This window comes from Veillonella sp. ACP1 (assembly GCF_000286635.1).
Taxonomy (GTDB): Bacteria; Bacillota; Negativicutes; order Veillonellales; family Veillonellaceae; genus Veillonella; species Veillonella atypica.
Window position 1 is genome coordinate 1 of record NZ_ALKL01000003.1, and the last position, 57,671, is coordinate 57,671.

The 57,671-nt window shown below is 40.1% G+C and carries 48 protein-coding genes, 1 tRNA gene, 2 other RNA genes and 1 other annotated feature (1 of these 52 running past the window's edge); of the genes, 49 read left to right on the forward strand and 2 right to left on the reverse strand.

Annotated features, from left to right (window positions below; all coding sequences use genetic code 11):
* A partial coding sequence (locus HMPREF1151_RS01300; RefSeq protein ID WP_009660794.1) for an ISL3 family transposase occupies positions 1–1,104 on the reverse strand: 1,104 nt, incomplete at its 3' end.
* 307 nt (positions 1,105–1,411) lie between these two features.
* Between HMPREF1151_RS01300 and HMPREF1151_RS01305 the strand changes: the two genes are divergently transcribed.
* The 49 genes from HMPREF1151_RS01305 (at position 1,412) to HMPREF1151_RS01535 (ending at position 55,960) form a co-directional block, all read left to right on the forward strand.
* Entirely contained in the window at positions 1,412–2,068 is a 657-nt protein-coding gene (locus HMPREF1151_RS01305) for an ATP-binding cassette domain-containing protein (RefSeq protein WP_009660803.1), read from the forward strand.
* Complete coding sequence (gene fetB / locus HMPREF1151_RS01310) at positions 2,065–2,829, forward strand: iron export ABC transporter permease subunit FetB (protein ID WP_009660810.1); 765 nt, start codon at positions 2,065–2,067, stop codon at positions 2,827–2,829. Before HMPREF1151_RS01305 ends, fetB begins: the two co-directional genes overlap by 4 nt.
* A 289-nt stretch (positions 2,830–3,118) precedes the next feature.
* Positions 3,119–4,537: a [FeFe] hydrogenase H-cluster radical SAM maturase HydG gene (gene hydG, locus HMPREF1151_RS01315; RefSeq protein WP_009660790.1), complete on the forward strand. Its 1,419-nt coding sequence runs from the start codon at positions 3,119–3,121 to the stop codon at positions 4,535–4,537.
* A gap of 278 nt (positions 4,538–4,815) precedes the next feature.
* The gene (gene recJ / locus HMPREF1151_RS01320; RefSeq protein WP_009660802.1) at positions 4,816–6,810 is read left to right on the forward strand and encodes a single-stranded-DNA-specific exonuclease RecJ; all 1,995 of its coding nucleotides are present in this window, start codon (positions 4,816–4,818) and stop codon (positions 6,808–6,810) included.
* Entirely contained in the window at positions 6,807–9,047 is a 2,241-nt protein-coding gene (locus HMPREF1151_RS01325; RefSeq protein ID WP_009660793.1) for a bifunctional (p)ppGpp synthetase/guanosine-3',5'-bis(diphosphate) 3'-pyrophosphohydrolase, read from the forward strand. The genes recJ and HMPREF1151_RS01325 overlap by 4 nt, the downstream gene beginning before the upstream one ends.
* Positions 9,047–9,682: an MBL fold metallo-hydrolase gene (locus HMPREF1151_RS01330; protein ID WP_009660812.1), complete on the forward strand. Its 636-nt coding sequence runs from the start codon at positions 9,047–9,049 to the stop codon at positions 9,680–9,682. Before HMPREF1151_RS01325 ends, HMPREF1151_RS01330 begins: the two co-directional genes overlap by 1 nt.
* 30 nt (positions 9,683–9,712) lie before the next feature.
* Positions 9,713–10,201, forward strand: a complete 489-nt coding sequence (locus HMPREF1151_RS01335; RefSeq protein ID WP_005380706.1) for a Fur family transcriptional regulator — start codon at positions 9,713–9,715, stop codon at positions 10,199–10,201.
* Entirely contained in the window at positions 10,194–11,621 is a 1,428-nt protein-coding gene (hemZ, locus tag HMPREF1151_RS01340) for a coproporphyrinogen dehydrogenase HemZ (RefSeq protein ID WP_009660808.1), read from the forward strand. The genes HMPREF1151_RS01335 and hemZ overlap by 8 nt, the downstream gene beginning before the upstream one ends.
* Positions 11,621–12,892 carry a histidine--tRNA ligase gene (hisS, locus tag HMPREF1151_RS01345; RefSeq protein ID WP_005376362.1) on the forward strand — a complete coding sequence of 424 codons (1,272 nt, stop codon included), beginning with the start codon at positions 11,621–11,623 and terminating at the stop codon, positions 12,890–12,892. Before hemZ ends, hisS begins: the two co-directional genes overlap by 1 nt.
* A gap of 7 nt (positions 12,893–12,899) precedes the next feature.
* Entirely contained in the window at positions 12,900–14,702 is a 1,803-nt protein-coding gene (gene aspS / locus HMPREF1151_RS01350) for an aspartate--tRNA ligase (RefSeq protein ID WP_005380601.1), read from the forward strand.
* Positions 14,703–14,802: 100 nt separating this feature from the next.
* A non-coding RNA gene (gene ssrS, locus HMPREF1151_RS09610) (6S RNA) lies at positions 14,803–14,975 on the forward strand.
* A 28-nt stretch (positions 14,976–15,003) separates the two neighbouring features.
* Complete coding sequence (locus tag HMPREF1151_RS01355) at positions 15,004–16,308, forward strand: replication-associated recombination protein A (RefSeq protein WP_009660792.1); 1,305 nt, start codon at positions 15,004–15,006, stop codon at positions 16,306–16,308.
* Positions 16,309–16,385: 77 nt separating this feature from the next.
* A complete protein-coding gene (locus HMPREF1151_RS01360; protein ID WP_009660795.1) occupies positions 16,386–19,079 on the forward strand; it encodes a DNA translocase FtsK in 2,694 nt (897 codons plus the stop codon).
* Positions 19,080–19,092: 13 nt separating this feature from the next.
* Entirely contained in the window at positions 19,093–19,545 is a 453-nt protein-coding gene (locus tag HMPREF1151_RS01365) for a helix-turn-helix transcriptional regulator (RefSeq protein ID WP_005376169.1), read from the forward strand.
* Positions 19,546–19,579: 34 nt separating this feature from the next.
* Positions 19,580–21,508 (forward strand): YgiQ family radical SAM protein, encoded by a 1,929-nt coding sequence (locus tag HMPREF1151_RS01370; RefSeq protein ID WP_009660800.1) that lies wholly within the window; start codon positions 19,580–19,582, stop codon positions 21,506–21,508.
* Entirely contained in the window at positions 21,505–22,542 is a 1,038-nt protein-coding gene (locus tag HMPREF1151_RS01375) for an ABC transporter substrate-binding protein (RefSeq protein ID WP_009660791.1), read from the forward strand. The genes HMPREF1151_RS01370 and HMPREF1151_RS01375 overlap by 4 nt, the downstream gene beginning before the upstream one ends.
* A gap of 67 nt (positions 22,543–22,609) precedes the next feature.
* Positions 22,610–23,956: a 30S ribosomal protein S12 methylthiotransferase RimO gene (gene rimO, locus HMPREF1151_RS01380; RefSeq protein WP_009660804.1), complete on the forward strand. Its 1,347-nt coding sequence runs from the start codon at positions 22,610–22,612 to the stop codon at positions 23,954–23,956.
* 63 nt (positions 23,957–24,019) lie between these two features.
* Positions 24,020–25,270 (forward strand): competence/damage-inducible protein A, encoded by a 1,251-nt coding sequence (locus HMPREF1151_RS01385; protein ID WP_009660814.1) that lies wholly within the window; start codon positions 24,020–24,022, stop codon positions 25,268–25,270.
* On the forward strand, positions 25,270–26,313 hold the full coding sequence (gene recA, locus HMPREF1151_RS01390; RefSeq protein WP_005376148.1) for a recombinase RecA: 1,044 nt from the start codon (positions 25,270–25,272) through the stop codon (positions 26,311–26,313). The genes HMPREF1151_RS01385 and recA overlap by 1 nt, the downstream gene beginning before the upstream one ends.
* Before the next feature lie 55 nt (positions 26,314–26,368).
* Complete coding sequence (locus HMPREF1151_RS01395; protein WP_009660797.1) at positions 26,369–26,821, forward strand: regulatory protein RecX; 453 nt, start codon at positions 26,369–26,371, stop codon at positions 26,819–26,821.
* A 127-nt stretch (positions 26,822–26,948) separates the two neighbouring features.
* A complete protein-coding gene (rny, locus tag HMPREF1151_RS01400; RefSeq protein WP_255324120.1) occupies positions 26,949–28,493 on the forward strand; it encodes a ribonuclease Y in 1,545 nt (514 codons plus the stop codon).
* Positions 28,494–28,662: 169 nt separating this feature from the next.
* Positions 28,663–30,420: a DNA primase gene (gene dnaG / locus HMPREF1151_RS01405; RefSeq protein ID WP_009660820.1), complete on the forward strand. Its 1,758-nt coding sequence runs from the start codon at positions 28,663–28,665 to the stop codon at positions 30,418–30,420.
* 21 nt (positions 30,421–30,441) lie between these two features.
* A complete protein-coding gene (gene rpoD, locus HMPREF1151_RS01410; protein WP_009660799.1) occupies positions 30,442–31,608 on the forward strand; it encodes an RNA polymerase sigma factor RpoD in 1,167 nt (388 codons plus the stop codon).
* 107 nt (positions 31,609–31,715) lie between these two features.
* Positions 31,716–32,054 carry a 6-carboxytetrahydropterin synthase QueD gene (queD, locus tag HMPREF1151_RS01415; RefSeq protein ID WP_005380524.1) on the forward strand — a complete coding sequence of 113 codons (339 nt, stop codon included), beginning with the start codon at positions 31,716–31,718 and terminating at the stop codon, positions 32,052–32,054.
* On the forward strand, positions 32,029–32,691 hold the full coding sequence (locus HMPREF1151_RS01420; RefSeq protein ID WP_009660816.1) for a radical SAM protein: 663 nt from the start codon (positions 32,029–32,031) through the stop codon (positions 32,689–32,691). Before queD ends, HMPREF1151_RS01420 begins: the two co-directional genes overlap by 26 nt.
* A 1-nt stretch (position 32,692) precedes the next feature.
* Positions 32,693–33,256, forward strand: a complete 564-nt coding sequence (folE, locus tag HMPREF1151_RS01425) for a GTP cyclohydrolase I (protein ID WP_005376291.1) — start codon at positions 32,693–32,695, stop codon at positions 33,254–33,256.
* A gap of 507 nt (positions 33,257–33,763) precedes the next feature.
* Positions 33,764–33,838 (forward strand) — tRNA-Ile (locus tag HMPREF1151_RS01430).
* A 119-nt stretch (positions 33,839–33,957) separates the two neighbouring features.
* A complete protein-coding gene (locus HMPREF1151_RS01435; protein ID WP_038141131.1) occupies positions 33,958–34,695 on the forward strand; it encodes a class I SAM-dependent methyltransferase in 738 nt (245 codons plus the stop codon).
* A gap of 21 nt (positions 34,696–34,716) precedes the next feature.
* Positions 34,717–35,823, forward strand: coding sequence for a Nif3-like dinuclear metal center hexameric protein (locus HMPREF1151_RS01440; protein WP_009660811.1), 1,107 nt, complete (start codon positions 34,717–34,719; stop codon positions 35,821–35,823).
* 65 nt (positions 35,824–35,888) lie between these two features.
* An RNA gene (gene rnpB / locus HMPREF1151_RS09565) (RNase P RNA component class A) lies at positions 35,889–36,245 on the forward strand.
* Between the two features lie 38 nt (positions 36,246–36,283).
* The gene (locus HMPREF1151_RS01445) at positions 36,284–36,622 is read left to right on the forward strand and encodes a co-chaperone YbbN (protein WP_005376172.1); all 339 of its coding nucleotides are present in this window, start codon (positions 36,284–36,286) and stop codon (positions 36,620–36,622) included.
* A 211-nt stretch (positions 36,623–36,833) separates the two neighbouring features.
* A complete protein-coding gene (locus HMPREF1151_RS01450; RefSeq protein ID WP_005376032.1) occupies positions 36,834–37,973 on the forward strand; it encodes a hydrogenase small subunit in 1,140 nt (379 codons plus the stop codon).
* Positions 37,973–39,874: a nickel-dependent hydrogenase large subunit gene (locus HMPREF1151_RS01455; RefSeq protein ID WP_009660818.1), complete on the forward strand. Its 1,902-nt coding sequence runs from the start codon at positions 37,973–37,975 to the stop codon at positions 39,872–39,874. The genes HMPREF1151_RS01450 and HMPREF1151_RS01455 overlap by 1 nt, the downstream gene beginning before the upstream one ends.
* Positions 39,875–39,888: 14 nt before the next feature.
* Complete coding sequence (gene cybH / locus HMPREF1151_RS01460; protein WP_038141135.1) at positions 39,889–40,695, forward strand: Ni/Fe-hydrogenase, b-type cytochrome subunit; 807 nt, start codon at positions 39,889–39,891, stop codon at positions 40,693–40,695.
* The gene (locus tag HMPREF1151_RS01465) at positions 40,688–41,263 is read left to right on the forward strand and encodes a HyaD/HybD family hydrogenase maturation endopeptidase (protein ID WP_009660788.1); all 576 of its coding nucleotides are present in this window, start codon (positions 40,688–40,690) and stop codon (positions 41,261–41,263) included. The genes cybH and HMPREF1151_RS01465 overlap by 8 nt, the downstream gene beginning before the upstream one ends.
* 58 nt (positions 41,264–41,321) lie before the next feature.
* Positions 41,322–41,699: a hydrogenase expression/formation C-terminal domain-containing protein gene (locus HMPREF1151_RS01470; protein ID WP_005376242.1), complete on the forward strand. Its 378-nt coding sequence runs from the start codon at positions 41,322–41,324 to the stop codon at positions 41,697–41,699.
* A gap of 247 nt (positions 41,700–41,946) precedes the next feature.
* Positions 41,947–42,957 carry a glycosyltransferase family 2 protein gene (locus tag HMPREF1151_RS01475; protein WP_005376014.1) on the forward strand — a complete coding sequence of 337 codons (1,011 nt, stop codon included), beginning with the start codon at positions 41,947–41,949 and terminating at the stop codon, positions 42,955–42,957.
* Positions 42,958–43,040: 83 nt separating this feature from the next.
* On the forward strand, positions 43,041–43,835 hold the full coding sequence (locus HMPREF1151_RS01480; RefSeq protein ID WP_009660815.1) for an NlpC/P60 family protein: 795 nt from the start codon (positions 43,041–43,043) through the stop codon (positions 43,833–43,835).
* A 244-nt stretch (positions 43,836–44,079) separates the two neighbouring features.
* Complete coding sequence (gene alaS / locus HMPREF1151_RS01485; protein WP_009660817.1) at positions 44,080–46,698, forward strand: alanine--tRNA ligase; 2,619 nt, start codon at positions 44,080–44,082, stop codon at positions 46,696–46,698.
* 99 nt (positions 46,699–46,797) lie between these two features.
* Positions 46,798–47,058 carry an IreB family regulatory phosphoprotein gene (locus HMPREF1151_RS01490; protein WP_005376219.1) on the forward strand — a complete coding sequence of 87 codons (261 nt, stop codon included), beginning with the start codon at positions 46,798–46,800 and terminating at the stop codon, positions 47,056–47,058.
* Complete coding sequence (gene ruvX / locus HMPREF1151_RS01495) at positions 47,058–47,480, forward strand: Holliday junction resolvase RuvX (protein ID WP_005380531.1); 423 nt, start codon at positions 47,058–47,060, stop codon at positions 47,478–47,480. The genes HMPREF1151_RS01490 and ruvX overlap by 1 nt, the downstream gene beginning before the upstream one ends.
* A gap of 66 nt (positions 47,481–47,546) precedes the next feature.
* Positions 47,547–47,837: a DUF1292 domain-containing protein gene (locus HMPREF1151_RS01500; protein WP_005376289.1), complete on the forward strand. Its 291-nt coding sequence runs from the start codon at positions 47,547–47,549 to the stop codon at positions 47,835–47,837.
* Positions 47,838–48,031: 194 nt separating this feature from the next.
* Positions 48,032–49,444 (forward strand): endolytic transglycosylase MltG, encoded by a 1,413-nt coding sequence (gene mltG / locus HMPREF1151_RS01505; RefSeq protein ID WP_009660819.1) that lies wholly within the window; start codon positions 48,032–48,034, stop codon positions 49,442–49,444.
* A 58-nt stretch (positions 49,445–49,502) separates the two neighbouring features.
* Complete coding sequence (locus HMPREF1151_RS01510; protein ID WP_005382665.1) at positions 49,503–50,108, forward strand: O-methyltransferase; 606 nt, start codon at positions 49,503–49,505, stop codon at positions 50,106–50,108.
* A complete protein-coding gene (locus tag HMPREF1151_RS01515; RefSeq protein ID WP_005382667.1) occupies positions 50,108–51,349 on the forward strand; it encodes a U32 family peptidase in 1,242 nt (413 codons plus the stop codon). Before HMPREF1151_RS01510 ends, HMPREF1151_RS01515 begins: the two co-directional genes overlap by 1 nt.
* A gap of 25 nt (positions 51,350–51,374) precedes the next feature.
* Complete coding sequence (locus HMPREF1151_RS01520; RefSeq protein ID WP_232197999.1) at positions 51,375–51,710, forward strand: DUF4911 domain-containing protein; 336 nt, start codon at positions 51,375–51,377, stop codon at positions 51,708–51,710.
* A gap of 46 nt (positions 51,711–51,756) precedes the next feature.
* The gene (locus tag HMPREF1151_RS01525) at positions 51,757–52,749 is read left to right on the forward strand and encodes a hypothetical protein (protein ID WP_009660806.1); all 993 of its coding nucleotides are present in this window, start codon (positions 51,757–51,759) and stop codon (positions 52,747–52,749) included.
* Between the two features lie 246 nt (positions 52,750–52,995).
* Positions 52,996–53,226, forward strand: a binding site (T-box leader).
* A gap of 74 nt (positions 53,227–53,300) precedes the next feature.
* Positions 53,301–55,211, forward strand: coding sequence for a threonine--tRNA ligase (gene thrS, locus HMPREF1151_RS01530; protein WP_009660807.1), 1,911 nt, complete (start codon positions 53,301–53,303; stop codon positions 55,209–55,211).
* Positions 55,212–55,438: 227 nt separating this feature from the next.
* Complete coding sequence (locus tag HMPREF1151_RS01535; protein WP_005380696.1) at positions 55,439–55,960, forward strand: winged helix DNA-binding protein; 522 nt, start codon at positions 55,439–55,441, stop codon at positions 55,958–55,960.
* A gap of 234 nt (positions 55,961–56,194) precedes the next feature.
* Here the strand turns inward: HMPREF1151_RS01535 and HMPREF1151_RS01540 are convergent, their stop codons facing one another.
* On the reverse strand, positions 56,195–57,671 hold the 3' portion of the coding sequence (locus tag HMPREF1151_RS01540; RefSeq protein WP_009660801.1) for a DASS family sodium-coupled anion symporter. The gene runs 38 nt beyond the window's last position; only the last 1,477 of its 1,515 coding nucleotides appear in the window; the start codon falls outside the window, past its right edge; its stop codon occupies positions 56,195–56,197.

The following is a 57,671-nucleotide window of genomic DNA, read 5'->3' on the forward strand; positions in this document are numbered from 1 at the left end:
AATTTTGTTGTTAGTTCCTTCTGTGTATCCATTAGAATATGGAAGTAAGAATGCATTAGTTAATTGCGTCATCCATGCAGGAAATGATGTAAAGAAGTTATTAAATTCATTTAAGCCAGATGCTTTTACTAATTCCAACCAATGCGTTAAATGTGCAGCTATTCTTTGTTTACCATAGATTGAAAAGATTTTTCTAAAAGAAAGTTTTAAAGCATATGCTTTTCGTAAATCATCAGATATTCTAAGTATTTCACATAGTTTAATATGTTCGGCTTCCGTTAAATGGTCTGGATGCTTCATTAGTACACGTCGATTCTGTTTTAACATACGTGAATAAGCAGCCAGTTTATGTTGCTCACGCTTTCTAACTCGCTCTACCGCCCAATCTACAAGTCGACATACATGGTATCGATCACAGATAATATGCGCATGTGGAAATAGCGCCTCCATGATGCGCTTAAATTGTATGGACATATCCATTACAATAAACTTAACTTGTAGGCGATCCTTATGTTTAAATGATGCAAAATAGTGGATTAATGCTTGCGTATCACGTTTCGGTAAAATATCTAATATTTCATGTGTATCTGGATTAGTTAAATTAACTTGGTATTGGTAGCCTTCTGCATTTCCTTTAAACTCATCAATACCAATCACAGTGGGTAAGGTCTTGGGCTTAGGTATAGTGATCATAGAGCAATAACGTAATACTGTAGTAATAGATGTATCACACTCGTTAGCAATAGCTGTATAGGTTACACTTTCAGTAAGTTTATCAAATAGCATTCTAATATTAGTTACACTTAGTTGCATATGTTTTCGTACAAATGGATTGCTTTCAGCAAAAGAATGACCACAATGCGGACAAATATACCGACGCTGTCTGTATTTTCCAATTAGTGGACCTCGTTGTACTTTTCCAAACTTTACAGTACGTATGCGGTAATCCTTAATATGCTTTGTGGTTTCTCCACACTTTGGGCAAATATGTGATGTTGCTGGTAATTCTATGTCAAAAATAAATGTTCCGTCTAATTCATAGCTATTTGTAATATATTCTTGTTTTACATTATGTAAAAATTCAGTATAATCAGTAGTAGGCATATAAGCTCACATCCTTTCTTTAGGACTTTGACACTTTTATTGTAAAGCATGTGAGCCTTATATGCTTATTTTTTGCAAAAAAATAATGTTGGAAGTGACACCGTAGTGTGTCACCCCAACATTTATTATAGAGCCTTTTTTGTTTTTCTGTAGTATGCGTTTGATAGATATATTATAATTAAGCTTAGCATTATCATATTGGGAATGATATAATAATTAGAATCATTATGCTTATGAATACTAAATAACTAGCAACAGTGAGTCGATATTTTGCTTTTAATATACATATGACGAGATAGGGGGCTTTATGGCGCTGCTAGAATTATCTAACATATCTTATATTGTAAAAGACAAATCTATTATTAGTGATGTATCTTTATCGGTAAATCAAGGCGATTATATTACTATTGTAGGTCCTTCTGGAAGTGGTAAAAGTACATTTTTAAAATTATGTAGTGATCTGATTAGTCCTACATCGGGAACTATTACTTATAATGGTCGTCCCTTAACGGCTATAGATCCTGAATCTTATCGCAAAGAGGTGGGGTACTGCTTTCAAAGACCTTATTTGTTTGCGAAAACAGTACGTCGCAATATTCTATTTCCTTACGATATTCGCGGTTTAGAACCGGATATGAGTCGTATAGAATATCTCTTTGATCTACTACATATGCCACTAAATTATATGGAGCGCCGTAATGATGAGTTGTCTGGTGGTGAAATGCAACGAATATGCCTTATTCGGAGCCTTATTTTTGAGCCTAAAGTGTTGCTTTTAGACGAGGTTACGTCTGCCTTAGATGCGACGAATACATCTATTGTAGAAAATGTTATTGATGAGCTTCATAAAAAGGGGATCACCATTATCTCCATTACTCATAATGAAGAGCAAAGCTTGCGTACTGCAAATCGCCGCATCAGTATCGTAGACGGTCAATTAGCTAAAGAGGAGGTATTGAGATGAGTCAGTTTCAAACTATTTCGACTACGTCCTTATGCCTTGCATCTGTATTAGTGATTATCAGTATACTGATGTCCTATCGACAAGAGTTGAAGCTAGAGAAGGATATCTTTATAAGTGCTGTGAGAGCTACTGTACAGCTATTAATTATCGGCTTTATTTTATCCTATATTTTTAGCACAGAAAGCCCTATATTTATAATTGGGCTATTAGGCTTTATGGCTATAAATGCAGCCTATAATTCTTCTAAGCGCGGAAAGGGAATTCCTTATGCTCTATGGATTTCTTGGTTTGCTATAACTGTAGGTGCAAGTATTACTTTAACGATTCTACTTTTAACGGGCGTGCTTAGTTTTACTGCTTATCAAGTGATTCCTGTTGGTGGTATGGTCATTAGTGGTGCTATGGTAGCGATTGGGCTTTGTTATCGTCAAATGCTATCAAATTTTGAATTGCGTAAACAAGAGGTGGAAATTAAATTAGCCTTGGGTAGTACATCTAAACAAGCTTCGAAAGCAATAGTTCGTGATGTTATAAAGACGGGTCTACAACCTACTGTAGATAGTGCCAAGACATTAGGTATCGTAGCGCTGCCGGGGATGATGACAGGCCTTATCCTAGCAGGCATGCCTCCATTAGAAGCGGTGAAATATCAAATGATCGTTACATTTATGTCACTATCTACCATATCTATTGCTTGTTTTATTACATGTCAATTGGCATATAGAACATTTTTTAATACTAGAAATCAATTATATAAGTAATTTCTATTGAAATGTTAATAGTAAATAAGGAATTAATTTAGTTACATACATTTTAGTCATATTCGATATAGATAATCGATATAAATTAGAAATTCCCATACTATAAAGGTTGCTTCCTCTTATGAGGGAGTAACCTTTTATTATTGTGTGTCAAATTCCTATGTTTTTTAGTAGGAATAGTGGTATACTATGTACAGTATCAGTGAAATACCAGAAGACTGGTTGTCATATACTTTCATATACCTAAAGAGGGGTGGCGTTGCCACTAGAAAGATTTGAGGTAAGTACTATGTATGATGTAAAATCTCCTAAGGCGGAGGAATTTATTTCTCATCAAGAAATCCTTGATACTCTTGCCTATGCAGAGGAAAATAAAGAAAATCGCGAATTATTAGATCAAATTTTAGCTAAGGCGGCTACGTTTAAGGGGCTAAATCATAGAGAAGCAGCAGTTCTCTTAGAATGTCCGTTGCCTGAATACAAAGAAAAGCTATTTGCACTAGCTAAAGACATTAAAAAAGCTATTTATGGTGACCGCATTGTATTGTTTGCGCCGCTATATTTATCTAATTATTGTATCAATGGCTGTGTATATTGCCCATATCACTCTAAGAACCGCGATATTAAACGAAAAAAATTGACTCAAGAACAAATTAAAGAGGAGGTTATCGCTCTAGAAGCAATGGGGCATAAGCGCATTGTTATCGAATCTGGCGAAGATCCTCTTAATAATCCTCTTGATTATATTTTGGAATCTATCAAGACGATTTACAGTATTAAAAATAAAAATGGTGAAATTCGTCGCGTTAATGTAAATATCGCTGCATGTTCCGTTGAAGATTATAAAAAATTGCATGATGTTGGCATTGGTACCTATACATTATTCCAAGAAACATATAATAAGGAAAATTATGAAGCTTTGCATCCAACAGGACCTAAGAGTGATTACGCGTACCATACAGAAGCGATGGACCGCGCTATGGAAGGCGGCATCGATGATGTAGGTATTGGCGTATTGTATGGTCTAGAACATTACAAATATGATTTTGTAGGCCTTTTGATGCATGCCGAGCATTTAGAAGCTGTTCATGGTGTAGGCCCTCATACGATTTCTGTACCTCGTATTTGCCCTGCTGATGACATCGATGTAGATGATTTCAGCAATGCTGTACCGGATGATATCTTTGAAAAAATCGTGGCTCTTATTCGTGTATCTACACCGTATACTGGTATGATTATGTCCACTCGTGAAAGCCAATCTATGCGTGAACGTGGTTTGGCATTAGGCATTTCCCAAATCAGCGGTGGCTCTCGCACTAGTGTAGGCGGCTATAAAGAAGAGGAAAAACCAGAAGATAACTCCGCACAATTCGACCGTAGCGATACGCGCACATTGGATGAAATTGTAGATTGGCTCTTGGGCCTTGGTTATGTACCAAGTTTCTGTACCGCTTGTTATCGTGCAGGACGTACGGGCGACCGCTTTATGGCGCTTGCTAAATCCGGCCAAATCCATAACTGTTGCCAACCTAATGCATTAATGACGTTGAATGAATACATCATGGATTACGGCGATGAAAAGACGAAAAAACATGGTGCCAAGGTTATTGAAGACCAATTGGAAAATATCAAGAATGATTTGGTAAAAGATAAGGCAAAGGCTTACATTGCTCAAATGGAAGATGGAAAACGAGATTTCCGTTTCTAGTTTTTTGCTAATATTTCATGTGTAAAAAATAGTATATAACTATATGAACAAGCACTGCTTATTATGAGAATGATAATAAGCAGTGCTGTTTTGTTGAGAAAAACAAGTAAATTATATATGGAAAATAATGATAAAACCCTTTATTTATAAGGGCGTTTGTTGTATAATGAAAGAAAATGATAATGATAATAGATTTATAAACAATGTTAATATTGATTATGAATTATTACATTATTCATCAACATTATTTTATATACATGTCACCGAGGTTTTGGATTATGAAGAAGAAACGTTGGCATATTATGCCAAGGGATACAGAAAAAGAAAATACATTGATCCGTGAACTCGGTGTAAATCCGATTGTAGCAAGATTAATGGTGAATCGGAATATAGATAGCGATGAAGGCCATCGCTTCTTAGAAGGTACACTTAAAGATTTGCTTGATCCCTTTACCTTAAAGGATATGGAAACGGCGGTTGCGCTCATCTTAGAAACCATAGAAGCAAAAAAATCTATAGTCGTCTATGGAGATTATGATGTGGATGGTATTACGGCTACATCGCTGTTATATCGCTTTTTGGTGAAAATGGGGGCTCGTGTAAGTTATTACATACCGGAACGGCAAAGCGAAGGATATGGATTAAATTTAGAGGCATTAGAGCATATTATCTCTGATGGCGCATCTTTGGTGATAACCGTGGACTGTGGTATTAGCTCTTATGATATTGTGGAGGCCGTTTGTGATCGCATCGATATCATTATTACAGACCATCATACGGCACCGCCTCAAATTCCACCTGCCCGTGCCGTTATCAATCACAAACAACCAGATTGTCCTTATAGGGATAAAAATTTATCCGGTGTGGGGGTTGCATTTAAGCTATGCCAAGCATTATGGTTGCGTCAATGCGGAGAGTGGTATCTTGATGATTTAGATATCGTTGCACTTGGAACCGTTGCTGACGTCGTTCCGTTGGTTGGAGAAAACCGCATCATCGTTCAGGCTGGACTTAAGAAGATGAACGAGTTGCCTAATTTAGGCATCGATAAACTTATCGATGTGGCCGGCTTACATGATAAAACGATCACCGCAGGACATATTGGATTTACCTTAGCACCGCGCCTAAATGCGGCAGGCCGTGTTACTCATGCAACGCGTGCCGTTGAGCTACTTGTTACGGACGATGTAGATTTGGCAGAGACCATTGCTCAAGAATTACAAGAAACGAATATGGAACGTCAAGAAATAGAACGCTCTATTCACGAAGAAGCCCGCGCTAATGTAGCTGCTCAAGGTCATTTAGCTGATTATGTAACAGTAGTAGCTGGAGAAAATTGGCATCCCGGTGTTATCGGTATCGTCGCATCGCGATTGGTAGAAGAGTTTTACAAGCCTACACTTGTTATCAGCATTGATAATGGCGTAGGTAAAGGCTCTTGTCGTAGCATTGAAGGTTTTAATATATATAATGCATTAAAATCCTGTGAAGATATATTGATTCAATTTGGCGGCCATGCCGCAGCGGCTGGATTTAGTATAGATGCTAGCCGTATCGATGAATTGCGTCAGCGCTTAACCGAGTATTGTAAGGCTCATGTTTCTCCTGATGAGTATATTCCTGTTGTATCCATTGATGCCACATTGCCTGTTGATGATATCGATGTTGATATTGTAGATCGTGTGTCCGCGTTAGAACCGTATGGGATGGGCAATAGTACCCCTATATTTGGCGTTATGGATGCTAAGGTGCAGGACATTATGCTGATGGGGCAACTTAAAAATCACTGTAAGGTGATTTTAGCCACCGCCAATGGTAGCGTTGATGCTATCGCTTGGAATCGCCCTGATTTGTTTAGACATATTTTTCAAGGCATGAATGTGAAAGTTGCCTTTACACTTCAAAAAAATGAATGGCAAGGTTTTGTATCTCCACAACTCATGATTCAAGATATAGAACCTACCGTAGAAGAACCTATTCAATTAAGTGCTGAAGGTTTACGTGAAATATATACAATTGTACGCCTAGCATTAAAAGGCGGCGCTAATTCTTTATACCATGTGGAACAAGAAATTTTGCGGCGTAAACCCACTAATCAAAATGGTTCATCTGCATTGATGGCCCTTGATGTGTTTAAAGAATTAGGTATTATTAGCGAAGAAACGAACGATAATGGACAAGCGATGATCCGTTGGAATGTCATCAATGGTAAGCTTGATTTGACAACATCCGTTACGTTTATTACATATAGTCAGCAGGAGGTGATACAATGATGACCATAAATGAAGAAGGCAAAGCCTTAGTTGAACAAAAAGGCTTTAATAAAGAAGAGGCCTTAAAAGAGTTTATGGATTATGTGCATTCGTATCTAGGAGATGATGAATGCGACCAAATCATGAAGGCTTTCACCCTTGCAGATAAAGCCCATGAAGGTCAATTTAGAGCCTCCGGTGAACCATATATCATGCATCCTCTTGCAGTGGCAGAGATTTTGGCGCATTTGCAAATCGATCATATTACATTGATTGCAGCCTTGCTCCACGATGTCGTTGAGGATACGGAGTATACAAAGGAAGATATTGAAAAATTATTTGGCTCTGAAGTGGCGTTCCTCGTTGATGGGGTAACAAAATTAAATCAGTTCCAATATGAAACTAAAGAAGATCGCCAAATGGAAAATTATCGCAAGATGATTTTAGCCATGGCGAAAGACGTGCGCGTTGTTGTTATCAAACTGGGTGACAGGTTGCATAATATGCGTACCTTGAAACATATGCGTAGCGATAAACAAAAACGCATTGCTAAGGAAACATTGGAGATTTTTGCTCCTTTAGCTCATCGCCTCGGTATTTTCAACGTAAAATGGGAACTGGAGGATTTATCCTTCCGGTACCTAGAACCAGATAAATACTATGATCTCGTTGATCAAATGAAACAAAAGCGTCAAGCCCGTGAAGATATCGTTAACGATACGATGGAACAATTGACGAAGGCTCTTGGTGAGGCCGGTATCAAAGCGGATATCAAGGGACGACCAAAGCATTTTTATAGTATCTATAAAAAGATGAAAAAGGATAATCGCGACTTGTCTCAAATTTATGATTTATTGGCTGTACGCGTTATCGTTGATACTGTACCGGATTGCTATGCCGTTCTAGGTATTGCTCATAGCATTTGGAAACCGTTGCCTTATCGGTTTAAAGATTATATTTCTATGCCGAAATCCAATATGTATCAATCGTTGCATACTACGGTTATCGGTACGATGGGGCAACCTGTAGAAATCCAAATTCGTACATGGGAAATGCATCGTGTTTCCGAATATGGTGTCGCCGCTCACTGGCGTTACAAAGAAGGTAATAAGGGCGCTGATAAAGAATTTGACCAAAAGGTTGCATGGCTTCGCCAAGTGTTAGAATGGCAAGATACGTCTAACCCTAAAGAACTCGTTAATGCTTTGAAATTAGACGTATTCTCCGGCGAGGTATTCGTATTCACACCGAAGGGTGATGTAGTTAAATTACCTATCGGCTCTGTGCCACTCGACTTTGCTTATCGCGTTCATACCGATGTAGGCCATCGTTGTGTAGGGGCAAAGGTTAATGGTAAAATTGTGCCTCTTGATTATACATTGCAAAATGGGGATATCGTCGATATCATTACCTCTAAAACTGGTAAACCAAGCCTCGATTGGCTCAATATTGTAGGATCTTCTGAAAGTAAGAACAAAATTCGCAATTGGTTCAAACGAGAAAATAAAGAAGAAAATATTGAAAAAGGCCTTGAAGCACTTGAGCGCGAAGCAAAACGCCTCAATTACAGTTGGAAAGAACTTTGCGCGGACAATCGTATTCAACAAGTTGTAAAACAGTTGAAGTCCAATACTGAAAACGAGCTCTATGCTGCTTGTGGTTATGGCGGTATACCGGTAAGTACAGTTCTATTGCGATTGGTTGAACTATACAAAAAATCAAAAGAGCATGAAGATGCCCGTAAAACAACGGAACAAATCATTGAAAAACTAAAGGTACAAGGGGCCAAAAAAGCTAAGAACGGCACTGGTGTTCTCGTAAAAGGAGAGCCTGGTGTTATGGTTCGTATGGCGAAATGTTGTAATCCTGTGCCGGGCGACGATATTATCGGCTATATTACAAGAGGTCGTGGCGTATCCGTACATCGCTCTGATTGTACGAGTCTTGGTCATACGCCAGAAGATCTAGAGCGTATGATTGAAGTTTCGTGGGATGAAGCATCTACTGAATCCTTCCATGTAGGCATCGATATTCAAGCTTATGATAGATCAGGCATCCTCATGGAGGTAATGGCGGTGCTTTCAGAATTGAAAATTACCATTACCAATATGAACGCCAAAGTCCTTGAAAATACGAAAAATGTAATGATCAACATTGTTGTTGAAATTCGAGATATATCGCAACTAGATTTTGTTATGACTAAATTGCGTCGTATCCGTGAAGTTTACACGGTACAACGTAGTAAAGGTGGTGCATAATGGATACATCAAATTTAGTTCTCATGCGTATGCCGTTGGGCCCGCTTGGAACCAATTGTTATGTGATAGGCGATAAGGAACAGGGGGAAGCGTTCATTATCGATCCTGCCACTACAGAGGTGTTAGAGGCTTTAAAAAAACATAATGTTAAGCCGAAAGCAGTTCTATTAACCCATGGTCATGGTGATCACATCGGTGGCGTACAAGGCATTGTAGATGCTTACGATGTGCCCATCTATATACATCATGATGATGTGAAATACTTAAGTGATCCTGAATTGAATCTAAGCAATTATAGCAATCCTACACCGATTACTGTGAAAGGGCGCATTGTAGAGGTTCATGAAGGTGATCACATCACATGTGGTGCTATTGATTTGACAGTATACGAAACACCAGGTCACACACCTGGCGGCGTATGCTACTATATGCCGGGTTTAGTATTTGTTGGGGATACTTTATTTAATCAATCTGTGGGGCGCACTGATTTTGTAGAAGGTGATTATGATGCCCTCATCAACGCGATTAAAACAAAGTTATATACATTGCCAGACAATACGATGGTATATCCTGGACATGGTCCAGAAACACAAATTGGTTATGAAAAACAATATAATCCATTTGTAGGTGCTTAATTAATTTATTTAGTAAAGGGGATAGTAATTATGAATACAACATTGGAAAAATTAAAAGAACGCATTAAAGATAAAAAATATAAATTGACTACACAACGTCAAACGATTTTACAAGCTTTCATCGATGCTGAAGAAAATCACTTGAGCGCAGAAGATGTATATGTATTGGTAAAAGAAGTAGCACCAGATATCGGTCTTGCAACTATTTACCGTACATTGGACTTGTTTACAGAACTTGACTTGTTAAAACGCCTTGACTTTGGTGATGGCCGTAACCGTTATGAATTAAATGATGAAGAGTTTGCCCATTTCCATCATCATTTGATTTGTGTGAAATGTGGTAAGGTTTCCGAGTTTGAAGATGATATGCTAGAAACATTGGAATCTATCATTGCAAAGAAATTGAATTTCCGTACCATCGACCATCAATTAAAAGTATATGGTTACTGCAGTGATTGCCAAGCGCATATGACGCCAGCAGAACTTGAAAAGCTCGATAAAATGGCACATCATGCTTAATGGATATCATTACACAGGGCCACTACCGCTTGGATCGGTAGTGGCCCACAACTGTGGCGCAGCCGGATTGTTTTCGCACAATGAAGAGGCTGATGTAATCCTACAGGCTGTCGAATGTGATGATATGTATGTTTTGACCGTATCTATTCGAGGTGTTGAACATACCTTAACAGGGCCCGTATCTTCTATGGGGCGACGCTCAATAGGGCAGTCATTACTCGTATTGTTGCGTACAGAACAGGGGTTGCCTGCTCATAATGAGTGGGGCACGATGGTAGGAGTGCGTCCTACTAAATTACTTCATAAATATATAGACCAATATGGTTCATTAGAGGATGCAACTCGTCACATTAGGGACGAGTTTTCTGTGTCTTTGGAAAAATTAGATATTCTCAGCCGCATTGGGCACTATCAACGTCCTTTTTTAGAATCGCACACTGCAAAGGATATAAGCCTCTATTGTGGAATTCCATTTTGTGAAACACGTTGTATATATTGTTCATTCCCATACGGTTTATATCAAGATTATCAACGACAATCTGAATTTATAGCAGCTTTGTTACAGGATATAGATGATGTACGCCAAATTTGTGAAAGTTATAACTTGCACACCAATACGCTCTATATGGGGGGCGGTACACCCACTATATTGAATAATGAGGATTTTCATCGAGTCCTAACTGGATTATCTACATTGATACCGGAAGGGCGTGAATTCACGGTTGAAGCGGGAAGACCAGACTCTATAACCACTGAAAAAATACAGTCTATGCAAGCGTGTCATGTGAATCGCATTAGCATTAATCCTCAGACGATGGACGATACTATATTACGTCGCATCGGGCGTGGACATAGCGCACAAGATATCGATGATATGTATCAATATGTTAAACAACATACAGATTTTGCTGTTAATATGGATTTTATAGCAGGATTGCCCGGGCAAAATATAAAACATATGGTACATAACATGGATTATATTTGTCATAATTTGCCTGAAAATGTTACAATTCATACGTTAGCTATCAAACGTGGTAGTCCGCTATATGATTTGAACATGCAACATGATGTACCTGATGAGTCAGTGGTAAAACACATGGTGCAGTATGCTAAGGAGCGATTAGAGCAGTCCGGTTATGTGCCGTATTATCTATATCGCCAACAATATATGAGAGGGCAACTCGAAAATATTGGGTATACATTACCAGGTAAAGCGTGTGAATATAATATTCAAATCATGGAAGAGCGGCAAACAATTATGTCTATGGGACCAGGTGGATCATCTAAATGGATGCAGGCCCCTGCGTTTAGACAGAAAAAGCAACACATGCCAAAGGATGTAGATGTATATATAGATACATTAGATGCTTTATTAGCTAAGCGGCATGCATTATGTAAATCATTTTGGGAGGTTGTGTAATGGCTATTAAGAGACCAAGAGGTACACAAGATTTCTTGCCAGAACAAATTGTAAATTGGCATTATATAGAACAGCATATGCGCGAAATTTGTAAAGCTTATGGCTTTAGTGAAATTCGCACACCTGCCTTTGAAGATACAAAATTATTTTTACGGGGCATTGGGGAAACTACGGACGTAGTATCAAAGGAAATGTATACCTTCTCCACTGGCGATGACAAGGAACAAAGCTATACATTGCGCCCTGAAAACACGGCTTCTGCCGTACGGGCTTACCTTGAAAATAAGGTGTATGGTAAAGAAAATTTAACAAAATGGTTCTATATGGGTTCTATGTTCCGTCACGATAAACCGCAAGCTGGTCGCTATCGTGAATTCCATCAATTTGGTGCAGAAGTACTCGGTTCTCCATCTCCTGTAGTGGATAGCGAAGTTATCTGTATGATCGTACAGTTGTTGAAAGATTTCGGCCTTAAGGATCTCAATGTAGAGGTGAACTCTGTAGGTTGTCCAAATTGTCGTCCTACGTATCGTCAAAAATTGATCGAGTTCTTTGAACCTAAAAAAGATCAACTTTGTGAAGATTGCCAAGAGCGGTTGTACAAAAATCCATTACGTTTATTGGATTGCAAAAATGAAACGTGCAAAGCCTTATCCGTAGGTGCCCCTGAAATTCATGAACATCTATGTGAAGAATGTAATACACATTTTGAAGAACTTAAAACATTACTTGATGCGGCGAATATTCAATATAATCTAAATCCACGTTTGGTTCGTGGCCTAGATTACTACACAAAAACTGCCTTTGAAGTTCAATATACTCCATTAGGTGCACAAAGTGCAGTAGCCGGTGGTGGTCGTTATGATGGCCTTGTAGAGGAACTCGATGGTCCTCATACACCAGCTATTGGTTTTGCAATGGGCATGGAACGATTGTTGTTGGCTTTGGAAAAACAAAACTTGTTGCCTGAACCGACAATCGAACCAGCAGTATTTGTAGTGGCCCTTGGAGAGGCTGCAAAATTAGAAGCTTTCAAGATTTGTCAAACATTGCGTAGCGCATATATCACTGCGGAAATGGATGGACAAGGTAAAAGTATGAAGGCTCAATTAAAATATGCTAACAAAATTCATGCAAAATATGTTATCATAGTGGGTGATGATGAATTGGCTAAGCAAGAGGCCATCATTCGTTTTATGGAAACCAGTGAACAAGAAACAGTGCCATTAGCATCTGTTTCTGAACGTATATCTTCTTTGGTGAAAGGATGACAGTAGAATGGAAACAATGAAAGGCTTACACCGTACACACGGTTGTGGCACTATTTCTGAAGCAGAAGTAGGTAAAGAGGTTGTATTATGTGGTTGGGTTGAACGTCGTCGTGACCACGGCGGTTTGATCTTCTTGGACTTGCGAGATCGTTCTGGCATCGTTCAAGTTGTAGCATCCCCAGATCATAATGTGGAATCTTTCCACAAGGCTGAAGATGTTCGTAATGAATATGTGCTTTGTGTACGTGGTAAAATTACAAAACGCGATGAAGAAGCAATCAATCCTAACTTGCCTACAGGCGCTTATGAAATGTATTGTGAAGAACTTCGCGTATTGAATTCTGCGAAAACACCTCCATTCTACATTCAAGATAATATCGATGTAGATGAAAACATCCGCTTGAAATATCGTTATCTTGACTTGCGTCGTCCAGAAATGCAACGTAACTTGATTTTGCGTCATAAGGTGACAAAGGCTATGCGCGATTTCTTCGATAGCCGTGATTTCCTTGAAATCGAAACACCTATGCTTACAAAATCCACACCAGAAGGCGCGCGTGACTATTTAGTACCTTCTCGTGTGAATGCAGGCACATTCTATGCATTGCCTCAATCTCCACAAATTTTCAAACAAATTTTGATGGTAGCAGGCTATGAAAAATATTTCCAAATTGTACGTTGTTTCCGCGATGAAGATTTGCGTGCAGACCGTCAACCAGAATTTACACAACTCGACTTGGAAATGAGCTTCGTTGACGAAGAAGACATTTACGCATTATTAGAACAAATGGTTGCAGAAGTGTTCAAAAAGACATTGGGCAAAGAAATTCCATTGCCTATGCCTCGTATTACATGGGATGAAGCGATGGATAAATATGGTTCTGATAAACCAGATCTTCGCTTTGACATGGCTTTCACAGATGTAACTGAACTCGTAAAAGATACTGAATTTAAAGTATTCCGTTCTGTTATCGACAATGGCGGTATCGTAAAAGGTATCGTAGTACCTGGTGATGCAGGTATTCCTCGTCGTGAACTCGATGATTTGGTAGCATACGTAAATCGCTATGGTGCTAAAGGTTTGGCTTGGGCTTGCTTCAATGAAGACGGTTCCATTAAATCTCAAATCATGAAGTTCTTAGGCGAAGACACAATCCGCAATATCGGTGAAAAAATGGGTGCTAAAGGCGGCGACCTCGTATTGATGATCGCTGACAAACCAGCAACTGTTGCTCGTGCACTTGGTGAATTGCGCCTTGAAATGGCTCGTCGTATGAACATGATTGACGAAGATAAATTGGCTTTCACATGGGTAACAGATTTCCCTATGTTCGAATACAATGAAGATGAAAAACGCTATGTTGCTATGCATCATCCGTTCACAATGCCTCGCCACGAAGATCTTGATAAATTGCAATCCGATCCTGGTAGCGTAAAAGCAATCGCTTACGATATGGTATTGAACGGCGTTGAAATCGGTGGCGGTTCCTTGCGTATTTATCAATCTGACGTACAAGAAAAAGTATTTAAAGCAATTGGTTTATCCGAAGAAGAAGCTAAATCTAAATTCGGTTTCATGCTTGATGCATTTAAATACGGTGCGCCACCTCATGCAGGTTGTGCATTTGGTCTTGATCGTCTCGTTATGTTGATGGCTAAACGTCAATCCATCCGCGACGTTATCGCATTCCCTAAAACACAATCCGCTTCTGATATCATGAGCCAAGCGCCATCTGAAGTAGAACCTAAACAATTAAAAGAATTACACATAAAACCAGATGTAGAGGAAGAAGAACAATCCTTGGTATAATCGCAAGTAAGCATATTATAAAAGGACCGCAAGAATTGCTAAAATTTTAAAAGTCAAGTCTTGTAAATGATAAATCTTTCTGCTACTATTTATGTATAAGATATCCCTGCCATGTGCGTGTGATATCGCAGTTTTGAGCCAACACATTTTCTTCGGGAGTCCAGAACTCTCGTCTGAACGTTACGCCCTCACGGGACAACTGCAGGATGAGGAGGACACCCACCTGCTCTTGCAGGATCAAAACGCGGTACATTACGGCATGGTGGGGCTTTTTTGCATGTAAAGAATGAATGGAGGTAGCATGGATAGTTTATTTGATGCATTACCTACGAATAAATATGAACCACTACCGGTGCGAATGAGACCGACAGAACTTGATCATTTGTATGGTCAAGAACAGGCGGTAGGGAAGGGGACATTCCTTCGCGCCATGGTGGAAAAGGATACAATACCATCCATGTTGTTTTACGGGCCTTGTGGAACTGGTAAAACGACATTAGCCGGTATCATTGCTAAGATGAGCAACAGCCATTTTGTCAATTTAAATGCGACAAATGCAGGTATCGGTGAATTGCGAAATATTATAGAAGATGCGCGGAAACGAGTTCGTTCTTTGCAACAACGAACCATTTTATTTCTCGATGAAATACATCGCTTTAATAAGAGTCAACAAGACGTACTGTTACCCTGCGTTGAAGATGGTACGATTATTCTTATTGGGGCAACTACAGAAAATCCATTTTTTGAAGTCAATCGCCCATTATTATCGAGACTACGACTTATTACATTGGAGGCCTTAACGCCGAAAGCAATTAATCAAATTTTAAAGCGAGCTCTTACAGATAGCGAGGTAGGCTTAGGGGCTCGTAACCTACAGGTAAAGGATGAGTTGCTTGAGGATATAGGTATCTTCGTCAATGGAGATGGTCGTATGGCACTCAATATTTTGGAGCAAGCTGCGGCCATGGTGCACGATAGCGAAGAAATCACTTTAGAAATACTTGAAAAGGTCGTAGGCCGTCGCATTTATACATACGATAAAAAAGGAGATAGTCATTACGATACAATTTCCGCCTTTATTAAAAGTATGCGCGGGTCCGATATACAGGCTACACTTCATTATTTAGCGCGTATGATAGAGGCCGGTGAGGATCCTAATTTTATCGCTCGTCGTATTGTCATTTGTGCCGCCGAAGATGTAGGATTAGCAGATCCACAAGCCTTAATATTGGCTAATGCAGCAGCACAGGCCGCGCATATGGTGGGATTTCCAGAGGCGCGTATCATTTTATCTGAGGCGGCATGCTATGTGGCGTTGGCGCCTAAGAGTAATTCCGCATATCTAGGTATTGATGCAGCTATTTCAGATGTGCGTCATAAAGATTGTGGGCAAGTGCCGGATCATTTACGTGATAGCCACTATAGTGGGGCGAGTAAACTAGGACATGGGCTAACTTATAAATATGCTCATAACTATCCGAATGGATACGTTAAGCAACAATATTTACCGGATTCTTTGGTAAATGCTGAGTATTATAAGGGCGTCGATCGTGGGGTAGAACATAATCTATTAAAAGATTGGAACGATAGACGTAAAGATAAATAGAATAGTCAATATATGGTATAATATAATGATGATTTGAAATAGATTTTTATATAAAAGTAAGGGGTTTGTATACGATTATGGCAGAAGAGAAAAAAACTTCTACACGAGGGCGGAAGCCTCGCAAAAAACGAGCTACACCGGCACCAAAAAAAGAAGGATTTTCACTGCGTAATGAAGTGAAAGGCATTATTGTCATAGGTGTTGCCATACTGGCATTACTAGGCTTTTTTGGCTTTGATTTAGGCATTGTAGGCGAAATATTGACGGGAATATTTCGCTATGGATTTGGCTTTGGGGGCATAATTCCGTGCATTGCTGTACTATGGCTTGGATGGCGTTTGTTATACCAAGGTAAATTTATGTCTATCACACGTCGTGGTCTTCTCATAACAGTTTTTTACTTATTAGCTATTACCATGGTTCCACTATATCGTGTACCTGTCGGTGATGAATTGGCGACTACAGCGCTTGCAGATCAAGGTGGTGTTGTGGGCGGTTTCTTGGCTTCCTTTATACGAACTATGTTCGGTGAAGTTGGCTCCATTATTGTTGTTGCCGTACTTATGCTTTGCTGTGGTCTCCTTATTACGCGCCTATCCTTAGGTAACGGATTGCGTAAGGCTGCTGATAAAACGCAAGTAGGTCTTGATAAGGCAAAAGAAGTAGCTGTTGAAAAGGTAGCGGTAGCTAAAGAGGTTATCGAAGATTGGAATGAACAGCGTAAAGAAGCAGCACAGCGCAAGGCTTATGACCGCGAAAAGGATATGCGATACACCGATGCAGCTCAGAATGCTGTAGAGGCTATTGAAAATAGAGGTGTTGTAGCTGCTAATGATGACTATGAAGTTGAGCCAATCGATACACATACGCCTTCTTCTTGGAAAGAATTAGCTGAGTTAGAGGCTCGTAATAGAGCGGCAGAACGATTAGTACAAATCTCTGAAGAATCTGGTGATGCTGTCGATAACGGTGAAATTCGTACTGATAGTACCGGTGATGATTCAAAAACAATGCCTGCATGGCTTCATGATCATGATGAGGAACATGCCGGTATTGAAGAATTTGATACAGATGATAGTGTTGAGGATGATGTGCATACCACCGATGAATCAGGCCCAGCAGAATACTCTTATCAACCAACAACTATTGGTCCGTTAGAAACCAATCATGCTGCGATTGCAAGTGCTGTACCTGGAAGTGGTGCGGCTGCAAGCTCTGTTAGTGCTGGTGCAGGCATGAGTTCTATGCCATTATCTGTACCATCTTTGGCAAGTACTGCTGAGGATACAGCACAGGTAGCCGTTTCTAAAGATGGACAGATTCATAGAACTTACGATAGACCATATCATTTCCCAAGCCTTGATATTTTGGCGAAAGGGGAGGTAGGTCAAAATAATAATGACGAGGTCGCGTATAATGCGATGCGCCTTGAAGATGTTTTATCTAGCTTTGGCATTTCTGCTAAGGTAGTTAATGCTACGCAAGGCCCAACCGTAACACGGTATGAAATTGAACCAGCCCAAGGTGTTAAGGTAAGTAGAATCGTAAACTTAACAGATGATATTGCTTTGAATCTAGCGGCTCAACATATACGTATGGAGGCGCCAATTCCAGGAAAATCTGCTATCGGTATCGAGGTACCTAATACGAAAACAGAAGCCGTTCACTTGCGTGATGTACTTGATTGTGGTGACTTTAAAGAAGCGAGGGGCGGTATTCCTGTAGGCCTTGGTAAGGATATCGCTGGTAAACCGGTGATTACAGACTTGGCTAAGATGCCACATCTATTGGTAGCTGGTACGACAGGCTCCGGTAAATCTGTATGTGTGAATACATTGATTTCCAGTATTCTCTTTAGCCGTAAACCAGAAGAGGTTAAGTTATTACTTATCGACCCTAAGATGGTTGAATTATCTGTGTATAATGGTATTCCTCATTTGATGGCACCAGTTGTAACGGATATGAAAAAAGCAGCTGCTGTATTGCGCTGGGCCGTTCGTGAGATGGAAGCTCGCTACAAGGCGTTTGCTGCATCCGGTAAGCGCGATATTAAAAGTTATAATGAGGCTCATCCTAAATCGGCAATGCCTCTCATTGTATTGATTATTGATGAGTTGGCGGACTTGATGATGACTGCGCCTGATGATATTGAAGAATCTATTAGTCGATTGGCTCAGATGGCACGTGCTGCCGGTATTCATATGGTACTAGCTACACAACGTCCATCTGTTAACGTTATTACTGGTTCTATTAAAGCCAACGTGCCAAGCCGTATTTCCTTTGCCGTAGGGTCCCAAATAGACTCTCGTACAATCCTCGATATGGCGGGGGCTGAAAAACTATTAGGTAAAGGTGATATGTTGTTCTCTCCAATTGGCGCTAATAAACCAATTCGTGTACAAGGTGCTTTCATCTCAGATGATGAAGTGGAACATTTGGTAGAGTTTGTAAAACAACAACGAGAACCAGAATATGATGATACAGTAACAGCTGAGGCAGAAAAGGAAACCGCAGCACAAGATAATGATGAACAAGATATTTATCGTGATGAGTTATTAGAACGAGCTGTCAATCTTGTGATGGAATCTGGTCAAGCATCAGTATCTATGTTGCAACGTAGATTCCGTATCGGATATACGCGTGCTGCACGTCTTGTAGATACTATGGAGGATCTTAAAATTGTAGGTCCTAATATGGGTAGTAAAGCACGAGAGATTTTAATGAGTCCAGAACAGGTGAAAGCTCGATACTTCTCTGATTCTGAGGAATAGAAAGGGATATACTGTGGCTGAGTTAGGTGAAGAATTACGTCGAGAACGAGTACGTAGAAATCTCACATTTAAAGATATTGAACAAGTACTTCATATTAAAACAACCTATTTAGAAGCCATCGAAGATGGAAACTATGCAGTTATCCCAGGACGTGTATATGCTAAAGGTTTTATTCGCAATTATGGAAATTACCTTGGCCTTGATGGAGATCGCTTAGTGAAGGTTTATCAAAATCAAGTAGGTGAAGTGGATACATTCACAATACGTCCTATTATGCGTCAAAAGAAACAGGAAACCATTAATTCTGTGCAGAGTGAGTACGTTGAGCATCAGATGGCAAAACGTCGTATGTCGCTTGAAACGAGACAGAAAAAGCGACAACGGTCCATTGAACAAGAACGCATTATGCTTGCTATTATTGCCGTATTCATGGTGATATTTTTGATATGGTTGTTTTTATTCTAAGATACATCGTTACAGTTAAAGGAAGGTTATATTGATGGATACATTTTTAGTTACAGAACGCGCAGATATGGAAGCGCGCGGGTGGGCAGAACTCGATTTCGTGCTCATCAGTGGCGATGCGTATGTAGATCATCCATCTTTTGCGCCTGCCGTAATTGGTCGTTATCTAGAATCCAAAGGCTATCGAGTTGGTATTATTGCCCAACCTGATTGGAATGATGTTAATGCTTTTAAAAAATTAGGGAAGCCTCGTCTTGCATCGCTTGTTACTGCAGGTAACTTGGATTCCATGCTCAATAAGTTTACGGCAGCTAAAAAAATCCGTCGTGAAGATGATTACTCACCGGGAGGTGAGGCAGGACATCGCCCCGATAGAGCGACCTTGGTATACTCTAACCGCATGAAAGAAGCCTTTAGAGATGTGCCTCTTATCATTGGTGGCATCGAGGCTTCATTGCGGCGTTTTGGGCATTATGATTATTGGTCGGATACGGTACGTCGGTCCATTCTTGTAGATTCAAAAGCTGATGTACTCATATACGGCATGGGTGAATTGCAGATTATAGAGTTAGCCGAAGCACTTGATCAAAATCGATTTGTAGAATCCTTGCCAAATATTCGTGGCATTTGTTATATGTCAAAAGAGATTCCATCTATTGAGTGCGTTGAAAGTCCTTCTTTTGAAGAAATCAAGGCTGATAAAATGGCCTTTGCCGATGCATTCCGCATTCAATATGATGAACAAGATCCATTCTATGGACGACCTATTGTACAAAAACATGGCGATCGCTATGTCGTACAAAATGTACCGGCTTTACCATTAACACAGGAACAAATGGATGCGGCTTATGATTTACCATACACTCGTAAATGGCATCCATCGTATGATGATAAGGGGGGCGTGCCTGCATTAAGCGAGGTGCAGTTTAGCCTCGTTAGTCAGCGTGGCTGCTTTGGTAGTTGCTCATTTTGTGCTATTACTAATCATCAAGGTCGTATCATTCAAAATCGCAGTCATCAGTCATTGATTGATGAAGCTAAGTTGATGATTAATATGGATGGGTTTAAAGGCTACATTCATGATGTAGGCGGCCCAACGGCCAATTTCAGACATTTAGCATGCGATAAACAAGCCGTCTTTGGCGCTTGTAAAGGTCGCACCTGTGCGTCGCCGGAACCTTGTGAAAATTTGAATACTAATCACGATGATTACATTGCATTATTGCGCAAGTTACGAAAGTTAAAGGGCGTAAAAAAGGTCTTCGTCAGATCGGGGTTACGTTATGACTATGTTTTAGCCGACAATAATAAAGCCTTTGTAAAGGAACTTTGTCAATATCATGTGAGTGGTCAGCTAAAGGTCGCACCGGAACATGTATCCAAACGTGTAACGACTATGATGGGCAAGGCTGGTAAAGAAGAATTTTTGACCTTTAAAAAATGGTTTGAAGAGGCAAATCGTGAATTAGGTAAAAAACAATATTTAGTTCCGTATTTTATGAGTTCTCATCCAGGATGTACATTAGAAGATGCCATAGAATTGGCTGAATTTTTACGAGATCAGCATATGTACCCTGAACAAGTGCAAGATTTTATTCCTACACCGGGCAGTCTTTCAACGTGTATGTATTATACGGGTATTAATCCTCTTGATGGCAAGCCTGTTTATGTGGCTAAAAAAGGTCGGGACAAGGCTAAGCAACGAGCCTTGATGCAATATAAAAACATTGAAAATTACGACTTGGTAAAAGAGGCCCTTATCGAAGCTAATCGGCGTGATTTAATCGGCTTTGGATCTGAGTGCTTAATTCCACCTAGACCAATTGGTCAAGGTAAAGTGCAAAACCAAGGACGAAAAAAAACGGGACAATCGAGAGGCGGTCAATCTCGATATGCTCGAAGTGGTTCTCCTTCACAGGTCAATAAGACTAAGGGAGAACGTAAAAGGAGATTTACGCGATGAAACGATGGATGGCATTTATTGTGTTAATGCTTTTTGTCTTAGGTATGATGGGGTATGGCATATACTTTTATCGGGAGGAGCAAATTGAAAAATCAAAAGCGCCTGTACGCGGTGAAATTACGGTTTATACTGACTTACCTAATAACTTAACAACACTATTAGCTGATAAATATTTAGAGGATAAAAACGTAAAAGTTAATATTATGCCACTCACTGAGGAGCAAATGGAACAACGGGTTTCCTCTAAGTTAGCAGATTCATCTGGTGATGTAGTGATTACATCTGAGGATAACCTCGTCATCGGTGCTAGTAAAGATAAGTTTGCTCCTATTGTAAATGAACGCATAGATGAGGTCTTGGATCGCCTAAAGGATTCAAATGGTTACTGGGTCGGCTTATGGTATGATCCTATCGTTTTTGTACAAAATGAATCATTTTACAATAAACTAGGTCAACATATTACGACTTGGGATACCTTGCAAAAGCCTGGAAACTGGCGTGTGGTGATGACAGATTTCGGAGCTTCTCAGAATGCGGCTAATCTTTTGTACAATTTGGTGGAATATAAAGGCGAGCCAGATGCTCTTGCAGATTTATTAGCTTTAAAAACACATGTTATACAACATTCCAAGTTTCTTTCCACACCTGTACGGCTAACAGCACTTGGTGAATCGGATATTGGCATTGGTAATCTTTCTGATGCACAACAGTACATTCGCCATTCTTATCCTGTAAAAATGATTTATCCTAGTGATGGCACATCATTTTATGTAACAGGTGCAGCGGTGCAAAAAGATTCTAAGCATAAAAATGAAAGTATAGAGTTTATTACCTGGTTACTATCTAGTGAAACTGCAAAATATATGATGAATAATAATTTTACTTATATATTCGCCAATCCTGAAGTTACCGAACCCGTAGATGCACTAGGACGTTCCGTAGTGTTATGGCCTGTTAATGGCGGCTATACAGTGGAGGGAAAAGAACTTTTATTGAATCACTGGGTTAGCCAAGTACGTTTTAAAAAAGATTAATAGAAGAGTATTTCTATAAAATACGTATACAATATCGTTACATTCTATAAATAAGAAAGGATTTAGAATGACCAAATCATTGGGATATATTAGCCTAGGTTGTGCTAAAAATTTAGTAGATACAGAGGTTATGCTTGGATTGTTAAAGGATGATGGTTATACCATTACCGATAATTTACATGAGGCTGACTTAATTATCATAAATACATGTACCTTTATAGAGAAAGCTAAGGAAGAATCTATCAATGCGATTCTTGAAGCTGCTCAGTATAAAGAAACTGGTCGTTGTAAAGGCTTAATTGTAGCAGGTTGCTTGAGTCAACAATACCAAGATGAGTTGTTTACAGAAATCCCTGAAATTGATGCCCTTATTGGTACGGGTGCATGGGATCAAGTTATGGTAGCTGTTGATGCGATTGAACATGGCAATCGTAGCTGCATCATGGAAAATATCACTAATATCTATGATGAACGCATGCCTCGCATTCAAACGACGCCTCGCTACAGTGCGTATGTAAAAATTGCAGAAGGTTGTAACAATGGTTGTACATTCTGTATCATTCCTAAGGTGCGTGGTGCATTTAGAAGTCGTTCCATTGAATCTATTAAGGCTGAAGTTGAACGATTAGCTGCATCAGGGGTTAAAGAAATCGTTCTTATTGCACAAGATACGACTAGCTACGGCATTGATTTAAATAATGGTAAACCATTACTTACAGAGCTGTTAAAAGAATTGACTAAGGTTGAGGGAATCGAGTGGATTCGCATGCTCTATTTATATCCAACATTCTTTAGTGATGAATTGCTTGATATTATCGTCAATGAACCGAAGCTTTGTAAATATGTTGATATACCATTACAACATGTAAACAACGATATTCTTAAACAAATGAATCGTCGTGATTCTCGTGAGGATATTGAGCGATTATTAAAGAAAATCCGCAATGCACCAACTCATGTTACATTGCGTACATCGATTATTGTTGGATTCCCTGGTGAAACAGATGAACAGTTCCAAGAACTTTGTGAATTTGTGAAGGATATCAAGTTTGATAACATGGGTGTTTTCACATACTCTCAAGAGGAAGGAACCATTGCAGGGGCTCGTGAAGATCAAGTACCAGAAGAGGTTAAAGAAGAACGCTATCATACATTGATGTCTATACAAGCTGCTATTTCTGAAGAGAATAACCGCGATTTAGAAGGCACTATTGACTATGCCATGATTGAAGAATTAGAAGAAGGCGATAATGATACTGTTCTTGCAAAAGGTCGTTTGAAATCACAAGCTCCAGATGTAGATGGGAACATGTATATCGAAGACTGTGGCGATAAGGTTAAACCTGGAGATATTGTACAGGTACAAGTAGAGCAAGGTTTTGCTTACGATGTAGTAGCTACTATCGTAGAATAATATTGATTGGTGTATTAGGTAATACCACTATTAACACATCTAAAGTGATGGGAGGTATTTACAATGATTGTAGAATTAATTTCTACAGGTTCTGAATTATTGTTAGGGGATACGGTGAACACCAATGTCTCTTGGTTAGCTCAGGAACTTAATAAATTAGGTTATACCATAGCGTATCAGTCTGTGGTGGGAGACAATCCAGGCCGTATGTCTGAAGTGTTTAAAAAAGCGGCACAACGTGCTGATCTCGTGATTAGTACAGGTGGGTTGGGTCCAACTCAGGGTGATATAACACGGCAAGTTTTGGCATCGTCCTTAAATCGCGGTGTCGTATATAATGATGATGCTATGGCTGAGGTGCGACAGTTTTTCAAACGAGTAGGTCGTGAAATGCCTGATGCGAGTCGTAGAGAGGCTATGTTGCCTGATGGCTCTAGTGTTTTAGCTAATCCTGTCGGTGTTGCACCAGGTGTAGTCACCGTAGATGGCGAAGTAACCTATATACTATTACCAGGACCTCCAGGTGAAATGAAGGGGATGTTTACACAAAGTGTAGTGCCTTATCTTCATAAGCGTTTTGGTTCACAAGGTGTTGTAACGTCTTATCGTTATGGCGTTTATGATATTCGTGAAATCGATTTAGAAGAACGCGTTATGGATTTGATTAAGCAACAATCAAATCCAACCATAGCTTTGTTAATAAAAAAAGGCTACATTGAATTACGCATTACTGCAAAGGCTTCATCTCTCGATGAAGCACATAGATTGTTAAATCCTTGGGATGAAATCATTCGTCGCCGTTTAGGTTCTTTGATTGGCCGCAAGTTAGATATTTCTATGGAGGAAACACTCGGTAATACGTTAAAAGAATCGTCTGCGACCATTGCTACGGCAGAGTCTTGTACATCTGGTTTAGTTGGTAAACTATTGACAAACGTAAGTGGTAGTAGTGATTACTATATGGGTGGCATTATATCCTATAGCAATGATGTAAAACACCGGGTCTTAGGTGTGCCACAAGATTTACTCGATACATATGGCGCCGTGAGCGAGCAAGTAGCCAAAGCGATGGCTGAAGGTGCAAAACGCGTATGCAATACGATATATGCGGTGTCTACAACGGGGATAGCAGGCCCTGGTGGTGGCACACCGGATAAACCAGTGGGCCTCGTTTGGTTTGGCGTAACTGGACCATATGGAACCGTTGCTCACAAAGCTAATCTTATTGGAAATCGAGAAGATATCCGCCAAAGTGCGGCTGAATTAGCATTATACTACATGAATTTGTATATTCAAGAAAAAGGGGATAAATAATGGCTGTTGATGGTAGACAAGCAGCGTTGGATAACGCATTAAAACAAATAGAAAAAGACTTTGGTAAAGGTGCTATCATGCGCCTAGGTGAAGCGGCAGATCGTATGAATGTTGAGGTTATTTCCTCTGGTTCTCTTGCCATTGACCTCGCTGTAGGTGTAGGTGGCTTCCCTCGTGGTCGTGTCATTGAAATTTATGGCCCAGAATCATCTGGTAAAACAACTGTTGCTCTTCACGCTGTAGCTGAAGCGCAAAAACAAGGTGGCGTTGCTGCATTTATTGATGCGGAACATGCAATGGACCCAATTTATGCACGTAATCTTGGCGTAGATATTAATAACTTGTTAATTTCCCAACCAGACAATGGTGAACAAGCCTTAGAAATTACAGAGGCGCTTGTACGTAGTGGTGCTGTAGATATCGTTGTAGTTGACTCTGTTGCTGCATTGGTACCTAAAGCAGAAATTGAAGGGGAAATGGGTGATGCTCACGTAGGTCTCCATGCCCGTTTGATGAGTAAAGCATTGCGTAAATTAACAGGTACTATTAATAAGACAAAAACCGTTGTTATCTTTATCAACCAATTGCGTGAAAAGGTAGGCGTAATGTTTGGTAATCCTGAAACAACGACCGGTGGTCGTGCCTTAAAATTCTATTCTTCTGTACGTCTTGATGTGCGTAAGGGCGAATTGATTAAGGCCAATAATGAAAATGTAGGGGCCCGTACAAAGGTTAAGGTTGTTAAGAACAAGGTGGCACCTCCATTTAAAACTGCTGAATTTGATTTGATGTATGGTCAAGGGATTTCCAGAGAAGGTACTCTTATCGATATCGGTACTAATATGGAAATTATCAAAAAATCTGGCGCGTGGTATTCCTATAATGGGGAACGGATGGGACAAGGTAAAGAAGCGGCAAAACAATATCTCTTCGACAATCCTCAAGTAGCTGAAGAAATCGATCGTATCATTCGTGATACATTGGCAGCTGAACCAGAAACATTTGATGTTGTTGGCGAAGATGCTACACCAGAAGAAGATTAATCGATATAGCATATAAAAAAGGGCTACTGTGTAGCCCTTTTTCATTGAGGTTATTATGATAGACGATATGTTTACAGAAGAGGAAAAGCAGGCTGCGTTAGATCAAGCCTATCGATTTCTTGCACAGCGCTTTTTAAGCTCTTATGAGCTGCGCCAAAAGATGAAACGAAAACAGATTCCATCGGATCTCATCGATTACGTAGAAGAACGATTAATTTACTATGATTACATTAATGATGAGCGTTTAGCGAAACAGGTTGTATCCTATTTGATGAGAGAGCAGAAATATGGTGCATATCTTATAAAGCAAAAAATGAAACAGAGAGGACTTGATGTGCCTCGTGATATTGAAAATTATGATGAACTGGCAGCCGCTTTTCGAATCGTAGATAAAAAATATGGTGAATCTATAAGCGATATTCCACGTATAAAAATAATGAATTTCCTAAAAAACAGGGGATTTTCTATGAGCACTATTACTAAGGTTTGCGAGGCCTATCAATCTTGACAGAAAGGGCTTTCAAGCATAAAATTAAAATAGCCTTGTAAACATATAATGTATTATAGGTTATTAATTTAATATGTTAAAAATCAGGAAACAAGGGGCGTAGTGCCCGTATGTGAAGATACAGGAGGTGAGACTGATTTTAGAGTATAGTCTAATTGCAGTAGTAATGGTGCTAATTGGACTAGGTGTAGGCTATTTTTTACGAAAAAATATCGCTGAAGGAAAACTGAATCAAGCTGAGCAAGAGGCTGAGCGCATTGTCGCAAATGGCGAGCGCATGGCCGAGTCTAAAAAGAAAGAAGCTTTATTAGAGGCGAAAGAAGAAATTCATAAGCTCCGTTCTGATGTAGAACGAGAAAATAAAGAGCGTCGTTCTGAACTACAACGTATGGAACGCCGTATTCTTCAAAAAGAAGAATCTTTGGATAAAAAATTAGACAATATTGAGCACAAAGAGGAAGCTTTACATCGTAAAGAAGCTGACTTAGTTCAAAGCAAAGAAAAAATTGATGCTTTGTATGAAAAGCAAATGGCAGAATTAGAACGTATTTCTGGCATGACCTTTGATGAAGCTCGGAACATCTTGTTAACAAATGTAGAACAAGAAATCCGTCATGAAACGGCTATCATGGTAAAAGAAATGGAACAGCAAGCTAAAGATGAAGCTGAGAAAAAGGCTAAGGAAATTATTTCCGGCGCTATTCAACGCTGTGCAGCTGACCATGTTGCAGAAACGACTGTTTCTGTTGTAGCATTACCTAATGATGAAATGAAGGGTCGTATTATCGGTCGTGAAGGTCGTAATATTCGTGCTCTAGAAACATTAACTGGTATCGATTTAATTATCGATGATACACCAGAAGCCGTAATTCTATCAGGTTTTGATCCAATTCGCCGCGAAGTAGCGCGTATTGCATTGGAAAAATTGATTGTCGATGGTCGAATCCATCCTGCTCGTATTGAGGAGATGGTGGCAAAAGCTCGTAAAGAGGTGGACCAAACAATTAAAGAAGCCGGTGAACAAGCAACCTTTGAGGCAGATGTTCATGGCTTACATCCTGAAATTATCAAAATTTTAGGGCGTTTGAAATACCGTACTAGTTATGGTCAAAATGTGTTAAAACATTCTATCGAAGTATCTCATTTAGCAGGTCTTATGGCCGCAGAACTTGGCTGTGATGTGACATTGGCTAAACGAGGTGGTTTAATTCATGATATTGGTAAGGCGCTAGATCGTGAAATCGAAGGTTCCCATGTGGAAATCGGTGTTGATGTAGCTCGTAAATATCGTGAAAGCGCAGCTGTAATCAACTGTATTGGTGCACATCATGGTGATGAAGAATTCCAAACAGTAGAGGCTGTTCTTGTAGCAGCAGCAGATGCTATCTCTGCAGCCCGTCCAGGTGCTCGTAGAGAAACATTAGAAAATTACTTAAAACGATTATCTAAATTGGAAGAAATCGCTGAATCTTTCGAAGGCGTTGAAAAGTGCTTTGCTATTCAAGCCGGTCGAGAAATTCGCGTTGTAGTAAAACCGGATAAGATTGATGAAGCTGAATCTACATTACTTGTTCGGAATATTGTAAAACGCATTGAATCCGAATTAGAATATCCTGGTCAAATCAAGGTTGTTGTCATTCGTGAAACACGCGTTGTTGATTTTGCTAAATAAGCATTATACCAAAATTGTAGGCTGCAATATTATATTGCAGCCTATCCTTTTTAATTGTAGGCTATTATATTAGAGGATTTTTGAAAGTTTTATCGAATATAGAATTATAGACCCTTTTTTCTATGATTGTATAGTCGATAAAATATAAAAATTAAAAGGAGGTGTTCTGGTGAGTCGATATTTTGAAAATGAATTAATTGAACAAATTAAAGATGCCAATGATATCGTATCCGTTGTATCAGAACACGTTACATTAAAGAAAAAAGGTAAGAATTATTGGGGTTGTTGTCCATTTCACAATGAGAAGACGCCATCCTTTAGTGTGGCTCCTGACAAGGGGTTTTATTATTGTTTTGGCTGCCATGCATCGGGAAATGCCATCAAGTTTTTGATGGAGCTAGAAGGAATTACCTTTGTTGAGGCCTTGGAACGGCTTGCTAATCGAGCTAATATACCATTGCCAGAAGCAAAGCTTTCACCACAGGTGCGGGCAAGAGAGGAACGACGAAAGAAATTATATGAGGCCTGTGATTTGGCGGCGAATTTCTTTCACAACTGTTTGATAAAGACCTCTCTTGGTAAGGTTGGATTAGAGTACCTAAAAAAACGGGGCCTTACAGATGAAACCATAGAAAAGTTTAAACTTGGATTTGCTCCCGATGGTTGGGATAGATTATATAAGGCCTTTAGAGAACGGGGCATCGAAGAATCAATCTTGCTCGAGCTTAATTTAATTCGCAAGAATGACAAAGGGCAGGCCTATGATTTCTTCCGTAATCGTGTTATGTTTCCTATTATGGATGGCAAAGGTCGTGTAGTCGGCTTTGGGGGCCGTGTTATGGATGATAGCACGCCGAAGTATTTGAACTCTCCTGAATGTCAAATCTTTGAAAAGGGTAAAATTTTATTTGCCTTTGATAAGGCTTATAAATCGATACGCGAAGAAAAACAAGCCATATTAGTAGAAGGCTATATGGATGTTATTTCTGCTCATAATAAGGGTGTAACCAATGTAGTGGCTTCGCTGGGGACGGCATATACAAAGGATCATGGTCATATTTTGATGCGCCAAGCAGATGAAATTATCTTAGCCTACGATATGGATGGTGCCGGTCGGCAAGCTGCTGCACGTGCTATTGAATTACTACAGAATACGGATTTTAAGGTTCGCGTGTTGGCTATGCCTGATGGCAAGGATCCTGATGACTATGTGCGAAATCACGGCGGCAAAGCTTTTAAGGAATTAGTAGAAAAGGCTGTTAAGCCGCTCGATTATTTATTAAGTGAATCTCTTATTAAGCATGATACGAATGATGCAGAAGGCAAACAGGCGGTTATGCAAGATATATTTCCTTATATTGCGAATATTCATAGTCAAACGATTCGAGACGATGCATTAAAGGCCTTAGCATTGCCATTATGGCTAGATAACAGTACTATATTCCGCTATTTTAGAAATTATACCCAAAAGGGGAATATTGAATTAGTCGATGAAAAGATTACACAGCCTAAGAAGATTGTCAGTGGTGATGAAGAGTTATTGATGGCTCATGTCATTACAGATTCAAAGGCTTTACAAGAGGTAGTACAATATTTACCGCTTGAGGACTTTCAAAATATTCAATATCGGGGTATAATAGAAAAGATATACACCTTATTTACTCAAACAGGTCAATATGAGCCGGAATCTGTGGAGGACGTATTGACGCCTCAAGAATATGAAATTTTTTCACGGCTTATGATAATTGAGGCAAATGAGGCTGTACCTGTACTTATCCGTAAAATACGGCTACATTCCTTACGGGAACAATATAAAATGCACTCAATTTTGGCCGATCAATTAAAACGTGCAGGAGATTCGACATTTATTAGCGAATTACATAAATGTCAGGAAATACAAAATCTAATTAGAGAATGGTCTAAATAGTAAGTAATAAAGGAGAGCGCTGTGGCTAAGAAAGTACAAAAAAGTCAAATAGAGGAGATTGTGGCACAACTTCTTGAAAAAGGCCGTAAAAGCGGTGTGTTGACACAATCAGAAATTTCAGATGCTCTTCATGAGCAAACTGATTTAACAGCAGAACAATTAGATGATATTTATGTTACTTTTAACAAACTAAATATCGAAGTTGTTCCAGATGTTGAGGACGATGATAAAGACGATGCACTTGAACCTGATGATGATGTCGATGAGGACCGTGATGCAGCATCTGAAAAAAATATTTCCATTGACCTAAGCGTAGATGCTAGTGTTAATATCGACGATCCAGTTCGTATGTATTTGAAAGAAATTGGTCGTGTTCCATTGCTTTCAGCTGACGAAGAAATCGTATTAGCAAAACAAATTGAAGCAGGTGCAGAGGAAGATGCTACATATAAGGAAATTCAACTTAGCAAAAAGGCTAAGAAAAAATTGGTAGATGCTAACTTGCGCCTTGTTGTAAGTATTGCTAAACGATATGTTGGTAGAGGCATGTTGTTCTTGGATTTGATTCAAGAAGGTAACTTGGGGCTTATCAAAGCGGTCGATAAATTCGACTATACAAAAGGTTATAAATTCTCCACCTATGCAACATGGTGGATTCGTCAAGCGATTACGCGGGCTATTGCAGACCAAGCGAGAACAATACGTATTCCAGTTCACATGGTTGAAACTATCAATAAATTGATTCGTATTTCCCGACAATTATTGCAAGATAAAGGCAGAGAGCCAACGCCAGAAGAAATTGCAGAAGGCATGGGTATCACTGCGGAACGTGTTCGTGAAATTCAAAAAATTGCACAAGAGCCAGTATCCTTGGAAACACCAATTGGTGAAGAAGAAGACTCCCATTTGGGCGATTTCATCGAAGACCAAGATGCGGTGGCACCAGATGATGCGGCTAGCTACATCTTGTTGCAAGAACAAATCGAAGACGTTTTCACATGCTTAACAGACCGTGAACAACAAGTATTGATTTTACGTTTTGGTTTGAAAGATGGCAAACCACGTACCCTTGAAGAAGTAGGCCAACACTTTAACGTAACTCGTGAACGTATTCGTCAAATCGAAGGTAAGGCGTTAACAAAATTACGTAATCGTGGTAAACGCGATAAAATTAAAGATTTCTTATAAGATTAGATTACTATTAGGGTTGCTGTACATATACATGTATGGCAGCCCTTTTGTGCTATAATAAAAGTAATATAATACACTAAGTTTTTAGATATATAGGGGATAACATGTATACTGTTAGCAAACGTTTAGAGGTGAGTGCATCTCATCAATTACAATTAGATTATCCAAGTAAATGTCAGAATTTACATGGGCACAATTGGATTATAACCGTTCATGCGCGTAGTGAGGAATTAGATCATAATGGCATGGTGATTGACTTTACGATCATTAAAGAAAAGATTCATGGCCGTCTTGATCATAAACATATCAACGACGTATTAGGGGGTATTAATCCTACTGCAGAAAATATGGCGAAATGGATTGCCGATGAATTAGGGCCAAAATGTTTTAAGGTAGAGGTTCAAGAGTCAGAAGGAAATGTTGCTATCTATGAACGTGATTGAACTATTTTCCTCCATTGATGGAGAAGGGAAACGGCAAGGATTTTTGACTACCTTTTTGCGCCTCCATGACTGTAATATTCGCTGCTCTTATTGCGATACATTGTATAGTTATGGTCCTGAAAGCACTTTTGAAAGCATAAGTGTTCAGGCTGTAGCTGATGTGATTGAACAATTAGAAAATCATCGAATCACCGTTACCGGTGGAGAACCGCTTTTACAGGAACCGGCCATTATTGAACTTATTGATGAGTTAACAATACGTAATGCGCGATATGATTTTAATATAGAAACGAATGGTACAATCATACCTAGCTTTCACAGAGATAATGTATGGTTTACTTATGACTACAAGACGCCGTCATCCTTAGCAGAAGAGGCTATGAACTTAGATATATTCAAGGTAGCTACACCTGCGGATATCATTAAATTCGTAGTTGGTTCTATGCAAGATTTAGACCGTATGGATGAGATTCTAAAAACATATCCTACGGATGCACAAATTTTCGTGTCTCCTGTATGGGGCAATATTGAAGGGGCTACGATTGTTGAGTATATGAAAGCCCACAATTGGCAGAACGTTAGATTCCAGCTACAAATTCATAAATTTATTTGGGACCCTGATGCGAAAGGAGTATAACATGGACACAAAACGAATTGAATCATTAGTGTATCAATTACTGGAAGCATTGGGAGAAAATCCAGACCGTGAAGGCCTCGTAGAAACACCAAAACGGGTGGCCCAAATGATGGAAGAAATGTTTGAAGGCATTCAATATACGAATGCAGACATTGCGGATATGTTTGGTAAAACCTTTGATGTCGATACAAACCAAATGGTAATTGTAAAAGATATTACTTGCTTTTCCCATTGTGAACATCACATGGCCTTGATGTATGATATGAATATCAGCATCGGCTATATTCCTCGTGGCCGTGTCATCGGCTTGTCCAAAATGCCACGCATTGCAGAAATGTGTTGCAAACGATTACAACTACAAGAAAAAATCGGTGAAGACATTGCCGAAGTCATCTCCATTGCCACCGGCACCGACGACGTCATCGTCCACATCACAAGCTCCCATAGCTGCGTCAGCGCCCGCGGCGTAAAATCCGCCAACAGCAAAACAACCACCCTCGCCACAAAAGGCGTCTTCGAACAAGACGACATGATCAACCGATTCCTAACACTCAAAAACGCATAAGACAGTTATCCTGTCTGAGCCCGGAGCACCGTAGATGCTGTAAATTCTTTGCTCACGGAATGTAGGATAGAGTAGAACATGCAGTTCCTCTCAAACGACTTATCTCCTGTTTGAGCCCAGGGCACTGTGAATACTGAAAACTCTTAGGTGCTCAGTTGTCGTATAGTAACAAAAAGAAGGCTTGTCCAAACAACTTTGTCTGTCTAATCCCGGAGCCCCGTAGATACTGAAAATTTCTTGCTTACATAGATGTCGAAGTGTAACGGAAATGTACCGTCCACAAACGATTTTTCCTGTTTAATCCGGGATTCCCGTAGATGCTGTAAATTCTTTGCTCACGGAATATAGGATAGAGTAGAACATGCAGTTCCTCTCAAACGACTTTGCTAAGTCGAGGCCCTAGGCCGAAGACTGTTAAGGCGGTGGAGGCTTGAGAGGAACTGCATGTTCGGAAATAACCTAGTTGACGTAAGCAAGAATTTTCAGTATAATTTTATACGCAAGCTTGGGCCTATAGCTCAGGGGTAGAGCAACCGGCTCATAACCGGTCGGTCCCTGGTTCGATCCCAGGTGGGCCCACCAAACTTGTATAAATTGAATCAATGAAACCTGCTCCGATTGGGGCAGGTTTTTTGTTATAATATAGATATGAAGAATAGATAGTATGAAGGTCGATGGACCTGTTAGTATACGAGGTGGTTATGAAAGCAAGACCTATGATGGATCGTTTAGAGGCGGTCTTTGATATCGTTCCCCATGCAGAATCTATTGCAGATATTGGAACGGATCATGGTTATTTAGCTGTTGAGTTAATTGTGAGAGGCAAGGCCAAACGCGTTATCGCTGGTGATGTTCATAAGGGCCCTTTGGAATCGGCCAAGTCCTATGTTACATCTCGAGGGCTTAGCAATGTAATCGACTGCCGTCTTGGTGACGGTTTGCAAGTTACTAAAAAGGGCGAATTAAACGGCGCCATCTGTTGCGGTATGGGTGGATTTTTAATGCGCGATATCGTCGAGGAAGGTCCGGAACCGCTGGAGTTTTATGTGTTACAACCTCAGAATGGCCAGGCCGAATTACGCCAATATATGGTGGAAAAAGGATACCGTATTGTCAAAGAAATTATCATGAAGGATATGGGGAAAATGTACACTGCATTTGTAGCCGTTCGTTTTGACTGTATCGATACATATGGTGACAATGCTAGCTATTCGATTCATTCTGACGATGCTCTTTATGATACATTGCCAAAGACCTCTATTCTTTGGTCTGTAGGGGCTTTATTAGCCAAAGAGAAACCTGCATTGTGGAATGAATATGTAGATTTTTTGATATATCAACGACAATGTGCGCTAGATGGCATGACAGTGGAACTTTCACATACGGAGAAATATAAACAATTACAACATGAAATAGATGAATTGGCCAGCCTGCGCTAATTATCGGTTAGGAGTGATACGATGGTGTTAGCAAAACAAATTATAGAATCGATGGAACAATGGGCACCGCCTCATTATGCTGAGTCATGGGATAATGTAGGCCTTATGGTGGGTTCGAAACAACGCGATGTATCCAAAATCATTACGACTCTCGATATTACACCTGAGGTCATAGAATATGCGATGGTTGAACAGGCCCAAATGATCATTAGCCATCATCCATTTATTTTTAAAGGTTTGAAATCATTACATTTAGATAGTCCTCAAGGAACATTAATCGAGAAACTGATAAAAAATGATATTGTTGTATATAGTGCACATACGAACTTAGATATTACCATTGGCGGGCTCAATGATATGTTGGCGAACCGATTAGGATTGACGAATGTGAGAGGCTTTGTTCCGACAGGTTCTGATATGGTATATAAAATTACCACCTTTGTGCCGACTGATACTGCCGATGCAGTACGTGAAGCAATGGCTAGTGCTGGCGCTGGTCGTATTGGCAATTACGAATCATGTAGCTTTAGTTTTACAGGCGAAGGTCGGTTTAGAGGTAATGATGAATCCCATCCGGTCATTGGTGAAGCTGGAACATTGACGGTTGTACCAGAGGTGGCCGTTAATGTTATCGTAGATGGTGCTCATAAACAGGCTGTTATCAATACTATGAAAGAGGCTCACCCTTATGAAGAGGTGGCATACGAAGTATTTACGTTACATGAACCTAATGTAGGTCGTACGTTAGGTCGTATCGGTGAATTGCCTGAGACTATGGATTTTGAAAGCTTCCGCGAGCACCTCCAAGAATCTTTGCCACATGCTAATCTTAGATTTGGAGGCATTAAAAAAGATTCTATTAAAACGATAGCCCTTTGCTCTGGTGGTGGTGCAGAGTTTATCAAAAATGCAGTTAAGGCTGATGCATATGTAACAGGAGATGTAAAATACCATGATGCACAGTTAGCTAAAGAACTAGGTTTACTCGTCGTAGATGCAGGTCATTTTGGTACGGAAGAGATTGTGGCTGAGGGTATCCGCGATTATTTACGAGACCAATCTGACAAAGGTGGCTGGGATATTACTGTACAATCCTTTGAGAACCAAGCAGATTTTTTCTTTGAATAAAAATCTATTTTAATAGTAAATTTCGATATTCTTGCATAGTATATACAGCTATGATAAACTGAATTGAAGCAAGTATGAAAGACGGTTGCGAGTCCATTGGACTCGAGGAAAGTCCGAGCTCCATAGGGCAGGATGCCAGATAACGTCTGGCGAGGGTGACCTTAGGGAAAGTGCCATAGAAAAGGAAACCGCCACGTCAGTGGTAAGGGTGGAAAGGTGAGGTAAGAGCTCACCAGCAGTCTGGTAACAGGCTGGCTCGGTAAACCCCATCCGGAGCAAGACCGAATAGGGAAGGGTTAACGGTGGTCCCGCCTACCTTCCGGGTTGTGTCGCTCGAGCGTGCAGGCGACTGTACGCCTAGAAAGATAATCGTCACCGCGCAAGCGGAACAGAACTCGGCTTAATGATTGCTTGCTTCTTATATAGTTTATAATATGTAACACATAAAGGAGGCCTTTCGATGGCTATTACTGCTATTACAAGCGTAGAACAATTTGATGAATTAGTATTAGGTTCTAAAGAGCTCGTTATTGTAGATTTTTGGGCTGGCTGGTGCGAACCTTGCACAGTTATGCGTCCAGAAGTAGAAGCTGTAGCAGAAAAATTGGACGGCCGCGTTAAATTCTTCAGCGTAGATGCAGAAGATAAGGCTTTGCGTCCTATTCTTTTAAAAGAAGATGTAGAAGGTATTCCTTCCATGGCATTCTTTAAAGAAGGCAAACTATTAGATCGTCTTGCGGGTTACAAAAAAGCTGCTGTATTAGAATCTTTGATCAATGAAGTGATTAAACAATTCTAATTGATGAGAACACCTAACTGGATAATAGTAGATATTATCTAGCTAGGTGATTTTTTTATCAATTTTTTTGATATATATACATAATGTCATAGTTTTATGTAATTTAAAATGATATAATAAGTTAATCGAGATAATATATCTCTCAATAGTTATAGTTGATTAGGTAATATATACATATTGCTGCAAAGTTGTTGTAAGGAGGCTGTATTCCATGAAAAATCGTGTGAACAGTTTATGGACTCTCTTCCAAGAGAGACGTCTCAGTCGACGTACATTTATGAAATCTTGCGTGGCGTTGACTGCTATTCTAGGGTTGCCACCTACTATGCTTGATACAGTTGTAAAAGCTGCAGAAACAACAGAATTACCTACTGTAATCTGGCTTCATGGTCACGAATGTACCGGTTGTAGCGAATCCTTTATTCGCTCTTCCTCACCATTTACATCCGATGTGATCTTGAATATGATTTCTTTGGAATATGATGATACATTGGCTGCAGCATCTGGAGAACCTTTAGAGGAACACCTTAAAAAAATCATTGCTGAGAAAAATGGCAAATATATCCTCGCTGTTGAAGGTGGGGTTCCATTGGATGAAAATGGTATCTACTGTACAGTAGGTGGCCGTACATTTAAGGAATCTTTATTAGAAGCTGCTAAAGGCGCTGCTGCAATTATCGAGTATGGTTCTTGTGCATCTTGGGGCGGTATTCAAGCGGCAAAACCAAATCCAACAAATACAGTGTCTGTATCCTCTGTTGTATCTGGTAAACCTATTATTAAAGTTCCTGGCTGTCCTCCAATTCCAGAGGTTATGACTGGTGTAGTTATGCACTACGCATTATTTGGTCAAATTCCTCCTTTGGATTCTCAAGGCCGTCCTAAACAATTTTATGGCAATCGCATTCACGATACTTGCTACCGCCGTGCGTTCTTTGACTCCGGTTTATTCGTTGAAGAATTTGACGATGATGCATCCAAAGCTGGTTGGTGCTTATATAAAGTAGGTTGTCGTGGACCTCAAACATATAATTCTTGTGGTAATTTGCGTTGGTGGAATGGTTTGTCCTATCCAATTCAATCCGGTCACGGTTGTATTGGTTGCTCTGAAAAAGGCTTCTGGGATAACGATGTATTCTACAAACGATTACCAGATATTCCATTGGCAAACACCATTACTACAGCTGATACAATCGGCACAGTAGCTGCTGTTGGTGCTACCGCTGCAGTTATCGTACATGGTGCTGCAACTCTTACGCGTAATAAAATTCTTGATATGAAAGAAGAAAAACGCTTGAAAGAACAAGGCTTATGGGATGAAAAGAAACATAATAATGGAGGAGGTCACTAATGAAACGCGTAGTAGTAGATCCGATTTCCCGTATTGAAGGTCATTTACGGGTAGAAATAAAAGTTGATGAAGCAAGTGGTAAGGTAGAGGACGCATTGTCCTCTGGTACTGCTTGGCGTGGCATCGAACTTGTTGCAAAGGACCGCGATCCTCGTGACCTTTGGGCATTTGTGCAACGTATTTGTGGCGTATGTACAACAACACATGCATTGGCAGCGTTACGTGCTGTAGAAGATGCAATTGGTATTTCCATCCCTAAAAATGCAAACTACATTCGTAATATCATGCATAGCTCTTTAGATGTGCATGACCATCTCGTGCATTTCTATCATTTACATGCACTTGACTGGGTTAGCCCAGTAGCTGCACTTAGTGCGGATCCAGCTAAAACTGCACAATTACAAAATGACGTATTAGCTACTTATAATGTAAGCGGTCTAGCGCCAGCTGAAACAGCATCTAAAGATTCTGCATATCCTAAGGAATTCCCTAAAGCTACAACTGCTTACTTTACAGCTGTACAACAAAAGGTAAAGAAAATCGTAGAATCTGGCCAATTAGGCATTTTCTCTGCTCAATGGTGGGATCATCCTGATTACCAATTATTGCCACCAGAAGTTCATTTGATGGCCGTATCTCATTACTTGAATATTCTAGACCGTCAACGTGACGTAGTTATTCCTCACGTTGTATTCGGCGGTAAAAACCCTCATCCACACTATATTGTAGGTGGTATGCCATGTTCTATTTCTATGAATGACATGAATGCACCTATCAATACACAGCGTCTTGCTGCTGTAGAACAATCTATTGCATTGGCTAAGGATTTAGTAAGTAATTTCTACTTGCCAGATTTATTAGCTATCGGCAAAATTTACGTTGAAAAAGGCATGGTCGATGGTGGTGGCCTTGCGAAAAAACGCGTTATGTCTTATGGCGATTATCCTGATGATGCGTATACAGGTATTTCTGATGGCGATTACCATAAAAAATGTATCGTTCGCTCTAATGGTGTTGTAGAAAACTTTGCATTAGGTGTAGATAAAGCTACATTTATCCCATTAGAAGGTAAGGATTTTATGGATCCTCAATACCTCAGTGAAGAGGTTGATCACTCTTGGTTCGCATATCCAGATGGCACTAGCACACTTCATCCACTCGATGGTGTGACAGACCCTAAATTTACAGGTCCTAAATCTGGTACAAAAGAAAAATGGGAATACCTTGATGAAGATAAAAAATATTCTTGGATCAAGTCCCCAACTTTCAAAGGCAAAACAGCAGAAGTGGGTCCACTAGCTAAATATATCGTTGTATATACAAAGGTAAAACAAGGCATTATCACTGATCCAACTTGGGCTGAATCCATGATGGTTCGTCAAATCGATACTGTATCCCAAGTATTGGGTGTGCCTGCTCATGTATGGATGACGACAATGGTTGGCCGTACCGCATGTCGTGGCCTTGATGCACAAGTGGCTTCTAATATTAGCCAATACTTCTTTGATAAACTCGTAGCTAACATTAAAAATGGTGATACTACTGTTGCGGATACATCTAAATTTGAGCCAAATAAATGGCCTAAGGATGCTAAAGGCGTTGGTCTTGTAGAAGCACCTCGCGGCGGTTTGGGTCACTGGATTCATATTAAAGATGGTCGTTCTGCAAACTATCAATGTATCGTACCATCTACATGGAATGCATGTCCTAAGACAGCAGCTAACGAACATGGTGCATACGAAGATTCTATGATTGATACACATGTTAAGATTGCGGACAAACCTCTTGAAATCTTGAAAGTTATCCACTCCTTTGACCCATGTCTCGCATGTGCAACCCATTTATACAATAAAAAAGGCGAAAAAATCGTTTCCGTCAATACAGATGCATTGTGTAAATAAAGGGTGGTGGGCTTATGTTAATACATACTGACAAAAAAGCGTATGTCGTATTTAGTTTATGGCTACGCATATTCCACTGGACAATGGTGCTTTCCGTAACAGCTTTATTCTGGACTGGCCTTTATATTGGTGATCCAGGTTTTGCAGCTATTACAGGTCATCCGGAACCAACTTTCGCTATTGATGGCTGGTTCTCTATGGAGACGATGCGTCGTATCCATTTCATTGCGGGTGTTATTTTGACATTCTCCTTTATATTCCGATTTGCTGGTGCACTTTGGAATCGCGGAGATAGATTATTGCCTAAATTCCGTCAAAAACGGTATTGGTATGGCCTTCGCGAAACAACATTGCACTATTTGATGATTCCACAAAAGCATGAACATCACTGGTTGCGTAACTCCTTGGCGAGAACCGCATATATGATGGTATACATCATGTTCTTCTTTGAAATCATCACAGGTTTTGCAATGTATGCCATGATTGATCCGAATGGTATTATAGGAACTCTCTTTGCACCGATTATTACGTTATTTGGTGGTGAATATAAAGTTCATATTATCCATCACTATATTGCATGGGGCTTCTTATTCTTTACCATCATTCACGTGTACATGGCATTTAGAGAAGATGTTATGGAAGAATCTGGCGAAGTATCTGCTATGGTTTCAGGCATGAAATATTATGCTCATGACCCTATTGATATTGAAGACCTTAATGGTAAACGCCGTCGTGGTGAACGTATCGATAAACCATCTGGTACTACATATCGTCCAAGCAATCCTGACGATCCACGAGAAAAGGAATTACAAGATGACTAATATAACCACTGAAGAACAATTTGGTGGCATAGAATACGCGGGCTCTGAGAGCCCGCGTATTGATTTACATGCCATTTATGATGATTATGAGAATTCTATTGTCGTCCTTGGGGTAGGTAATATTTTGCTTACCGATGAGGGCCTTGGAGTTCATGTTGTAGAAGATTTGAAAGCTAACTATACTTTCACCCCTCAAATAAGCTTGATTGATGGCGGAACGATGGGCATGGAATTATTGACCTATATGCGAGGCATGAAGAAAATCCTCTTGATTGACGCCGTTAATGGTGGCGAAGCCCCTGGTACCATCTATGAGTTTCCACATCGTGAATTAGAACAATATTTTACGGACCATATTTCGGTTCATGAAGTAGGCATGCAAGATATATTGCGCATTCGTGCCATTCAAGAAAATCCATTGGAAGATGCCATTGTTATAGGTGTTGAACCAGAATCATTAGAAGTTGGTTTTGAACCTAGCGCGCCTGTACAAAAGGCATTACCTGAGGTAAAAGAACGCGTTTTACGTGTTCTTCGCGAATGGAGCGTACAAATCGAACCTAAATAAACTGATATGTTTATAGATAAATAAGAATAGATTGATAGGATGAGAAAGGAGGGACACTATGATTGAAAATTACAATAATGTACGGGCCGTTCTAAATGAGTTGCGTCAAGCTCTAAAGCAATTACGTGAAACTGGTGCAACCTATTCCATATATATTGAGAAGACAGGCCTTGCTGAAGAAGAGCAAGTAGAGGTGCTAGAAACTTTGGGGCGTGGACATATTACGATTACCTTCAATGAAACAGATCAACCTGTAGAATGGTATGAATCTCAATTTTCTGGCATTTGGGTTGGTACCTATAAAAATGGTCGTGATGACTCAATCTTACATACGGTAGAGGTAGCTCGTTATCCTGAAGTAGTAGGTGCTTTTGATGAAGATATGGTGACAGCAGAAGAAGATCTTACGACATGGATTGATGCTGCGGGGCTATAAAACAAATAGTTTAATGCCTATATATATGATATGCGTAAAAGTGTATAAATATAACGTTTTAATAAATGAATAGCTCATTAATAAGCGTTTGAGATAAGACTACAATATGAAGAGAATGAACCTCAAAATCCTGAAAAGTAGCATAGCTATGGGGATTATGAGGTTCATCTTCTTTATTGTCAACCTTTTAAATTTGCCTATATTGACGATTTAACGCTAAAATATAGAAGTAATCGACGGAGGATATATGTTAGTTTCAATTGTTGTACCTGTATATAATGAAGAAGAAAATATAGCTATTTTTTACAATGCCGTAACAAAAGTTATGACAGGTCTACCATATGAATATGAACTTATCTATGTCGATGATGGATCTACGGACTCGTCTGTTGTCGTTTTGCGCGAGATTGCAAAACTTGATACGCGAGTTAAGGTCGTGTTGTTGGCACGGAACTTTGGTCATCAGACTGCGTTGACATGTGGTCTTGATTATGCCAAAGGTGATGCGGTAATCACCATGGATGGTGATATGCAACATCCGCCAGCTTTGATTCCTGAACTGATACGTTTGTGGGAGGCTGGTTACGATGTGGTACGTACCATACGCGACTCTACGGAGGATGCCAGCTGGGCAAAATCCTTCACATCTAAATATTATTATAAACTGATGAATAAAATGGCAGATGTTCCCATCGTAGAAGGGGGATCTGATTTCCGTTTAATGAATCGTAAGTCGCTAGAAACTTTGAAACATTTTCGTGAACACGGACGTTTCTTGCGTGGCATCGTTGGTGCACTTGGCTATCGCCAAGCAGAACTTCACTTTGTTGCGCCTCCTCGCTTTGCAGGGGTTTCGAAATTCAGTGTGCGCAAAATGATTCGCTTTGCTCTTGATGGGGTAACAGCGTTTTCTCGCGTACCATTGCGTGCGGCTTTGTATGTAGGTGTCCTATGTGGGGGCTTGAGTTTTCTCTTAATACTACATTTGCTCTACGTGTACTTAACGGGTCAAGCATTAAACGGGTGGACCACCTTGGGCGTGTCCATATTATTTATTGGTGGTATCCAATTAGTCGGACTTGGTATCATCGGCGAATACGTAGGACGCGTATTCGAAGAGGTAAAACAACGTCCATTATATTGGGTGAAAGCTGCTATAAATTTTGATGGTGAAAATCCAGAAATAGCTTATGAACCATCAAAAGCTGATATATTTATAGCCAATCAAGTACCTGGCCCTGAAGAAGATAAAGACTAGCTGTATTTGTTGGATGCAAATAGAGAGACGGTTAGTATATTTTGAATAAGTAAACTCACTTTGAAGTTTTAGGAAGGCAGAATATGAAGTCAAAATATAGTAAGAGTAAAATTGCGGCATTAACATTAACATTTGTATGTGCTACCACTGCGATGGCAAGCGCTACAACATTACAATATGGTGATAAAGGTAGAAACGTAATCGCTGTACAACAACAATTAATTAAACACGGTTATAATGCAACCGATAAAAATGGTGTGTATGGTAAGGAAACAAAATGGGCTGTACGCCTATTCCAACAAGATCGTGGTTTACCTGTAGATGGTATTATTGGACCAGCAACGTACAATGCATTGATGGGGGCTCCTCGTACAACTAAGGCAGTATTATCCAATAATGCGGCTGCAAAAGCAGTGGCAACAAAATCTGCTTTCACAAATCAAAATGCTCAATCTAGACGTCTTGCAGGCCAAAACGTTAAGTTGAATAATTTGAAAAAGGTACAAACGCCAAACAATATTCATGCTATTTTGGCAGAAGCCGATAAATACCGCGGTGTTCCGTATGTATTTGGCGGTACTACACCAAGTGGTTTTGACTGCTCTGGTTATGTTAAATATGTATTTGCAAAACAAGGTATTGCGCTGCCTCGTTTAGCGGATGAACAATACAATGTAGGTGTTGAAGTTTCTCGCGCGAACCTTAAAGCTGGTGATTTGGTGTTCTTTGAAACCTATGAACCAGGTCCATCTCATTCCGGTATTTACATTGGCAATGGTAAATTTATCAGTGCTACATCTAGCCGTGGCGTAGCCGTAGCTGATCTTGATACGGGTTATTGGGGCGAACGCTATATTGGCGCGAAACGCGTTATATAACATACGGTTTCTCCATGTAGAACCATTGGTGAACTATATATGAGCCATAAAAAGGGGCTATACGAATCAATTATGTTCTGTTGATTTGTATAACCTCTTTTTTTGTATCTTTTTTTATGGCAGCTAGATGGAATAGAGAATGCTAATAAAGGTTAATTATATCCGGATATATATAGGTTATAATAGATTTTCTATGGTTTTTACGTTATAATTAAGAGTAAATTATTTTAGGAGGAATATACACATGAAAGGTAATGAACTGCGTCAAGCATACTTGCAGTTTTTTGAAAGCAAAGGACATTTAAAATTAGATAGTTTTTCTCTTATCCCAGAAAACGATCCGTCTCTATTATTGATCGGGGCAGGTATGGCGCCATTAAAGCCTTTCTTTACAGGTAAATTGGTACCTCCTTGTCATCGTATTACGACAAGCCAAAAATGTATGCGTACTGGTGACCTTGAAAACGTAGGCCGCACAGCACGTCACCATACATTCTTTGAAATGCTTGGTAACTTCTCCTTCGGTGATTACTTTAAAAAAGATGCTATTCACTGGGCATGGGAATTCCTAACAGAAGTTATTAAACTCGATAAAAACAGATTATATGTCACTGTATATCCAGATGACCAAGAAGCATATGATACATGGCACAATGATTGTGGCGTAGAAGAAAGTCACATTACACGCCTTGAAGATAACTTCTGGGAAATCGGTGAAGGTCCATGTGGTCCAGATAGCGAAATCTTCTTCGACCAAGGCCCTGAACATGGTTGTGATGATCCTAACTGTGCACCTGGTTGTGACTGTGACCGTTACCTTGAAATTTGGAACCTCGTGTTCACTCAATTTAATAAAATGCCAGACGGTTCCTATGAGCCATTGCAACATAAAAACATCGATACTGGCGCCGGTCTTGAACGATTGGCTTCCGTATTGCAACATTGCAAAACAAACTTTGAAACAGATTTGATTTTCCCAATCATAGAAGCGACTGCAAAACGGGCTGGTGTTAAGTATAACGAAGACCCAAATACAGATGTATCCTTGAAGGTTATCGCTGACCATGCTCGTGCTGTAACTGCATTGATTTCCGATGGTGTATTACCATCCAATGAAGGCCGCGGTTACGTATTGCGTCGTATCTTGCGCCGTGCTGTACGTCATGGCCGTTTGCTTGGTATCGAAGGTTTATTCTTAACACCACTTATCGATGTAGTTGTAGATATTCTTGGCCCTGGTATCAAATCCATTGCTGAAAAACAAGACTTCGTTAAACGTGTCGTTCAAAACGAAGAAGAACGTTTCAACCAAACATTGGAACAAGGTCTTGAGTTATTGAATTCCTTAATCGATACATTGGCTGCTGAAAAAGCAACTGTAGTTCCTGGCACAGAAGTATTCAAATTATATGACACATATGGATTCCCTTGGGAATTAACAGAAGAAATCGCATCCGAACGCGGTTTCACAATCGACCATGAAGGCTTTGATGCTGCCATGAAAGAACAACGTGAACGCGCTCGTGAAGCTCGCGTAAAAGAAGATGCAAAGGTAGCTACACCAGATATTACATTCTTAAAAGACGAAGAACTTGTAGAAAATGAAGCGGAAACTGCATCCTCTGTATTGATGCTTGGTAAAGGCTCTGAACGCTTGCAAACAGCTGTTGATGGCGATGAAATCACTGTTATCGTACGCACTACACCATTCCATGCAGAAGGGGGCGGTCAATTAGGCGATACTGGCTTTATCGTTGGTCCAATGGGCAAGGTAGAGGTTCATAATACAAAACGCTTACCAGAAGGTACTGTATACCACATCGGCACTGTTGTAGAAGGTTCTATCTCCGAAGGTGATGATGTAACTCTTGAAGTAGATACAGCTCGTCGTGCAGCAATGGCTCGTAATCATACAGCAACTCACTTGTTGCATGCTGCGTTAAAACGCGTGCTTGGTGAACATGTTAATCAAGCAGGTTCTTTGGTAACACCTGATTACTTGCGTTTCGATTTCACACATTTCTCCCCTGTAACACAAGAGGAACTTGATCAAATCGAAGCCCTTGTAAACGAAGAAATTCTTAAGGCCACAGATCTTGCTATTGCTGAAATGTCTATGGACGAAGCAAAAGCAAAAGGTGCTATGGCACTCTTTGGCGATAAATATGGCGACGTAGTTCGCGTAGTAGAGGTTCCTGGCTTCTCCGTTGAATTGTGCGGCGGCTCTCATGTAGGCAATACAGCTTTCATCAGTTCCTTCCGTTTAACATCTGAATCCGGTATCGGTTCTGGTGTACGTCGTATCGAAGCGATTACAGGTCGTGCCGCTCTTGATGCAGCAAAACATGATCGTTTGACTATCGAACGCATTGCTAGTGAATTAAAAACTAAACCTGCCCAAGTAGAAGAACGTTTGCACCAAGTATTGGCAGAGGCTAAAGAAACAGCTAAAGAATTAGACCAAATTCGCAAAGAGGTTTCTGCTGCAGGTGCTGCTGATATCGTAGCTGGTAAGGTTATGATTGGCGATGTAGCATTTGTTGCTGCGTCTGTGAAAGCATCCTCTATTGATGAATTGCGTGATTTCGCTGATATGGGCCTTGATAAATTAGATGGTTCTGGCGTAGTACTCGTAGGTGCCGCTATGGGCGATGACAAGGTAAACTTTGTATGTAAAGTTTCCAAAGATGTTGTCGGTAAAGGCGTAAAAGCTGGTAATATCGTTAAAGCAGCAGCTCAAGTAGCTGGTGGTAATGGCGGTGGTCGTCCAGATATGGCGCAAGCAGGCGGTAAAGAACCAGCTAAATTGATGGATGCATTAAAAGCAGCTGGCGAAGCTGTTAAAGAAGCTCTTAACGCATAATACGTTCTATAGGTATATCTTGCATATGCTATAATAGAAACATACAATACATATATGTGGGCCACGTACGTGGCCCATTCATACAAAGGAGGGATACCCATGAAGGTTTCAGATGAAACTATGTTATTCCGTAAAGTAGACGATGAACCGATGACTGCCGAAGAGGTATTGACTCGCGTTTATAAATCTATTCAAGAAAAAGGATATAATCCTATCAATCAAATCTTAGGTTATCTTATCTCTGGGGATCCAGCGTACATTACAAGCTATAATAATGCACGTAGTGATATTCGCCGTTTAGAACGCGATGATTTAATCGAAGAATTATTAAAAGAATACGCAAAGGCTAAACAACTATAATGAGGATTATGGCATTAGACGTAGGTAGTCGCACCATTGGCATCGCATGTAGTGATGCGCTATTGATGACTGCTCAAGGTATAGAAACGATTCGTCGTACATCCTTAGAAAATGACTTTAACCGATTGCGTGAATTGATTTCAGAATACGAAGTGCATGAACTCGTAGTGGGCATGCCGAAGAATATGAACGGCACCAAGGGTGAGCGCGCTGAAAAAACGGAAGAATTTGTCGAAAAAATGAAGGCTGTCATCGACTTGCCTGTTACATTTTGGGATGAACGTTTATCTACCGTTATGGCCGAACGTCAACTCATCGCAGCAGATGTGAGTCGTAAAAAACGAAAGGGCGTCATCGATAAAATGGCTGCTGTCGTTATTTTACAAGGCTATTTAGACAGACTACAATTTAGTAAATCTTAATTCGCATAGATATCTAATGCGAATATCATACAGGTTCTTATATACATAATAAAGGAGGGAATACCCATGGTTGATCAAAATTACGAAGGTGAAATTTTCTATCTCGAATTTGAAGATGAAGATGGTAACAAACAATATTTTACAGAAGATGTAATCTTGAATCATGAAGGTCAAGAATACGCTGTACTTGTTCATGTACAAGATGAAGAACATGAAGGTCAAGATGATACATATATGATTTTGGCTCGCATCGAAACAAACGATGAAGGCGAAGAGGAATATGTTCCATTAGATGAAGATGATGAAAACTTCGAAGTATTGGTAAATATGTACGAAGCAATGGGTGAAGAAGAGTAATTTCTAAGCTCTCAAAGACTCTAGTATAACGGTTGTTATACTAGGGTCTTTTTTGTAATTGTAATCTCTTGTGTACTAATTGACTCATGGTTATTTGGTATGATAGATAATATAAAAGAAGAGATACATCGAAAGCCTTTAATATGGTATAATAAGGTGATATACAATAGTTTGTAATAGAAAGGAACTCATCCATGAGAAAAGCCTTAAAATATGTTTCCGTAGGTGTTCTTAGCCTTGCTATTTTAGGTGGTGGTGCTTTAGGTGCATCCTATTTTGTACCAAATACCTTTAACGATGACGGTGGATCTCAAGTCCTCGTAATAGGCAAGGATGCAACAGGAACAGAAATTGCCGATATGCTCTATGAACATGGACTAATTCGGTCTACACAGGTGTTTAAATTATGGTTAGCTCTTAGTGGAACCGGTTCAAAACTACAATCTGGTCACTACCAAATTCCAAATAAGGTATCGGTCCATGAATTAATTAACTTATTACAAGAGGGTCACGTTGAGTCCATTAAATTAACGATTCCTGAAGGGTATACCGTAGGGGATATCGCCATTGCTCTTGAAAAAGCTCAAATTATGAAAGCTTCCGATTTCTTGGCAGAGGCGAAAACATTCGTCCCATACCCATATATGAAGGGTACTAAACCGACTACATACCCTGTAGAAGGTTTCCTTTTCCCAAGCACTTATGAAGTGCCAGTTGGTGCTACGCCAAAGGATGTCATTTTGATGATGTCTGAGCAAATGAATCGCTATTTAACACCAGCTGTTAAAAAACAAATTCAAGCACAACACATGAGTATTCATGATTTTGTAACCTTAGCATCCATCGTTGAACGTGAATCATTATATGATGCGGATCGCCCAACTATTGCGGGTGTATTTAAGAAACGCTTAGCACATGGTATTCCATTGCAATCTGATGCAACTATTTCTTATGTTCTTGGTTATGCAAAGGAAAATGTAACGCTTGGAGATACGCAGTTACAAAGTCCTTACAATACATATGTAAGTAAAGGTTTGCCACCAGGACCGATTGCAAACCCTGGAAAAAAGGCATTAGATGCGGTACTTCATTCTGAAGATACAGATTATCTATACTTTGTAGCAGATAAAGATGGTCATAATCATTTCTCCAAAACATATGCTGAGCATATGGCTGAGGTTGAAAAAATTTATGGTGCTGAACAAGCGAGTGCAGGCTCTTCTAATCAAGGTCAGGCTCCTGCATTGGCACAAGCTGGTCCTAACTATGACGTGGCGGCTACATCCGAACCAGATTATAACTATAGCTCTGCAGAGGCTGTAGCAGCGGATTCTCAATATGTAGATGTAGAACCAACATATACATATACACCGACAACTGTACCGGCAGCAACTCAAGTAACGCCAGCGCCAGCAGCACCAGCAGCAAGTGAACAACCGGCTACAACATCATCGCCTAGCCAAATACCGGAAAGTATGCAACAAGTAGTTCCACAGCAATCAGCACCGGTTCAATCGGCACCTGCAGTGGAAGAACCTCGTGTTATTCGACCTAGCACACAAACTACACCTGCTTCTGGTAATAATCGAGGCGGTGTTGATAGATAATTAGCGTATATGATTACTTTCACAGTCAAATAAATAGTAGGAATTTATAATACATTTTATGGAATTAAATGAGATATTAAATGAGCAGCGTATTTACGCGATGATTAATAATGTACCCATCCTTCGGGAATCTGAGGTGCATTTATTTGAAGAATTGATTGGATTATATCGGCCCACCTCTGTGTTGGAGGTGGGCACCGCCATTGGTTACTCTACATTACTGATGGCACCTCTTATTGAACGAGGCGGGAAAATTACATCTATTGAATTGGATGAGGTTCGCCATGAGATGGCGAAATATTATATAGGTCAATCCGAGTATAAGGATCAAATCACGTTGATTAAAGGTGATGCGAAGGACGTATTAACTCAAATTAAAGGTGAATATGATCTCGTATTTCTCGATGGCCCAAAGGGGCAATATCTTAATCAGCTAGAGGTCATATTACCTCATGTGAAAGAAGGTGGCGTCATCCTTGCCGATAATGTTCTCTTTAGAGGCTATGTGCGTGGCGACAAAGAGGCTCCGCATCGATTCAAAACTATTGTTAAGCGATTACAAGCGTATTTAGCATATGTAGAAAATAAAGAATTATTTAACACCACCATTTACCCGATGGGAGATGGCATGAGTGTAAGTGTGTGGAAAGGACACAACAAATAATGGCAGATCATTTTATGGAATTGCTTTGTCCAGCAGGTAATATGGACAAGTTAAAAATGGCCATTCGCTATGGTGCGGATGCCGTTTATTGTGCAGGTAAACGATTTGGTTTGCGTGCTGGTAACTCCAATTTTTCCGACGAAGAATTGAAAGAAGCCGTTCAATTTGTGCATGAACATGGCAAAAAAATCCACGTTACATGCAATATTATTCCTCACAACGAGGACTTTGAAGGTCTTGAGGATTATTTGAAATTTCTTGAAAGTATCGGTGTCGATGCGATTATCGTTGCTGATATGGGCATCTTTAGCTTGGCTAAACGCGTAGCACCAGGCCTTGAACTTCATGTAAGTACACAAGCATCCACGACGAATTGGCATACTGTGCAAATGTGGAAGGAACTTGGTGCGGCTCGCGTTGTAGCAGCTCGCGAAGTATCTGTAGCGGATCTTAAGGAAATGAAGGAACATGTAGATATTGAAATCGAGTCTTTCGTTCATGGCTCCATGTGTATTTCCTATTCTGGCCGTTGCCTCTTATCTAACTACATGACAGGTACACGCGATGCTAACCGCGGTCAATGTTCTCAATCTTGCCGTTGGAAATATAGCATTGTAGAATCCAATCGCCCTGGCGAATATTACCCAATCGAAGAAGATGAACATGGTACATACATCTTTAACTCCAAGGATTTATGCCTCATTCATCGCATTCCAGAATTGTATGAAGCAGGCATCGATAGCCTTAAAATTGAAGGTCGCATGAAATCCGTTCACTATTGTGCAACGGTAGCTAAGGTATACCGTACGGCTATCGATACCTATTTGAAGGAACGTGAAAACTGGTACGTTCGTCCAGAATGGATTGCTGAATTAGAAAAAATTTCCCACCGCCCTTATACAGATGGCTTTGCTGATGGCCGTCCTGATGAAAGTGCTCAAAACTACGGCAAATCTACGAATACTCAATCCCATGACTTCATTGGTTTAGTGCTTGGTTATAACGATGAAGAAAAATATGTGGATCTTGAACAACGCAATAATTTCAAGGTAGGGGATAAGGTAGAATTTTGCCAACCTAAGGGTGAACTTGTAGAGGCTGTTATCGAAAAAATGACAGACGAAGATGGTAATCCTATCGATGTAGCACCTCATGCGCAAATGAAGGTTCGTTTGTATATGGATACAAAATTGGAACCATATTCCATGATGCGCCGCGAGTGCAAGGTGAAAGCAGAGTAACATGGTACATGAAAATACTGCTACTATGTCAATGCTTGATGAAATGACACCTGATGAAGTGACACATGATGAGACGATACCGTTACGCGATAATCAAGAACCATTGATGCCGTCTCGTTCACTGTCAGGCTTTCCTGAACCACCTTCGTATAGCGGCACAGGGGAGGAAGGATATTTGTACTTTCACATAGATCCAAAACATACCAATTATGTCAATCGCATCTTAGAAGGTTATGAATACGTAGGTGTTATGACTAGCCTAGACAAGTCGGGGCGCTGCATGGTGCGGTGTACACCGGATACGCGCAGACTAGCCAGCGAAATTCTATCGCGCTTGCCAGAGGTTACCTTAGAAATATAGTTCAATAACATCGATTAGAGAATTATCCAAATTTAGGAGAATAATAATGAAATGTAATGTATTAAAACGCGCATTTGTTTTAACAGCACTTGGTGCCTCTATGGCAACAGCTGCTTTTGCAGCGCCAAATGGTCCTGTCATGATTCCACAACCAGGTACGGTTGTTGTGATTAATCATAATCCAGATGTAACATTTGCTGGCAATATTAACTTTGATGTTGAAAGCCAAGAAAACAATAATTTGAAAATTGGTTCTACTGTTGTGCCGAATGTATTATATGGTGCCGTATTCAACAAGTCCGGTGCTCCTGATACAATTGTGCCAGCACAAACCTATGTATTTACAGGTGCCAAAGAAGTGCCTGCTGCGTTGACATCTCCTAGCGATGAAGGCAAACCAGGTGCAACTTGGTCTGTGGAAACAATTAAGAAAACTAAATCTGGCGATATTCAAGTAGCTAGCCGTGGTGTACCTGAAAAACCATTGAGCGTGCAAATGGAAATCATTAAAGATACTTTCACAATGGGCGCTATCGACAACAGTAAAACTGTACAAGGCCAAAACAGCAAGGGTACATTGTACATGACCGTGCCTAAGGATTTAAAACTCAATCCTAGTAACGACATTCCTGCAGACGTGCGTGAAACAATGCCAGCTATGCTTCGTGGCCGCATGGGCGAATCCATGATGGTTAACCTATTGCCACTAAATGATGAAGAAAAACAACAACTTCGCAATAACCCGCACAATGCGAATGCTATCGTATTCAATCGTGCTATGGGTATGGCGAGCAGCATCGGCAACTCTGCTAAACAAAGCAAAGTCTACACATACATGAAAGACCATTACCTCAATATGATTATTGTTGCAAAAGATTATGATGATAATGGTGCTCGTGGTAGCGGCGTCTTGATGGTATCTAAACAAGACAATTCCGATGACGTAATGTTGATTCTATTCAAGGGCCCAGACATTACAAACTCTAAAATTGAAAAAGTAATTGGATCTATGCTATCTGTGCACTTTGAACGTAAATAGATAGTTCTTGGAAATACTACAGGCCTGTACTAATTTTTAGAAGATGTGTATGCGTATCTTTAGAAATAGAACAGGCCTGTACTAATTTTGGGAAGATGTGTATGCGTATCTTTAGAAATAGAACAGGCCTGTACTAATTTTAGGAAGATGTGTATGGGTGCCTCTAGAAATAGAACAGGCCTGTTCTATTTTTTAGGAGGTACTTATATAGTTGAAATTTTTTAGGACCTATGATAAGATATCTTAGTAAAAGTGATGCAAAGGACATGATTCTCATATCCCTGTGTACCAGAGAGAGGCAGATGCTGGAAATGCCTTACACATATATTAGAGTTACCCCCTTTAAACTGATTTGTCGAACTTAAAGTAGGCAAATACGGCAGCCACCGTTATCGGGCTTAATGAAGTGAATGAACTGTATCCTTGTGATGCGGTGAATTAACTAGGGTGGAACCGCGAATGATCTTCGTCCCTTGTTTTGTAGGGATAGGGGGTCTTTTTTTATTACAAAAATCCAGTCTATCCTAGATAATAAATTGGAGGAAAGAAAAATGGCAGATGTAAAAATCATTTTACCTGATGGTAGTGCAAAGGAATACGCTGCTGGCACTACTCTTGGGGAAGCAGTAAAAAAATTGTCTAACAGCTTGGCTAAAAAAGTACTAGCTGCAAACGTAAATGGCGAATTAACAGACCTTCGCGAAGAACTCGTTGATGGTTCTGAAGTAGCATTCTTAACATTCGAAGAAGATGGTGGTAAACATACTTTGCGCCACACAGCTTCTCATATCTTGGCTCAAGCGGTTAAACGCTTATGGCCTGAAGCTAAATTAGCTATCGGTCCTGCTATCGATAAAGGTTTCTACTATGATATCGATATGGAACATACATTGACTCCTGAAGATTTGACTAAAATCGAAAAGGAAATAAGCCGTATTGTAAAAGAAAACTTGCCTATCACTAAATCCGTAATGTCTCGTCAAGAGGCTATCGAGTTCTTCAAATCTAAAAACGAAGACTACAAGGTGGAATTGATCGAAGACCTTCCTGAAGATGCTGTGATTTCTTGCTATGCACAAGGCGATTTTGTTGACCTTTGTGCAGGCCCTCACGTTGCATCCACTGGTAAGGTGAAAGCTTTCAAATTACAAAGCATTGCAGGTGCATACTGGCGCGGCGATGAAAAGAACAAAATGTTGCAACGTATTTACGGTACAGCATTTGAAAAGAAAGAAGAACTAGATGCATACCTTCACATGCTTGAAGAAGCGGCTAAACGCGACCATCGTAAACTCGGTAAAGAACTTGGCTTGTTCGTTATCAAAGAAGAAGGTCCTGGCTTCCCATTCTTTTTGCCAAAAGGCATGGCTCTTCGCAACGAATTGGAAAACTTCTGGCGCGAAGTACATCATGATTTCGAATATGATGAAATCCGCACACCAATCATCTTGAATAAACACTTGTGGGAAACATCTGGTCACTGGGATCATTACCGTGAAAATATGTATACTACAATCATTGATGACGAAGAATATGCAATTAAACCTATGAACTGCCCAGGCGGTATCTTGGTTTACCAAAACGAAATGCATTCCTACCGTGACTTGCCACTTCGTTATGCAGAACTTGGTCTAGTTCATCGTCATGAATTGTCTGGCGCATTACACGGCTTGTTCCGCGTTCGTGCTTTCACACAAGACGATGCGCACGTATTTATGTTGCCTGAACAAATGCAAGCCGAATTGATGAAAGTTATCGAATTGTTCGACCGTATCTATAGCCAATTTGGTTTGAAATACCATGTTGAATTGTCCACTAAACCAGACAATGCAATGGGCGATGATGCAATTTGGGAAGCAGCTACAGAAGCATTGCGTAACGCTATCGAAGCAAAAGGTATCGACTATGTAATCAATCCTGGCGATGGTGCATTCTATGGTCCTAAACTCGACTACCATATCGAAGACTCCTTGGGCCGTACATGGCAATGTGGTACTATCCAATTGGATATGAACTTGCCTGAACGCTTTAACGTAGAATACATCGGTGAAGATGGTCAAAAACATCGTACTATCATGATTCACCGTGCATGCTTTGGCTCTATGGAACGTTTCATCGGTATCTTGACTGAACACTATGCTGGTGCATTCCCAACTTGGATGGCACCTGTTCAAGTGAAAGTATTACCTATCTCCGAAAGACACGTGGAATACGCTAACCAATTGGCAAAACAAATGCGCCATGACTACGTTCGCGTAGAAGTAGACGACCGCAGCGAAAAAATTGGTTACAAAATTCGCCAAGCACAAATGGAAAAAGTTCCTTACATGCTCGTTGTTGGCGATAAAGAAATGGAAGACAATTCCGTTAACGTACGTAAACACGGTGGCGACGAATTAGGTACAGTTTCATTCGACGAATTCTTCAATTCCATTAAAATTGAAATTAAAGAACGCAACTAATTATATAATTGTTGATATATCTGATTGTTTATCTATCATTTTTTGATGGATTTAACGATATTTGGTCAATAATAATTTAGTATAAAAAATCCTCTTATATACTGGACAGTTATCTTTAGATTTTATAATCTAATAGTAGCAGTTCATATATAAGGGGATTTTTCTTTCATTATAGTAGCGGGAGAAATTATAATGAACATCTTATTATGATTAGGTGGTGACCCTGTGTGGAGAAGTCAAGTTTAGCTTCAATTTTGCAACGTAAAAAGAATAAAAATCTTACGCTCGCTCATCGTCAATTATGGGGGATGATTGACTTGGTTTATAAAGATTTCTATGATAAAGAATCTAAAATCTATGATGCTGGCAATGTAACACGTGAAGAATTTTCTATTATTAAACATGTATATAAAACTAGGCATGTAGTAAATTATACGGAAATCAAAGCCTTGTTAAATAACAAACACCTTAGTCATGTGGGGTGGGTTATAAAAAATCTTGAGAAAAAAGGTTTAGTTACCACTGTAAAACATTGGAGTGACCAACGATCTCGGGATGTTATGCTAACAAAGAAAGGAATTCGTACCTACGAACGCATATCATCAACGCATAATAAGGTGATGGGGGCCTTGTTTTCTCAAATACCTAAAGAACAACGAGAACAAACAACAAGACTATTAATTCATATACATAATAGAATGGCAAAGAAACCTATAGCTAACTTTATTGATTCGGATTATATCCAATAAAAATAAATAGAACAGGCCTGTTCTATTTTGGGGAAGGTGTGAATGTGCATCTTTAGAAATAGAACAGGCCTGTACTAATTTAGGGAAGGTGTGTATACACGTCTCTAGAAATAGAACAGGCCTGTACTAATTTTAGGAAGGTGTGTATATGCGTCTCTAGAAATAGAACAGGCCTGTTCTAATCTTAGGAAGGTGTATTAACGGTCCCAAGAAAAGATACAGGCCTGTAGTGATTTAGGCTATCCCTATCCAATGCCAGTATGTAAGTGCGAATACGAGCATCATTACATAGCCGATGATGGTTAAAGGAATACCTGTTGTCATGAATGTTTTTACGTCGAATGTGTCTGTACCATAAGCCACCATACCTTGTGGTGAGTTTACTGGTAATACTAGACCAAAGCAGATAGCATATTGCATGATCATGGTTACTCCAATAGCGTTAAGTCCTTCTGCATTATGTCCTACAACGATGGAGATAACGATTGGTATCATCGCTGATGAAAGGGCGGTAGCAGAGGCAAATCCTAGATGGATTACGATGAGGAACGCAGCCATGATGGCAATCAACAAGAATACCGTAGCGGATTCTAAAGAGAATGCGTTAACGAATACTTGAGCGAGCCATGTGGCTGCTTTTGTTTTAAGTAAAACTGTACCGAGACCGATACCAGCACCAAACATAACGATGGAACCCCAGTCGATGTTTGGTTGTGCGAATTTCCAATCCATAATACCAATTTTAGGGAAGAAGAATAGGGCAATCGCTATGATCGTAGTTGTGGTGGTGTCGATGGAATGTAATTTACCACCTGTAGCCCACAATGCAAGTAAACCGATGGAGATGCATAAGAGTTTCTTTTCATCGGTGCTCATAGGTCCAATTTCTTGACGCATCTTAGCGAGTTGTACATCGCCGCCAACGAGTTCTTTGAACTCTGGTTTAATTAATGCTTGTGTTAAGAAGTAGGCAATAATTACCATGATGATGGAAAATGGAGCAGCAGCTGTGAGCCAGTCAATCCAGCTAACAGATGTATTCATCTGTGTTTGCATAAATCCTACGGCCACAAGGTTTTGGGCGGCTGCCGTTTGAATCATGATGTTCCAGAATGTATCAGCCTGTACAGCGCCCACCATGAGAAGGGCCGCGACGCGGCTTTTACGTTCAATACCTAAGTTCTCAACGATGCCGATGATAATCGGAGCGAGGCAGGCAATACGAGCCGTTGCACTGGGTACAAAGAAGGCGAGGATAAGGCCCGTAATGATAACGCCGAGATAAATGCGACTTACCTTGGTGCCGACGCTAGATAAAACGAGCATAGCGATGCGTCGGTCAAGACCGGTTTTACGCATGGCTACGGAGATAAACATGGCCGCACCAACGAGGATCATAGCAGGTGATGAAAAACCAGAAATGATGAGCTTTAATGCGTTAGCGGTGCCCATCATTTTAGCCGGCGCCTCAGGATTCGGTGAGAAACCGAGTAGTAAGGCCGTAAGGGCTGTGATCATGGTCGCACTGACCGGATAGGATACGGCCGATGTCATCCATAAGATGATGGCAAAGGCGAGAACACCAATCATGCGATGGCCACCAGTGGATAATGTTTCAGGCGTTGGTAATAATAAAATGACGCCTAAAACAATAAATGCGAGAATAAGTCCGATATTTTGTGCTGTCGTACGACTCTTCGGAGGAGCCGCA

Bases quoted from the DNA above. Each gene is read 5' to 3' on its own strand.
- HMPREF1151_RS01305 (WP_009660803.1), top strand. From the start codon at position 1,412: ATGGCGCTGCTAGAATTATCTAACATATCTTATATTGTAAAAGACAAA.
- fetB (WP_009660810.1), top strand. From the start codon at position 2,065: ATGAGTCAGTTTCAAACTATTTCGACTACGTCCTTATGCCTTGCATCT.
- hydG (WP_009660790.1), top strand. From the start codon at position 3,119: ATGTATGATGTAAAATCTCCTAAGGCGGAGGAATTTATTTCTCATCAA.
- recJ (WP_009660802.1), top strand. From the start codon at position 4,816: ATGAAGAAGAAACGTTGGCATATTATGCCAAGGGATACAGAAAAAGAA.
- HMPREF1151_RS01325 (WP_009660793.1), top strand. From the start codon at position 6,807: ATGATGACCATAAATGAAGAAGGCAAAGCCTTAGTTGAACAAAAAGGC.
- HMPREF1151_RS01330 (WP_009660812.1), top strand. From the start codon at position 9,047: ATGGATACATCAAATTTAGTTCTCATGCGTATGCCGTTGGGCCCGCTT.
- HMPREF1151_RS01335 (WP_005380706.1), top strand. From the start codon at position 9,713: ATGAATACAACATTGGAAAAATTAAAAGAACGCATTAAAGATAAAAAA.
- hemZ (WP_009660808.1), top strand. From the start codon at position 10,194: ATGCTTAATGGATATCATTACACAGGGCCACTACCGCTTGGATCGGTA.
- hisS (WP_005376362.1), top strand. From the start codon at position 11,621: ATGGCTATTAAGAGACCAAGAGGTACACAAGATTTCTTGCCAGAACAA.
- aspS (WP_005380601.1), top strand. From the start codon at position 12,900: ATGGAAACAATGAAAGGCTTACACCGTACACACGGTTGTGGCACTATT.
- HMPREF1151_RS01355 (WP_009660792.1), top strand. From the start codon at position 15,004: ATGGATAGTTTATTTGATGCATTACCTACGAATAAATATGAACCACTA.
- HMPREF1151_RS01360 (WP_009660795.1), top strand. From the start codon at position 16,386: ATGGCAGAAGAGAAAAAAACTTCTACACGAGGGCGGAAGCCTCGCAAA.
- HMPREF1151_RS01370 (WP_009660800.1), top strand. From the start codon at position 19,580: ATGGATACATTTTTAGTTACAGAACGCGCAGATATGGAAGCGCGCGGG.
- HMPREF1151_RS01375 (WP_009660791.1), top strand. From the start codon at position 21,505: ATGAAACGATGGATGGCATTTATTGTGTTAATGCTTTTTGTCTTAGGT.
- rimO (WP_009660804.1), top strand. From the start codon at position 22,610: ATGACCAAATCATTGGGATATATTAGCCTAGGTTGTGCTAAAAATTTA.
- HMPREF1151_RS01385 (WP_009660814.1), top strand. From the start codon at position 24,020: ATGATTGTAGAATTAATTTCTACAGGTTCTGAATTATTGTTAGGGGAT.
- recA (WP_005376148.1), top strand. From the start codon at position 25,270: ATGGCTGTTGATGGTAGACAAGCAGCGTTGGATAACGCATTAAAACAA.
- HMPREF1151_RS01395 (WP_009660797.1), top strand. From the start codon at position 26,369: ATGATAGACGATATGTTTACAGAAGAGGAAAAGCAGGCTGCGTTAGAT.
- queD (WP_005380524.1), top strand. From the start codon at position 31,716: ATGTATACTGTTAGCAAACGTTTAGAGGTGAGTGCATCTCATCAATTA.
- HMPREF1151_RS01420 (WP_009660816.1), top strand. From the start codon at position 32,029: ATGTTGCTATCTATGAACGTGATTGAACTATTTTCCTCCATTGATGGA.
- folE (WP_005376291.1), top strand. From the start codon at position 32,693: ATGGACACAAAACGAATTGAATCATTAGTGTATCAATTACTGGAAGCA.
- HMPREF1151_RS01435 (WP_038141131.1), top strand. From the start codon at position 33,958: ATGAAAGCAAGACCTATGATGGATCGTTTAGAGGCGGTCTTTGATATC.
- HMPREF1151_RS01440 (WP_009660811.1), top strand. From the start codon at position 34,717: ATGGTGTTAGCAAAACAAATTATAGAATCGATGGAACAATGGGCACCG.
- HMPREF1151_RS01445 (WP_005376172.1), top strand. From the start codon at position 36,284: ATGGCTATTACTGCTATTACAAGCGTAGAACAATTTGATGAATTAGTA.
- HMPREF1151_RS01450 (WP_005376032.1), top strand. From the start codon at position 36,834: ATGAAAAATCGTGTGAACAGTTTATGGACTCTCTTCCAAGAGAGACGT.
- HMPREF1151_RS01455 (WP_009660818.1), top strand. From the start codon at position 37,973: ATGAAACGCGTAGTAGTAGATCCGATTTCCCGTATTGAAGGTCATTTA.
- cybH (WP_038141135.1), top strand. From the start codon at position 39,889: ATGTTAATACATACTGACAAAAAAGCGTATGTCGTATTTAGTTTATGG.
- HMPREF1151_RS01465 (WP_009660788.1), top strand. From the start codon at position 40,688: ATGACTAATATAACCACTGAAGAACAATTTGGTGGCATAGAATACGCG.
- HMPREF1151_RS01470 (WP_005376242.1), top strand. From the start codon at position 41,322: ATGATTGAAAATTACAATAATGTACGGGCCGTTCTAAATGAGTTGCGT.
- HMPREF1151_RS01475 (WP_005376014.1), top strand. From the start codon at position 41,947: ATGTTAGTTTCAATTGTTGTACCTGTATATAATGAAGAAGAAAATATA.
- HMPREF1151_RS01480 (WP_009660815.1), top strand. From the start codon at position 43,041: ATGAAGTCAAAATATAGTAAGAGTAAAATTGCGGCATTAACATTAACA.
- alaS (WP_009660817.1), top strand. From the start codon at position 44,080: ATGAAAGGTAATGAACTGCGTCAAGCATACTTGCAGTTTTTTGAAAGC.
- HMPREF1151_RS01490 (WP_005376219.1), top strand. From the start codon at position 46,798: ATGAAGGTTTCAGATGAAACTATGTTATTCCGTAAAGTAGACGATGAA.
- ruvX (WP_005380531.1), top strand. From the start codon at position 47,058: ATGAGGATTATGGCATTAGACGTAGGTAGTCGCACCATTGGCATCGCA.
- HMPREF1151_RS01500 (WP_005376289.1), top strand. From the start codon at position 47,547: ATGGTTGATCAAAATTACGAAGGTGAAATTTTCTATCTCGAATTTGAA.
- mltG (WP_009660819.1), top strand. From the start codon at position 48,032: ATGAGAAAAGCCTTAAAATATGTTTCCGTAGGTGTTCTTAGCCTTGCT.
- HMPREF1151_RS01510 (WP_005382665.1), top strand. From the start codon at position 49,503: ATGGAATTAAATGAGATATTAAATGAGCAGCGTATTTACGCGATGATT.
- HMPREF1151_RS01515 (WP_005382667.1), top strand. From the start codon at position 50,108: ATGGCAGATCATTTTATGGAATTGCTTTGTCCAGCAGGTAATATGGAC.
- HMPREF1151_RS01520 (WP_232197999.1), top strand. From the start codon at position 51,375: ATGTCAATGCTTGATGAAATGACACCTGATGAAGTGACACATGATGAG.
- HMPREF1151_RS01525 (WP_009660806.1), top strand. From the start codon at position 51,757: ATGAAATGTAATGTATTAAAACGCGCATTTGTTTTAACAGCACTTGGT.
- thrS (WP_009660807.1), top strand. From the start codon at position 53,301: ATGGCAGATGTAAAAATCATTTTACCTGATGGTAGTGCAAAGGAATAC.